Below are 56,775 nucleotides of genomic sequence, written 5' to 3' on the forward strand. Positions count from 1 at the left end.
TATAAAAGGTGAGAAGAATTGCTTAGCAAGGGGAGATTAAAGTTATTGATATTGTTGTAAAAAGACCCTACTGTTAAGTGGGGTTTTTTATCTGACCATATAATATTTAGGTAGATTATTTATAATACTATGTCTTATTTTATTTCTAGTTACTGAAATAGTAACTCTATTATTTATAAGGATTTATATGAAACGAAGATTTCTTAATATTAGTAAAACACGTATAATTTTTATTGATTTGGAGTTTTATGTTCCTGAATGTAATAGACTTAAGCATGGGTTTAGCTACAACCCTTATGACGGAGAATCAATACTCTTAGGTGGTTCATTTTATATTACAAAAGCAGTAAAAGAAGAGTTAGAGAAATCTGATGTTGCATTACAAGCAAAAATTCAGTCCATATGGTTATGGAATTGTACAAGCGAAAAAGAATTAGTAGGCAAATTTTACCAAAAACTAAAGTCCACATTAGATTTTATCCAAAAAGCGGACATGGCGATTTCACCTGTATTATGTGGAATTGGAGTTCAAAATTCAGATGTACCAATATTAATGGCACTTTTTGAAAGATATAATTTTTTGTCAAAGAAAGATGCTTTTAAGTTTATGAATCAATTTAGAGTTATTGATTTATCTGTTTTGGGAATACCATTCTTTAATAACTCTACATATTTTTTGTACCCTAAGCAGAAAAATCAGTTGTTAAATAAGTTTTACAAGGATTGTGTTTTTGAGGATGGGAGAGGTGTATGGGATTTATATGAACAAAAACAATTAGCTTTAATAGAAGAAAGAACTAAAGATGAAATTCTCTATACTGTTAAGATGTATGGGAAAATGAAAAGAGGTATTGATGATTTGAAATTGGCTGAGGAATGCTATAAAAAGCATCAGAAAATTAAAAATCAAGAAAAAACGATCGAAGCAGAAAAGCTTTTAAAATCACTTACTGAAATGCCTTCTGATTTCTATTCCGAAGAAAGAGTAGATGAGCCACCACAAGAGCGAGAAGATATTTAAAACCATTTCTTAAAAAAATGACACCATCATTTTTCAAAATAGACAGTAGACATACATAAAAAAATGACTATACTTTATTCACCATTTCTAAAACCTATGGAGAACAAAAATGGTCATTGCAGGCTCTAAACCAGGAACTGGCTTCTATTTTTGTGTTCAATGCGGGCACCGCACCTACTTAGAAATTGGTACAGACCGTTTACCCCCGTGTACCAAATGCCTTGGCAATCAATTCAACAACAAGAATGCCTAAGCTGCACAAATAAAACAGTTATCCTCTGTTTTAAATAAAAGCCCTATCACTTGATAGGGCTTTTTGTTAATTTAGAAGCAATATAGAAATATAAAGAAATCAAGACAGGGAAGTGATGATGGAAATAATCCTGAGCTTATGTATAGGGATCGGTTTAAGTGCCGCTTGTGGCTTTCGAGTCTTTGTCCCGCTATTTGTAATGAGCGTTGCATCATTGATGGGATGGTTTGAACCGATGCAAGGCTTTGAATGGTTGGCAATGCCATCGGTATGCATAGGTTTAGCAGTCGCGACAATCTGTGAAATCGGTGCTTATTACATTCCGTGGGTGGATAATGCATTAGATACCATTGCTACACCCGCAGCGATGATTGCTGGAACATTGACAACCATGGCGGTCAGTAGTGGAGAAATGTCACAATTTGCAGGTTGGGCAGCAGCCATCATTGTCGGTGGTGGAACAGCTACAGCCGTACAAATGAGTACAGTGGCTGCACGTGGCGTATCAACGGCAACTACAGGCGGTTTAGGTAATTTTGTTATCGCCACAGGTGAGTGGATTAGCGCAATATTACTCTCCATTATGGCTATGGTTGTACCTGTATTTGTTGCCATAGCAGTGTTCATACTGATCGTATTGGTAATACGTTGGATACGATTGAAAAGGCAAGAAAATGAGCTAAGTCCTTTGTCCTAACTATTTAAAATTGAGCTGTTTTTTAGATGTATTTAGATGAAAAATAGCTCAATGATTAACGCTCTAAATACCTAAAATTAATGTATTTAAATGCGTCTAGTGACTTTAATTTTTCTGCTCTCGCTAAAGCCCTCTACTAAACTTCTAATTCTAAAACGCTAATCTAAGCATTCTAAAAACGAACTTCTCGATTGTGCATCGCAAATTGGTCAGTTATGAATGTAATTTAAACGCTTTACCTCAAAACCTTTAAAATCAGCAACGCGATTTAAAATGATTCATTTCGATGTTTTAAATATATCGTTAAGTAAAAAATGAATAAAAAGTATGCTAAAAAAGATTGATGTTATCTATAAATTATTCTAATTTTATAAAATAGTCGTGATAAAACTCAACTCATTTTAAATGGATTTTGATGCGAAAAATATACTATGTCAGTGAATCTATTCGATTTGCTATGGGGTTAGGCTTTCTGTCTGCTTTGATGGCAATAGGTCTTGTTCTTCTTATCATTTTGGCACTTCTTCAAGATCATAATGGAATGGGAGTGGCTGAGTATATTCTGAAAAATTTAGTATTTCTGGTACTTTCAGGAATAGTAATTGGTTTTTTCTTATTTGGTGCTATTTATTACCTTTTAACGGGTACAGGAAAATATCGTATCGACAGTGAAGGCTTACAATATAAAAAGGGCTCTACCCATAGAGTAATCAGATGGCAAGAAATTCAACGAATTGAGACAGATGGTTTTGGGACATTGATGATCCATGCACCCAATAAAAGGTTTATGTTTTCCTTACTTGCAGTACACCAATCTTAGGATTTTGATGAGTCATTTCATTTGAATTTTCAATCAATATTAGAGTCCTTTGCAGAAGTGTTGCGATTTAGTGGAATGCTAAAGCAGAAAGAAATAAGCCCTTACGCAGAGGAAGTTGCAGGTTTTATTTTTGAAAAACTTGAGCAGCTCCGGATTGAGCTTGAGTACAATACGAGATGTGGTTTTAAGTGGAATAAAAATGTAAAAGCAACCGATGAAAAGTTTGAATAAAGATCATCGTTTAACAAAAGAAAAATTTAAAAGGATAGAGAATGGAAAATCAAGCAACTAAAAAAGGTTTCTTTAATCAGGGCTTATCTACATCAGCATATTTGATGTGTGGCTGGCCATTCATTTTAGTATTTGTGGGCGGAGCAATCGGTGGTGGTTTAGGTGCTTTAGCGTACTATATCAATTTGAAAATTTATAAATCTAATTTATCAAATGCCTACAAGGTTATTTTAAATATTCTGACAGGAATTAGCGCAATTATTGTGTGGTATATGATCGCAGTTTCTATACGTGTATATTTTCAACAGTGAACATTTGCTGTGGTTTCACCGATTATTTTTCGCTAATTTAAGTCAAATATTTTCAGAGTGAGGAAATAATGAAATCACAGATTTTCGCTACATTTTTCACATTATCTACGCTATTTTTTATTCCACTTATTTCACTAATTCCACAAGCAGGCTTTGCCAAAGAGCAACTAACAGCAGAGCAAATCAAATTACAAAAAGATCAAATTCAGTACAAAGCTTATATTCCTAAAACATTTCATTTATTTGAAGCTGTCGAAGGTGATTTAAATAAAGATGGAACGAAAGATTTAGTACTTATTGTCAAAGCGACAGATCCAAGTCGATGGGTAAACCATGAGTATCGAGGGAAGCTGGATCGAAATCGTCGAGGGATGATTATCTTAATCAATCAAAAAGGGTCATATAAAAAAGTCGTTCAAAATTTATCATGCTTCAGTTCTGAAAACGAAGATGGAGGTGTGTATTTTGCACCTGATTTATGGTTTGAGATTCAAAATAATATTTTAAATATCAATTATGCACATGGTCGCTATGGTGCTTGGGGTTATCGTTTTAGATTAGAAAATGATGATATGCGTTTAATCGGTTATGAGGATAGCAGTAATCACGGGCCTTATGTCGAAAGCCAAACCAGTATTAATTTTTTAACAGGTAAAAAACTATATCGAGAGAATATGAATAAAGATCCTGAGGGTGATCCAAAGTTTAAAGAAACGTGGACAAAAATTAAGGTCAAGCCTATTTTTCTGTCAGAAATAAAAGATTTTAATGAATTTGATGTGCCATAACTAAAAGTAGAATAGTTAAATTCGATCACAAATAATACAAATGGTGTGACTTTGGTTATTTAATATATGCTTAAAATACGACCAAAGTCTTATATGTGAATATTTAATTATAATAAAATCAGTGTTAATAATAATTCACAAAACAAAAAACACACGGGGATAGGTGAAATAATGAAAACATTTGAAATCGAAATAAACTTACCTGCGCAGGGGCATTTTCCAAGAAAAGAATCCTTTGAAACGCATGATATTACGCAAATTCAAGGTAAATTTTACAGCATTCAATGGCGACGTATTTTTCTCACGCAACTGCAATTAGAAAATTCAGAAGTATCATTTGCTGTGGTGGATATCGATACTCAGCAGTATTTACATATTCAATTAAACACGCAATCAACCAAGGCTGAACCTGTTTTTCAAATCGACAGTAATATTCAATTCATCGTAGAAAACAAAGAGTTTTTTGGTATGTTCACTCGTAAAAAGCAATATGAAGTCATTTATAAAAATCTCACTCAAAACCAAGTTTCAGAGCAGTTAGATTTATTTTTAAATGGGCATATTGAGGAAATGACTGAACAATATAAGCAGTTACTACATAAGAAAATGTTGCAAGTGCAACGCATTGCTTAATGTATTTAAAGCATCGCATTTAAGACATTGCATTTAACATCATATTTAAGGCTTCGTAGGATAAGGGAAATTTATTTTCCTTATCTCCAAATAGTCATAAACTGATTTACATATTGAATTAAGTTGAATAAGGAATAAAACTAAAAATATAAAGCAAGTCATTAAAATATAATATTTGGTTGAATTTGTCACAAATATTCATTTTAAATCAATCACTAATTTAAAATTTATATCCGAAATCACTGTGAATTAAGATGAGTATTGTTAAACTAGCAAAAGACGATAAGGACATGAGTCGCATAAAAATGAGTACATTCAATCTGCAAATTCAATCGTTAAATGCAAGTCATCGTGCAGAAACACATGAAATGACTGAGCTTGATATTGATGCAATTATCGCAAATTTTGAAAAGATCAATTGGCGTCAACAACGTATTCAACAACTGCAAATGGATGGTAAAAGTTCTATTTTCAACGTGACTGATAATGAATCACATGAATATTTGAAAATAACTTTAAACGCATTTTCAGAGTCAGAACAATTTGAATTTAAGCTCGAAAGTAATATTCAGTTGGTCTTTCCACAACGCGAATTGTTTGGATTAATGACGCGTAAAAATAAAGAAACTTTTGTGATTAAACAAGCCAATCTTGAGCAAGCTTTACAAAGTCTACATGCTTTTCTAAATCAAGATAAACCAGCATTAGAAACCCTTTATTTAAAGCGCAAAGCAAAACCAATTTCAGAAGCATCGTAAAAATTGATGCGATGTTTTGACTACGTTTTCTCGATGATAGGCATTGAAGAATGACAGTATTCAATGTCTATTTTTAACCTCGATACTTTTATAAGAATTGGTTGTTTAACTTATTTCAGTATATTTAAGCTTATTTAAGTGTTGTTAGGGATGAGTGAAATCATCCCTTTTGCTTTTTGAGCAGGTGAACGGTAAAAAGTGCTGATAAAATTTCCATTTTTCAGGGTTTTTATGAAATTAAAAATCACTATTTTAGCCATAAAGATAAAAAATCCTAAGTTTTCCCTTATTTGAGAAAAATTTTCCTGAAAATGACTAAAATTGATAGATCTTAGGGAAATAATCCCGAAGCACTTTGGTTAAAGTATGTTTCAAGGGTGTGATAGGGATCGAAAAGAGCAGATTGCTACCAGTTGCGTATAACGTGAGTGTAGTACTTACCCAAAAGGTCTCGATTCGGCTTAGGACGCTATAGATCAAAAGTTTATAGGCAATAGGGTTAGAACTTACAAAGTTTTAATAGTTGAAGTAAACCAACAGATGTTTTCCCTGACACCCAAAATATTCTTAAAGTAAAAGAACATAAAAACATTTAAAACAAAAAATAATATGAAAATTGATACAGTCTGCACAAGACAATCTCAGCATAAAATATTACATTGTTGTAAAGGAAAATGATTTAAAGAAAAAAGATATTCGATAGGGAGGGAAGAACCATGAACTTCATTATTCAATTTGAAAATGTACTTTCAAAAAAAGCGTTCTTTCGCCGTGTGCTTTTATTCGTCATGATCGCTGTATGGGGTGTGATCGATCTGGCAACGGGCTATGAATATTCTTTTGCTGTGTTTTACCTGATCCCAGTTTCAATTGCCGCTTGGTATGATAATAAATACATGACAACGGTCACCATTGTCCTATCGGCATTGACATGGCTATATGCAGATTATGAGGCTGGGCATCATTATTCGAGTTCAATTATCCCTTTTTGGAATACCTGTGCCCGATTGGGATTTTTTAGTATATTTGCTTCTTTATTATTTAAAATTAAAAAAAATTTAGCTGAAATGACACTCATGGCAATGCGTGATTCATTAACTTCATTGAACAATACTCGTGCTTTTAATGTTGAATATCAAACGCTGAAAAGAAGACAACCTAAAAAAGATCAAACACTCGCAGTTGGCCTGATTGACCTTGATGGTTTTAAGTCAGTTAATGATACCTATGGACACAGTAAAGGGGATGATGTTTTGGTTGAATTTGCGCAGGTGCTTAAACAATCAGTACGTATGAATGATGTTGTGGCACGTATGGGTGGTGATGAATTTGTGGTGATTTTGCAAGATACAAATTCACAAGGTATTGAAGAATATGCCAAAAGATTGAGGAATCAATTCTTACTGAGTGGGCTTAAGCAGCGATATGGTATTGATTTTAGTATGGGGATTCGTATCTATACAGAATTGCCAGATAATTTGGATGAAGCAACACGTCAGGCAGATCAACTGATGTATCAGTCAAAAGCCAGAGGCAAGTCGCAAACAACAATTTTAGCTTAGCGCAAATATAAATAATCTTGCCCATACTTGTATGTTGCTTTAAAAATGCTTCATCACGCTTATCATTTTTAACAAGTGATTTACAGTTAAGTATTATCTTGTTGAACGATTGCTTGGCTTGCTTCTTTTAAATGATACAAAAGTTGCCCGAGCAATACATCTCTTGAGCTAAGTGTAACGATGATCATCGGGTGTTTGGCGCAAGGCACTGAAGTTAAAACCGCTTTACCATTCTCTGCATCCAAAGTCACACTTTGACAACCCGTTAAATTAATTTCACCTAAAAATGCACTCACCATCGCTAAAATTGAGCTACTCACCGCAGCAAGTTTACTAGAGTGAAATTGATGACGTTTGCTGATCGAAGCCAATTCAAAACCGTCTGTTGAGCAGATCATGATAAATTCAATATTATTCACATGGCTCAAAATTTGTTGAATCTGTGTTTTTGCAAATGCAACTAAAGTGGCAGGTGCTGTACGTTGCTCAAGTGAGTTAATCATATGAACTTCCTATAAATATTTTGTTTCTAAAGAGATAATGAGTGTTTCTAATAGTAATAAAACGTCTGATTTTTTACGTGCATCGATAAAAAAAACAGGGAAATTCAAATTTCGTTCCATTAAAGACTGCCGATACTGATGTGTTGAAGTGCTTATCGCTTCATCAACATGAGTGATTCCAATCACAATATTTTCACTATATTGTCTAAATGTTTTTAGATAGTAGTCTAATTCTGCTAATGGCGTTTCTAAGCTATGATCAATTAATAGAATCGTACCAATCGCCCCTTTGCAAATCACACCCCACATAAAGTCAAAGCGACCTTGACCAGGTGTACCATAAAGCCCAACTTTATTACCATCTTCTAATGTAATTTCACCATAATCAATACCTACCGTGGTATTGAGCTTTTTATGGCTATGGTCGTCAGTATTATACGCTTCTGTCGCAAGTATAGGGACTTCAGATAATGATTTTATCGCTTCGGTTTTACCAGCACCCATTGAGCCAGCAAAAACAATCTTATACTTTTGAATAATCATAATTGGTCTCAATGTTAAAATTTAAATCTATTTTTTAATTTGCCAAAAAAGCCTTTAAGAAAACCTGTGTTCTCAGTTTGATTCTCTATATTTGATGGTTTATTAAATTGGCAGTCTTTTACTGAAATTAATTCAGCATTACAAATAGCCAAATTTGCAGTGATAAAATGTTGCACGGTATGAACCGGAATATTTAATTTATCTGCAACATGCTGAATTTCAGCACCTAAAATAAAACTGGCAGAAAGTTGCAATAATATTTTTTTATCAGCCATATTCGGTTGAGGCCAAAACCTTAATCTGTATGCTTTATCTAGTGATGGGGCAGTGATTATATTGGGATTTTGCCACACTAAATTGAATAACCAATTTTCTAAATTGTGATGTTGTTTGCGAGATACTTTAATAAAGTCTGTGGTACTTGCTGCTGTATATTGTATAGACGGATCAGTTTTATATGCTTCTCGTGTTGGCTCTAACCATGCTAAATGTGCATGATGGTCAATAATCGCTAAAGTCCCGAATTGATCATTAATCAAAATCTTACGAATTTCTTGTTGATAAATATCTGTAAAAAAATCGATTTCTTTAATATTGGGAGCTTCACTTGGCGTATTCTCCGAATCGATATGATCAGCTGTAACTTCCGGTTTTGGCTCAGATACATTGGTTCGATTGAGTAATTTAATATTGACCCAGTCTTTAAGAATCAGTTCATCATTAATAGGTATACACAGCAAATTTTCATCAGTACTTTCTGTTGGGTCACTATGTTTTGAAATTTTTAAATAAGGTATTTTTTTATTTTGAATAATATTTTGAATATTGTCATGTTCAAAAAAATGTTCATTAATTAAAATACAGTTGATATTTTGATCAGCAATATTGGTCCAATTTATACCAATTGTATTTGGCAATAGTTTTCTCAACCGTATTTTAAGTTCATCTCAGGTGGTTAAACCTAAGCCTGAGATTGCGATATTGATACATTGATTGTTCATAATACCACTTATCTTTGATTGAAAATTCCAAGGTGTATATTAACTAAAATCGTTAAGTAAAATTAATTGCAAATCTGCTCGTTTTAATACAATAGACTTATAAATTTTTTTCGATTAAATATCTGTAATATGACGGTTTTGTGACCTCCATCGTTATTTTCTTTAAATAAATTATTAATTTAATATTAATAGTTTATTTACCATGCTTGGCTTAAATTACCATTGCTGATGATCAAAAATCTATAAGCTTTTTGGAATGAATTGATTAGTTATTCGATATAATAAAATGCAAATTAAGTTTGTTTTAATTTAATGATAAAAATTTGTATTCAAAATCTATATTCTTATTATATTGGTGATTTTTATCACGCAAAATAATTACATTTACTTAAGTAATTTCTTAATGAAAAAAAGCGATCATAAAGATCGCTTTTAATTGTTTATTGAAAGAACTCAGGTTTTTAAGCAAAAATCTTGGTTGCTGCTTCAAAAAGAAAATATAACACCACCAATGCAACGATTGGTTCTGCACCTTTTGCCCAAGCGGGATTCACTGTTTTTACTTCAACAACATCATGGTGATCGGTATGAGCATCAGATTTTTGAACATTGACCATTTGATTAAACTCCTTCATGGTTTCCTCTAATGATAGCTCTTCTTCAGGGATAGGTTGAGAGCCAATCAGCTCAGTCAGTTCGTTTGTTGACCAAACCCAATCTTTTGCCTGCCCAGACAAGTGTTCTATTTGACCAATAACCAGTTCTCGCAGACCTCTTTTACCCAAACTTCCAGCAGTATCGAGTTGTTTCAATTCTGCGATTTGTAATTCGAGAATGTCAGTCGTTGCAGATTCAAGTAAAGCTTTGTCTAAACTGGATAGATTTTGCTTAGATGTAGTGAGGTGTCGTGCAATTTCTTGAGTATAAAGGTGATCTTGTGAAAGTATCTCTTGATACAGCGCATCATCATTTTGACGCCATAAGCTGATCAATTTTCCTAAAGTCAACGCATTGATTTCTTCAATATACATCTTACGCTGTTCTGGCTCGAGTTGAGCTAAAAGCTGAGGCTTTTGAATCTTAATCTGCTCAGCAAAGTATTGTACGAGATCAAAAGCCATCTGGTTTTCCTTCTTCTATTCTAAAATTCTTAAACTTGGTTTTTTCTTTGGTGTATCAGTCGTAGTTTCTGCTTGTTCACTACTATTTGATTTTAAAGCATCTTCATCTATTTGCACATTGGCATATTCGTCAGGATCGAAGAATAAACCTTGTCCATTTTCACGGGCATATAACCCTAAAACGGCATTCATAGGGACATAAATGTCTCTAGACACACCACCAAAACGCGCAGAGAACGTTACCGATTCATTATTGATGTTTAACATGTGTACAGCATGTGGAACGATATTTAACACGATCTGACCATCTTGTATAAACTGTTGTGGCACATCGGTATAAGGTTTAGTCGCATCAACCAAAAGATAAGGAGTTAAATTGTTATCACAAATCCATTCATAAATTGCACGTGCAAGATATGGTCGAGTGGGACTTACATTCAGTTCTTGTTCAGACATTGGAAAATACTCTTTTGATTTGCAATCTAGGGCTTTGTCAAAAATTCACTATATCGGTTCTGTTCTTGCAAAGTCATGGACTTGATAAAAGCAGGACGACTAAAAATTCGTTGGCAATATAGCAAAATTGGACGGCATTGCTGTTTAGGCAACTCAATTCCCATATGTTTTAACCGTATGAAAATTGGGGCTAACATGCAATCTAAAATTGTAAAGTTTTCAGACATGAAATATGGATAATGCTGAAAAAGTGGTGTGAGCGAAATCAAAGTATCGCGTAATTGCTTTTGCGCTTTTTTACTTGCAGCAACATCTAAAGTATCAGGATGGCGTAGCATGAGATCTGCGAGTTTTAACCAGTCTTGTTCTAAGCGCCAAATATATTGTCTTTGTTCTGCTCGTGGAGCAGGCGCATCCGCATAGAGTTTATTCTGACGATAACGATCATCAATGTATTCAGAAATAATTGTAGTATTAAATAGTTTTAAATCATTTTCAATGAGCATCGGAAGTTGATTATAAGGATTCAAACTTGCTAAATCTTCATCATCTTCTTCAACAATAATGAGATGATATTTAATTTGCTTTTCAGCGAGTAGCAATCTAATCCAATGTGAACGAAAGTCATCCTCGTGGCTATACAACGTAATCCCTTGTTGAGGTGCATTTTCGACTGACATATTCCAAAAACTTGGTTAAGTGAATAGCGTAGAATACTAAAAATAGACAATAAAATCACTCTAACTTTAATATGTTTATGATAAGTATCGATCAACTACAAAATGACCAACAAGGAAAAAATGATGCACTCAGTGGGAAATGTGATTAGATCAATCGTTATATTATCTTTAATGACTGTAATTTCAAACACATATGCGAAGCGTCATGATGCGGCTGAGCATGCAGAGGTCGCTCAAGCTGCTGCTTCTGCCGAAGAAGCTGCGTGTTTGGCTGACGAAGCTTGTGATGTCGCTATGCCTGTGGCTGATGAAGATCGATATGGAGGTATTCAGCAGGAATATGTGGTTAAGGGATGTAAGGTCACCATCTATAATGATGGACCAGTGAAAATGGTCGATGAAAAGACGGACGAACCTTGTGATGCACCACTTCCTAAAGATCATCAGTTTTCAAAAGATGTACAAAGCTACCAAGAAAATGACTGCATGATGACTGAGCATAGCGCTATGGATGGTGCGTGATGCGACTATGGATTGTTCAATGCGAGATCAACAGAAATAACTAAACAGCTAAATAAACTGTATTGGCTCGAAGTTAAGCTATTTAAAGCTAAAAGCTCATCTAAATGATTTAATGAAGACTCTTAATGAAAAGCCTAATGAAATTTAGGCATAAAAAAACCTCGGAAAATCCGAGGTTTTTTGTCCGATTCGGTAAACGAATTAACGTTTAGAGAATTGAGGACGTTTACGAGCTTTACGTAAACCAAGTTTCTTACGTTCAACTTCACGAGCATCACGAGTAACGAAACCAGCTTGACGAAGAGCAGGTTTTAAAGTTTCGTCAGCAGCGATCAATGCACGAGTAATACCGTGACGGATAGCGCCAGCTTGACCACCGATACCACCACCAGCAACAGTGATGTAAAGGTCATACTTTTCAGTAGCGTCTAAAAGCTCAAGCGGTTGACGAACAACCATACGAGCAGTTTCACGACCGAAGTACTGTTCAAGAGTACGGTTGTTGATTACGAGTTTACCAGTACCAGCTGATAGGAAAACACGTGCAGTTGCGGTCTTACGGCGACCTGTACCATAATTAGTAGCCATGTGCAGTATCCCTTAGATGTCCAAAACTTGTGGCTGTTGCGCAGCATGCGGATGCTCAGTACCAGCATACACTTTCATTTTTTTGATCATTGCATAACCAAGAGGACCTTTTGGCAACATACCTTTAACTGCTTTTTCAAGAACAGCTTCAGGTTTGTGAGCAATTAACTTCTCGAAGTTAGTCTCACGGATACCACCAGGGAAACCAGTATGGCGATAGTATTTCTTATCAAGTGATTTTTTACCAGTCACTTGAACTTGCTCTGCATTGATAACAACGATGTAGTCACCAGTGTCAACGTGCGGAGTATAAGAAGTTTTGTGCTTACCGCGTAAACGACGAGCGATTTCAGTCGCAAGGCGACCTAAAGTTTTGCCAGAAGCATCAACAACGTACCAGTCGTGTTGAACTTCAGCAGGCTTAGCGCTGAGAGTTTTCATTAAACCACTACCTATTATAGTTGGTTTGGACTATGGAAGCTGTCCAAACAAAAAGGAGACCGAATTCTATCTGAAAGTGAGAAGAATCACAATCAAAATATAGAATTTCAGGTGCATTATTATAAGAGCATTTTATTTAAATTAATAGTCAGTATTTTATCTATCTCGAATTCTTTGGGGGAGGTTTCGGAAACATAGGTAATGACTAGGGTTTAGCAATAATTTAGCAATATGTGTGGCTATTTTTTATTCATAAAATCTATTACATATCAATTTTATAAGCGTATTCACCCCTAAATAAATTGAAATGCTCATTCATTCATTCATTCATTCATTCATTCAATCAATCGTTAATATCAAGTTAATAGCAATTTGGGCGATGACATTGACCATAGGAGGATGATGGAATTAGGTATAAAATAGATCAAAATAAATTTGAAACTCAGGCTCATGCTTCCATTATATGTTACCAGTGGTGAACCCGCAGGAATTGGCCCAGATATCTGTTTAAGTTTGGCTGATCGTATCGATGAACGTCCTATCGTTATTTTGGCCGATCTCGATATGTTGAAGCAACGTGCGCAAATTTTACAAAAAGAGATTAATTTTGTTGAATATAAAGGGCAAACAGAATCTTCGGTTCAAGGTGAACTTTATGTGGAGCATGTGCCAGTCAATCAGGATGTCATTCTTGGTGAATTAAATCCTCAAAATTCGGCCTATGTTTTAGAGCAATTACGTCGTTCGGCAGATTATGCAATGTCAGGTAAAAGTGTCGGTGTTGCCACTGCACCTGTACAGAAATCAGTGATTAATGATGCTGGCATTCATTTCAGTGGGCATACTGAATATTATCAAGAGTTTGCTGGTGTAGATCGTGTCGTAATGATGCTGGCAACCAAAACATTAAGAGTTGCATTGGCGACAACTCATTTACCCTTACGTGATGTTGCAGATGCAATTACCAAACAACGACTGCACCAAGTCATCGACATTCTCATTCATGATCTAAAAACCAAATTCAAAATTAGCAATCCCCGTATTCTGGTTTGTGGCTTAAATCCGCATGCAGGTGAGGGCGGTTATTTAGGGCGTGAGGAAATTGATACCATCAATCCTGTATTGGAAGATTATCGTGCGCAAGGCATTGATATGAGTTTAAGTATGCCTGCAGATACATTATTTACGCCTGAAAATTTGAAAAATGCAGACGCAGTTTTAGCGATGTATCACGATCAAGGCTTACCTGTGTTAAAATCTCAAGGATTCGGTGAAGCCATTAATATTACTTTAGGCTTACCTTTTATTCGAACATCAGTCGATCACGGCACAGCGCTCTCCCTTGCAGGTACTGGACTCGCAAAAGGTTCAAGTTTGCATGTCGCTGTCGATTTAGCGCTTGATCTCGCTCGCAATTAATTTACGTTGGAACTTTTTTATGTATCAAATTAATGCCTTAAACCCAAAAGATGAAGGGCATCATACGCGTAAGCGTTTTGGACAAAACTTTTTACATGACCAACGTGTAATTGCCAAAATCGTGCGTTCTGTTGCGCCACGTTCCGGCGATAATATTGTCGAAATTGGCCCAGGTTTGGCAGCATTAACATCACCGCTCATTGGTGAATGTGATGCGTTAACAGTGGTTGAGCTAGATCGTGACTTAGCAGCAGGCTTACCGGGGCGTGTACCGCATCCTGAGCGTTTAACCATTATTGAAACAGATGCTTTGAAATATGATTTTACTGAACTCTTTCAGGAAGGTCGTCCTTTACGTGTTGTAGGTAACTTACCTTATAATATTTCTACACCTTTACTATTTCATCTCTTGGAATTTGGTGGAAAAGTAAAAGACATGCATTTCATGCTGCAAAAAGAAGTTGTAGATCGAATTACGGCTTCTCCAAATACTAAAGAATATGGTCGTTTATCGGTCATGATTCAATATTTCTGTAAACCTACATTCTTATTTGAAGTGCCACCAGGATCATTTAATCCACCTCCAAAAGTGACTTCTGCGGTTTTCCGTTTAGAGCCATATGCAGATAAACCGATTGTTGCCAAAAATGAAAAAGCTTTGGCGCGTTTGGTTTCTCACGTTTTTACTCAACGTCGTAAGACTTTGCGTAATAGCTTAAAAGGGATGTTGGTTGAAGATGGCTTTGAAAAGGCGGGCGTTGATCCAATGGCTCGTCCAGAAACACTTAGCTTGGCTCAATTTGTTGCATTGTCAGATCAAATGGTGGCTTAAATGACCCGTAAGAATGTTCGCTATAATTATGTCATTGGGGATGTGCAAGGTTGTTTTGAAGCCCTGAAAGCCTTACTCAAAGAAATCCAGTTCGATGCAGATCAAGACTTTATCTGGTTTGCAGGGGATTTAGTGGCACGTGGTGAAAATTCTGTCGGGGCGTTACGTTTCATCAAAAAACTTGTCGATCGTGATGTGGCTGCGACTGTTTTGGGCAATCACGACCTGAATTTACTGGCTGTTGCTCGTGGTATCAAAAAAGCCAAAGATAAAGACAAGATTGATGATGTTATTCATGCACTTGAAAGTGATGACTTGATTGATTGGTTACGCAAGCAACCTTTATGTTTATTTCCAAATGATCAAACGATTTTGACGCATGCGGGCGTACCATGTATTTGGAATGCAAAGCAGACTGCTGAACTCTCTCAAGAAGTTGAAGCTGTTTTGAGCAGTGAAGATTTTGACGTTTTAGACGGTTTTTTAAAAGCGATGTATGGCACTGAACCTGATGTGTGGTCAGAAGGCTTAACTGAGAATGATCGCTTACGTTGTATCACCAATTATTTGACGCGTATGCGCTTGACTGATGCCAATGGTCGCTTGGAATTTAGTTTCAAAGATGCTTTGGATGAGCCGATGCCCGAAGGTTTTAAACCGTGGTTTGAGTTTGAATCTGAAACAGCAAAAACACATCAAATCATTTTTGGACATTGGGCTGCCTTAGAAGGTAAAACGATCAATGCTCAAATCCAAAATGTTGATGGTGGCTGTGTTTGGGGGCAGCAATTGATTGCTTATAGACTTGAAGATAAACAACTTTTTAAAGTTGATAATCCAGTATCTACTTCACTTTAAAATCATTCAGTACTGATTTTAAACTAAAGTACCCAATGAATTACATTGGGTATTTTACATTTGGAGGAATAGATTATTTTTACGATACTTTTAATGTTTAATTTCAGTTGAACTCTTGAAATATTTCTCTGTAGTATTTTTCATATTTAGGATCAATATTTGATTATTTTTCTCTCACCCATGTTTGGGTTCTGCCGATAGCTTGAATCCCAATATAACCATGTACTCGAATGTTATTACCATTCGAACTCAGCTTGATATTTACTTTATAAAATTTACCAGAAAGAGGATCTAGTATTTGCCCATTCCCAAACTGATTTGGCTTTATCTCTTTTACTTTAGAAAAAATAGTCATACCTAAAATAGGCTTATTTTTAAGCGCACCAGTACATTTGGTACAAAATTCTTGAGGTTTGTAACCTGCGCTTGGTGTGACTTTGACAATGGTGCCAAAGTATTCACCGAGTGAATCTTTTTTTATTTCAATTAAAGCTTTGGGCGCATTGGTTTTATCATCAATACTTTGCCAAACACCGACAATATCTTGAGCCAAACTATTTTGTATAGATAAACCAAACATTATGCTAATAGATATAACTTTTACATAATTATTCATTTAAGTATCTCTTATGATTTTTGATTAAAAATTAGCATATTTTATTAAAAATGCAAAATAAATCACGATAAAGTGTATATTTTATTAAATTTAATTTATAAATGATGATTCAAAGTCCTTGTAGATTTTTGTTGAAGCACTTGTGGGATTTTATTGAATCATTTCATCATTTAGATTAGATTCAGTGTCATATAAAAACCAGGGCAATGATAAAGATGCTATCTATTGAGCAGTTAAAGACAATTCACCCTTTGATAGTGACTCCCAGTCACGATGGTAAGTTTTTCCATAATTATGTTGTTTCATTATTAAATTTTTTACATGAATCTAATCGTATTGGAATGCCTACACAGTACTTATTGATGCAAGGTGAAAGTTTAATTACCCGTGCAAGAAATAATTGTGTGGCTACTTTTTTGGAAAATCCAGAATGGACACATTTATTTTGGATTGATTCAGATATTGGTTTTACACCAGATGCAGCTTTCCGCCTATTACAAGCAGATTATGATATTGCTGCGGGTGTATATCCACTCAAACGAGAAGAATGGCCAGAGGAAGGTTTACCACAAGGCATGACCCTTGGTGAATTTGTTGCAAATTATCAAAGATATACGGTTAATGCTCGTGTACAAGGTGACGCAGATCATTTAGATCTTACTATTTTAGATAATGGTTTTATTGAGATGAGTGAAGCGCCGACAGGTTTCATGGTGATTAAACGGGCTGTATTTGAAAAAATGATGCAGGCTTATCCTGAGTTAAAATATACCCCTGATTCGATTGGTGTTGAAGATAAAGGTCTGCATTATCGATTTTTTGATGTGATGGTTGACCCTGAAACAGGTCGCTATTTATCTGAAGATTATGGTTTTTGCCGTTTGTGGGAGAAAATGGGGCAGAAGATTTATATTGATGCAACTTCCAATTTAACCCACCAAGGGATGAAAATATATCAGGGGAATTTTGCTGAGAGTCTACACACCAATTTGAGTCGTGCGATACCTGCTAAAGCAGGCGTAGCAATGACGTTAACTGGCTTGAATAATCTCTTTCAAAACCGTTAACAATACATCTTTTTAGTTTATTCAAAGCGTAGAAAGAATAAAAAGGCTGTGACTTTTAGAGTTTACAGCCTTTTTACGTTATCAATATTATCGAAAATTAGCTGAGCTTAATATGCTCTAATCCACGTTTGGCTACGACCTAAAACAGCAATACCGACATAACCCCTAAGAACCAGTTTTTTGCCATTAGGTGAAAGTTTGGCTTTTAAGCTGTAAATTTTTCCAGAGTTGGGATCAAGGATCTTACCGCCTTCGTAGTTATCACCATTTTTATGTTTAAGCCCGCGAATAACATTGAGTCCAATAATCGGTTTGTTGGTATAGGGTGCAGGGCAATCGACACAAAACTCTTTGGGTTTATAGCCAACACGGGGTGTCACCTTAGTTACAGTTCCCATGTAGGTTCCATCAGCATCTTTGCTAATTCTGACAATACCTTTAGGTGCACCAGTCTTGTCATCAATACTTTGCCATAAGCCTGAAATATCTTCTGCAAATGTAAATTGACTTAAAGACAGCATAACGATTGCAGTTAGAAATTTAATTTTAGATCGCATTTTTCCCCCTAATTTTTTTAAGTGATCACTTGTAACTTATTATTTCTATTGTTATTTCAGTACATATTGTATGAATAAAACTGAAATATTAAACATAAGTAGCTTTGTTCTTATGTGTGCCTATATATTTACAGGATTTTGATTTGAAATGATAGGTTAAAAAATGTCTAGTTTTATAAAATAATTGTTTAAAGAAGATGCTATTTGTTTGATCCTAAGCAAGAGCTGAGGCAATAACAAAAGTAATCATTTTATTCATTAAATGAAAGATGATTGATATTCAATAATAAAGCCCATAAGTGAATTATGGGCTTTTAGAGATCATTCAACTATTTAAACCTAGTCAAAGTCGTTTGGATTAGTTTTCTCGAATCCAAATTTGGCTACGTCCAAGCGCTGAAACACCAATATATCCTCGTAAAGATAAGCGGTTTCCGTTTGCACTTAATTTTGCTTTCATCGAGTAAATTTTACCTGTGAGTGGATCAATAATTTTGCCACCAGAATAACTTTCTTCACCCGTTTGCTTTAAATTTTTTAGGACATCCATGCCTAAAATAGGTTTATTAGTATATGGCGCAGGGCAGTCGATACAGGTTTCTTTTGGTGTATAACCTGGACGCGGTGTAATTTTAATGATTTTCCCAGTGTAGGTTCCATTCGCTTCTTGACGAACTTCAAGAACAGCTTTAGACGACCCAGTCTTATCATCGATATTTTTCCAAATGCCAGTAATATCCTTAGCCATGCTGCCACAACTTAGCACTGAAAATAAAACACCTAAAATAAATCTATTTGACCACATTTATTCATTCCTTATCCAAAATGAGGGTAAGATTTATATTAATTTGAATAACAATTCAATGCAATCCTTTGAAATGTATAGTAAATCACACTTATTTTATAAAAAGAATAAAGGTTGGCAACCAGATCGCAGTGAATACAGCATTGACTGCCATACCGAAGGCTGCATAACGACCTGCAACGGCTCCACGTTGCCATGCTTGTGCTGTTCCGATCGCATGCGCTGCGAGTCCCAAAGCTAAGCCTGATGCACGTTCATCATTTATATTGCGTAAAATAATCGATGAAAATGCAGCACCAATCACACCAGATAAGATCACAATTAAAATGACTAAAGTGACTGGCGAGTGCAATAAAGTTGCAATATTAATGGCAATTGGCGTTGTTACAGCACGAGTTGCGAACGCCATGATGGTTGGTTCAGACATATGCAGTAAATAAGCCAAGCTCATAGGTAGTGCAACGGCACTGATACTGGCAAATACCAATATTCCTACCACTGATTTAAGTGGTAAATCATCATAACGCATCGCAGCTAAAGGAATGGCCAATGCAACAGTGACATAACCCAAAAGGTGGCTGAATAATCCATTCATATCGGTATTGTATTTTTCATAGGGGATTTTGAAAATCATCAAAAGCCCAATCACGAAAAACATCGCAATCACCAATAAGGGAACTTGTGGGAATTTTTTATTCACTGGTTTAGCTGCAAGGTAGGCAATTAAAGTGATGAGGAAACCTGTAAGAACGCTGAGCATATCAATCTCCTATAACCACTTTTTCGCCATTTTGGCGTAAACCCACAAAGGAATCAGTGTGCTAATAAACATCACCACGAGAAATAGGGGAATTTCTTTTCCCATACTGACCAGCATGATGAGTGAACCTGCACAGATCGGTAAGAAAGCAAATCCACTTTCTTTCATTAATTTATTATTGGTATCGACCATTCGAGGTGGAATTTTTTTAAATCTACGCCATACGATCAGTACGAATAGAAGGCTTAGTAAGCCTGTTAAATTCCCCAATTCTGGATGATTAAATTGAGACATGACCCAAACTGAAGCTTCTCGAAAGAAGATGATCAGCCCGATGGTGAATATCCAAGCTTGCCAATCTATGCGTTTTAACTGATCCATGTGTATTGATATATAAAATTTGACCTTTCACGTTTTAACCGATTTAGCGTTTGATTTCAAACTCTTCTAAAGGTCTTTTAAACTGCTGTGCTTGCGTTCCAAGAATCTCATCAATCGGTAAATGCGCTTGTTTAATGAGCTGTTCTAGCTTTTGTGGCGCCATTGCAACGATTAAATGCAAGTTCCCTTCATCGTCATAGTGTTCAGATTGAATCACATTTAAAGCATAAAATTGAGTGCGTAATTTTCCATAAGCGGGTTTTAAAAGCAGTTCAAAATTTTGAATTCGCCCCATTAAACACTCATGCACTGCTTTACGAAGCAAGTCTAAGCCTTGTCCTGTATGGGCTGATACATAAACACGTTCAGGCTGATGTGGTTTAGCATAAATAATTTTAGCTTCTTCACCCGATTGGTCAATTTTGTTATAGACCCTTAAAGTTGGGATATCTGCACCAATTTCATTTAATACCGTTTCTACTGCTTCGATCTGCTCCATCATTTCAGGACTATTTGAATCAATGATATGCAGGAGTAACGTTGCTTCTAGTGTTTCCTCTAAAGTTGCCTTAAAGGATTCGACTAAAGAATGAGCGAGATTGCGCACAAAACCAACAGTATCAGCAAGCACCAATGTTCCGATACCTTCCCAATCTAAGCGTCTAAGTGTTGGATCAAGGGTGGCAAAAAGCTGATCGGCAGCATAAACATCACTATTGGCTAAAATATTAAATAGTGTTGATTTTCCAGCATTGGTATATCCAACTAAAGACACAGTCGGAATATTGGCTTTTTGGCGAGCAGCACGTCCTTGCGTTCGTGTTTTACGGACTTTTTCAAGACGGTCTTTGAGTTGTTCCATACGGATACGCAATAGACGTCGATCCGTTTCAAGCAAGGTTTCACCTGGACCACGTAATCCGATACCGCCTTTTTGACTGTCTAAGTTACTACGGCTACGCACCAGACGAGATGATAGATGGTCTAATTGCGCGAGCTCAACTTGAAGTTTACCTTCATGAGTGCGGGCACGTTGTGCAAAGATATCGAGAATTAAACCTGTACGATCAATCACACGGCATTTTAAAATTCGTTCTAAATTACGTTCTTGTGCAGGCGAAAGAGCTTGGTCAAAAATGACCAGTTCAATTTCTTCATTTGTTACTCGTTCAGCAATTTCTTCTGCCTTACCTGTACCAATAAAGAACTTTGCATCAGGTTTGACACGTTGAACGGTTAAATGTTCAAAAATTTCAGCGCCTGCGGACTTAGCCAGTAGTCGAAATTCCTCAGCGTCCAAATTTTCTAATATTTGTACATTTACACTGATTAGAATGGTTTTTTCACCACCTTGACGCTGACCAAAAGATTCCACAGATATTAAAACTCAGATGCATAAGCGAAGCATCATTCTAAAGGATATTGACCTTTAAATCCGCATTCACAACTAAAGAATTGCAATAAATAGCTTAGAGGTGAGAACCAAAGCGCCACAATATAAAATCACATAGCCGAGCAGGGTATTGACTTGGAAACGGTGCGGTTGAAGATTTAAGCGATTCCAAGTGTTTAATACTTTTTTAAATACATGATGATATTTCTCCTATTACCAAAGATATGCATAGCCGTTGATATAAATTCAGAAGTTTTTTGAGTGTAAACAGATGCATAAATTGGATGTGTGATGATTGATACGCTTACATTGCGCTTTATTTAATTTTACGTATTGAGTTAAATTTAGAACATATGTATTAAGTAAGTTATTGCTTATGTTTTTATGATCAATGCAACTTTATGTATATGCGTATACAATACCGTCGGTTTAATATGAAATATAGTCAGTTTAGTGAGCTTCTATGACTCAACAACAAGCAATCAAAAAGTCAAAATCATCGAACTTAAGTATGCTATCTAAGCTTTTTTTATATAGTAAAAAAATTGTTACTGGTACAGCAGCTGTATCCGAAGGTTTTTATTTGGTTTATCGCCATCAACTTTATAAAGACCCCAATAATCCAAATAATACCCGCTATGTGCAATATTTTTGTCGACGCCTATGTGATGTTTTTAACGTCGATGTACGTGTACATGGTGACATTCCACGTGAACCTGCGCTGTGGGTAAGCAATCATATTTCTTGGTTGGATATTGCCGTTCTAGGCTCTGGTGCTCGAGTATTCTTTTTGGCAAAAGCTGAAATTGAAAAATGGCCGATCTTTGGAAACCTCGCTAAAGGTGGTGGAACTTTATTCATCAAACGCGGCTCAGGTGACTCTATTCGTATTCGTGAGCAAATTGCTGAATTTTTACAAAAAGATATTCCTGTTCTATTTTTTCCAGAAGCCACAACGACAGACGGTAGCAAAGTAAAAAAAGTACATGGTCGAATTTTAGGTGCTGCGATTGAAGCCAAGAAACCTGTACAAGTTTGTGTGATTTGCTATGTCAATAAAAATGGTCAATTGGATACAGTTGCACCATTTATTGGGAATACAACCTTTGTTGAACATATCCAAGCGGTTTTGGAAATGCCTAAAGTAAAAGCACATCTCAAAGCTTTTCCTAAAATCTCGACTGAAGGACACTCTGTGGAAAGTCTAACCAAGTTGGTTCAAGACACTATGCAAACAGGTTTAGAGGAATTACAAAGAGAAGTGTTAGTGGGGAATGTTTAAATGAGCAGACAGTTGGTCTGACTACGTGACGACAGTAAATCTTGATTCAAATTTTAGCTTCTTATTTTTAACTGAATAAGAAGTTTTTTTATTTTCAAACAAGATGAACAATCAACACGGCTTACATAAAACCTTCTATTGGGAGCCACGAGATCACTTTGATCCCTGCTTTTTGCCACCATTTCATTTTCGGTTCTTTCTTAAATGTAATGATGCCTTGCGGTGTTGCTCGAAGCCAATTGATATTATTTTGTGAATCTAAAACCAGCTTATACGCATATTTCTTTAAATTTTCATCCATGGTTTTGTGCACAGCATTGGCTAAAGGTGGACTGTTAATAATCACCCCAATTTCTGTGTTTAAATTGGCAGAGCGAGGGTCAAAATTAAAAGAACCAATAAATACTTGTTTATTATCAATCGCCATTAACTTGGCATGTAAACTTGAACGACTCAGTCCTTTTAAACTGACTTTGGTTTTTTTGGAAATTTCTTGGTTGTTGGGATACAAGTTTTCTTCTGATGCAGCAGGCAAAAATTCATACAGCTCTACACCATTTTTGAGTAAATTTTTACGATATTTTGCATAAAAAGCATGTACCAGTGCCACGTCATTGGCTTTAAAAGAATTGGTTAGTACACGAACCTTCACATCTTCTTTTGCGAGCTCAATGAGCTTATCTTCGCCTTTTTTTTGTGGCACAAAATAAGCAGAAATCAGATCAACATTCTTTTTGGGGTCATCTAAACGTTTTACCATTTGGAAGTTAAGATGTTGTTCTTTTTTGGCTTTGGCTTGAATTTTATCAGGAGAATCTTTGACCACCACAGCCTTGACCCAATCCAATTGAATATTATGATTCAGCCAATGATCGAAATCATGGGTGCGATTACTTAAATCTAAATAATTTTGTGTGGTAATTTCTTGATAATGCTTGGTTAATTGTTCTTTTAATCCATCATAACGTAGCGTATAAGCATTGTGATTGACAATATTACGCACTGGATAAGCATAGCTATGATTCCAATACTCATCAAAAGAATGGGTAATATCATCTACCGCTTGACCTGCTAGCATTACGTCAACATCTGAAAATTGGTAACTGTCACTGATGTGATAATACTGATTACTCATATTACGCCCACCAATCAAGGAAATTTGATTGTCAGCAGTAAATGTTTTGTTATGCATACGTCGGTTAATACGTTTTAAATCAATGACCATTTCTAATGGACGCATACTTCTAAAACGATAAGGGTTAAAAAGTTTAACCTCAATATTGGGGTGTTGGTCGAGTGCTAAATACACACCTTCCATTTTACCTGCATTATTATCATCAATCAGCAATCGAATTTTTACACCACGATCAGCGGCTTCGATCATTTTATACAGTGCCAATGAACCAATTTTGTCATTGTCCCAAATATAATATTGCAAATCTAAAGTTTTTTGCGCTTTCTCAATTAAATGAATACGTGCCGCAATGGCTTCTAAAGGATCATAAAGTACATGATAACCCGTCAAATCTGGGTTTTGTTCTTTTAGTGGTGTAATGATTTGAGCAAGAGAAGTATCGTGCGTGTCGATATCATAGGCATATTCAGGCTGTACATTTTGTTGTTTTGGCAGGGTTGTACATGCAGATAAACTTAAAACTAAACAAGTACTCAGCGCAAATAAAATTTTGGAATGGGGATTCCCTGTGTAATACTTTTGCTGTATTTGCGTATTGTGATTGAGCATTCGTTCCATAATGTTTTCTGCGATTCTCTGAGCTAGAGTATAATTGCCAATAGTGAAAAGATAAATAAGCGATTACAGGTGTCCAAGGCCTGAGAGATTCAATATGTTCATGACTTTTAATGTGATTACAATGTTTTATTTAAGCTTTATCTTGCTTGCACTTTGGGGCGTTTCGCAAGCATGGTTGAGCCAGTCAAGAACGGAAACCATTCATCCTTTCAAATCTTTCGTGCATTTATTGGCATTTTACCTATCTTATTTATTATTTCCGTTGTTCTTTTTTAACATTTATGCAGGATGGATGGAAATTTTTTCTATCCACGAAAGTATTTTTATTTTCATACTCAGTAGCTTACTGATTTATGCACGTTTTATTGAGCCACATACTGTACATGTGAAGCGATTAAAATATCAATTTGATCAGGATAAGCCTTTTCAGAAACCAATCAAAGTTGCATTACTTGCCGATTTACATATTGGACTTTTCTCAGGACATGAACGACAACTGAAAACAATTGTCAAAAAAGTAAATGCCGAGCAACCTGATTTTGTCGTCGTCGCAGGGGATTGGACCTATGAACCTGAAAATAAATTAGCAGAAGAATTAGCCGTATTAAAAGAAATTCAAGCACCTGTATATTCGGTCAATGGTAATCATGATGAGCAATATCCTGGGCCACCTATTCAAACTTTATTGGCACATGCTTTAGAGATCAATGATGTCATGGATATTGAAGGTAAAATTGTAGAGTTTGATGAATTCCGTTTGATTGGTATCGGTGACTTATGGGCAGGTAAAGCGGATATGCGCTATATGCCTGAACTTCCACAAGATAAACCATGGCTGATTTTGTCACATAATCCAGATACCGTAGATATGGTGCCACAATTATCTACACGTCCCTTAATGCTGTCAGGTCATACTCACGGTGGGCAAGTTGAACTGCCTTGGCTCACCAGTTATGTGATGAAGAAAGTGTCTATTTTAGGACATAAACGAGGTTTGTATCAGCATGAAAATGCGGATGTTTTTGTCAGTGTTGGTACTGGAATGGTAGGCGTACCTTTTCGTTTTCGAGTACCACCTACCATTGATATTATTGAATTAAGTTAAATAGGTATTCATCAGTTCTGAGCTTATAGCAAAAGAGATTGATGACTAAGCTTTTATGGTTTGATAGATAATAAAAACAATCACCAAAGCGATGATGAATAATGTCAGGATTGGGAATTTCCTTTTTTTACTTTGATCTTCAATACCATGTGCTGGGGATGCAGCACTGGTCGCTATATTACGAGGAATGGGTTGATGCGTATGATCAGAACGTGGATGTTCCTCTAAACTGTCAACAAAATCTTTGGCTTCTTTTAAACCGATGTTTGAGGAATCTTTTACCAATTTGATTGCTTCAATTTTTCGACCTTGTTGCAGCATCAAATGGATTTCTTGTAACGGAATAGATGAGCTAGATGTGGATGAATCAGTAGAACTTTGAAAAGTTGAATGGTCTATTGAATTTTCTAGCAAATTTTCTACATAGTCTTTGGCTTGTTTTAAACCTAAATCAGAATGATCTCTTATCCATTTGATCGCTTCGATCTTACTGTGTTGTTGGGCTATGGATAGGATTTCTTGTTTTTGTGCTTCTGTAAATAATGTCATAGCAATTGCTCGTGAACTGTTTAATCTAGGTTTATTCACAATAAAATTGTGATTCACTAGTAGCGAAATAGAGTCTTAATATCAATAATAATTACAAAACTAGGGTAAATAAAAGTAGTAATTTGTCTATGAATCATGAATATTCATAAACTGTCATAAAACATTGCTAATCTAAATTTAGTATATCAAAACAAACGATCAAAACCGAATGAGGGCGAGAGCATGACCCGTGATTATGAAAAATTCCCTGAAGACGATAACGGTAATTTACTTTGGCAAATGCAGGAAGATGGTGATGATTTAGAGGAAATTCATGAAATTGAATTTTCTATGTATTTCAAAACACAGCAAGCTGCTGAGAAGTGTGCCATTCATCTATTACATGAAGAGCAAAAAGTTTCTCTTTATTTAGATGAAGACGTTGAGCCGAATGAATGGGTCATTACGGTTTATGTCAATTTATTACCTGACTATGAAGATATTGTTGATTTAGAACAATGGTTCTCTAAAATTGCTGAACAATTTGAAGGTGAATACGATGGCTGGGGCTGTACAGCTTATGTCTTTGATATCGATGACGAAGACGAATAAGTCATTTGTGTATTTGCCTTAAAATTTTGAATGGGGATGATATTGACTGTAATGGGTCAATATCATCCTAAAAATAAGTAACGAAGCGAAAAAGTAACTCAGTTCCGAAAGCTCTTTATGAAAACGAGCTTTGCTAGTGCATGCAGACGATGAAACATTTCAGTAATACGTTTTAAATTCAGTAATATGTTTTAAATAATGTATGAATTTGATTTATGCAAAGTACATTTTTGATCAAGATAAAACGCTTATAAAAACTGATATTCCTCAAAGAAGAAATAAAAAATATACAGATAAAATTGAAGTGAGCAGTAAACTGAGACTTCAGTGAAAAAAATAAAATTCAAGGATTTGAAAATGAGTAATACTGTAAAACTACATCGCGTATTTAGTGCGCCTGCTGAACGCGTTTATCGTGCTTTTTTAGATCCAGATGCATTGGTCAAATGGATGCCTCCACACGGTTTTACTGCCAAAGTTCATCATAGTGATGCTACAGTTGGCGGTACTTATAAAATGTCATTCACTAATTTTTCAACAGGGTCAACGCATTCATTTGGTGGGACGTATGAGGAATTAATTCCTAATCAACGCATTCGCTATTTTGATGAATTTGATAACCCAGAACTGGCAGGGAAAATTGAGGTCATTATCGAACTTAAAGCCGTTTTAGTTGGAACAGAAGTGAACATTACCCAGTCTGGTATTCCTGATGTGATTCCTGTTGAAGCTTGTTATCTGGGTTGGCAAGAGTCATTGCAATTATTGGGGTTATTGGTCAATCCAGCGATTCCTGATCAATAAATAAACTGGAAGATATAGTTAATAATTATTCAATTTATTGAATTTATTCGAAATAATGAGCTGGCTTTCTTAGCAAGAATTAATGGATTGAGAAAAGCCAGCTTGAGCTTAAAATAAAACTTGAGCTTAAAATAAAAATGGTGGGGTCGGATATGACAATCCAATCTAAAAGAATTTATGAGGCTGTGTCTGAGTCAGATGGAAAACGCATTCTTGTTGACCGTCTTTGGCCACGAGGCATTAAAAAAGAAGATGCTAAAATTGATTGGTGGCCGAAGGAAATTACACCTTCCAATGAGTTGCGAAAGTGGTACCACGAAGACATGGAAAATCGTTGGGATGAATTTCAACAGAAGTATCAAGCTGAACTTTCAAGTGAGTCCACCGCATTAGAAGCGTTGAGAACAATGTCAGAAAAAGAAACAGTGACCTTAATTTCGGCGGTGAAAAATATAGATTATAGTCATATAACTGTGCTCATCGAGGTTTTACAGCAACGTAAAGCATAAAATCCCTTAACAAAAATATGTGATTTAACTTTATGAAAAATATAAAAATGCTATGATGGCTATATTGATTGTTTTTTGAGGTTTTTATGTCTTTCCCAAATTGTCCTAAATGTAGCTCCGAATATACTTATGAAGATCATGGCGTATTAATTTGTCCTGAATGTGCACATGAATGGAAAGAGGGAGAATCGGGACTTGTTGAGGAAACCAGTATTATTAAAGATGCAGTGGGTAATACCTTGCTCGATGGTGATACCGTGACCGTCATCAAAGATTTAAAAATCAAAGGTTCATCCTCAGTTGTGAAAGTAGGGACGAAAGTTAAAAATATTCGATTACTCACTGATTCAAGTGATGGTCATGATATCGATTGTAAAATCGAAGGGATTGGCCCAATGAAATTGAAATCTGAGTTTGTGAAAAAAGCATAAGTTTTTGGTTCATCGTTTTGAGCTCAATGATTCATTATATTGAGCTTTAATTGTTGTTAATTTAATAAACTATTTATATTTCAATATCTTATTTAATTTTTCTTATGAGCGAGATAAAAAATATCTAAACAATAATGAAAAATATTGAAGCCACACAAATTACATTTATAAACAATAAAAGATGCTTTAGAAACTCTGCAAATCATTTATATTTTAGCTACGTGGCGTAACTTATATTCAATACAACGCTGTGAAATACAAAAACTGAAAATAATGAAGAGGTAATAAGCATGTCAGGATGGTATGAAATTAGTCTAGCAAAAGATGGTCAATATCGTTTCGTATTAAAAGCTGGAAATGGGGAAGTGATTCTGACCAGTGAGTTATACAAAGCAAAAGCTTCAGCAACGAATGGGATTGCTTCAGTACAAAAAAATAGCGGAGATGATGCACGATATGATCGTTTAGAAGCGAAGAATGGTAAGCCTTATTTCAATTTAAAAGCTGCAAACCATCAAATCATCGGGACAAGCCAATTCTATTCTGGAGATGCTGCACGAGATAATGGCATCGAATCGGTAAAGAAAAATGGACCGTCTGAAAAAATTAAAGATCTGACTGTGGAAGCATAGTTAAATTTATTGATATTGAATGAAAAGCATGTCAATCGGCATGCTTTTTTGTTTTAACTATTTGAAAATTTATAAGATGTTTATTTGTACAGCACATAAAAACATAAAAGTCTAAAAAACAACCGAAGACATTGGAAATATTTTCAAACATTTGTTGGAAAAATAATATACAAATTAATTATCATAATGCTAATATAGTGTTAACTGCATCACAAATAAAAATAACTGGGGGCTTTGGAATGAAAATTAAAATCGATGGTGATCGTGATATCGTGGACGAAGTATTGTTACAAATAAAGCTATGGGACGATGCTGTGATTGGTCAGCAAGTTGATCATTTGCTTGACCAATGTGCAGATGACATCAGTATGTTTGATGTGAGTACTCAACTTGATGGAATCCATGCGTATAAACAAGAATGGGAAAAATTCAGTCCTTATTTTAATGCCCATGTGCAAATCGTGCGCCGTGATATGAAAATTTACGCAACGGAAGAATTGGCTGTTTTACATTGTCACTCTAAAATTGAAAATGATTTATTGAAAGATAAGATACAAATGCCATGGTGTAGGACGACGCTTTGTCTAAAAAAACAACAAGGTCATTGGGTAGTTGTACATCAACACATTTCAATGCCTGTTGATATGATGACAGGAAAAGCAATTGTATTGAAAGATCCTCCCAAATTGAGATTAGTTATTTAGTTTTTTTGCCAGTTCTAGCCCTTCTTCGGGCTAGAACTTAAATATGAATAAGTCTATTGATTAAATATAATTCACGAAAATTTTAAAATAAATGCAATAAAATCTATGAATGGAATCATTTAAACGAGATTGGGGCTTGAATGAATCGTTGAGATTTGAAAAAATCATGAAAACAATCTCAATAAAGAAAACAAAATGCCAAACTCACAGTTCTCAAAGCTCGGATGGATCAAGCCATTAAGTGCGAGAAATCCATATGAATCACATCGCGCTGCGACACCACTAGAATTACTCTTTGATTTAATCTTTGTTGTGGCGATTGCGACAGCAGGACAACAATTACATCACAGTATTATTGAAAATCACTTATCACATGGCCTAGTGCTTTATTTAGTTGTGTTTTTTGCAATGTGGTGGGCTTGGATGAACTTTACTTGGTTTGCCTCTGCTTACGATAATGATGATGCACTTTATCGCATTATGACCTTTGTTCAAATTACAGGTTCATTGGTCGCTGCAGCGGGTATTCCACGTGTTTTCGAACACCAAAATTTTGACATGATTTTCATTGGTTACGTGATTATGCGATTGGCTTTAGTCACACAATGGTTTCGTGCTGCCAAACATGATCCTGAGAGAAGACAGATTGCATTAAAATATGCCTTTGGCATTATCGCCGTGCAGATTTTGTGGCTATTTTTTCAATTCAGTCCCATTGATTTCACGATTTATTTATTCGCATTGCTTGCATTACTAGAGTTAAGTATTCCAGTTTTTGCTGAAACGAAAGATATGACACCATGGCATCGGCATCATATTGCGGAACGTTATGGTTTATTAACCATTATCGTGTTGGGTGAATCAATCATTGGTTGTTTCGCTGCAATTTCGGATGCAATGAACAATGCTCTGTTTAGTAAAGAACTTTGGTTCCTTACAGCAGGGGGCTTACTGATGATGTTTACGATGTGGTGGGCTTATTTTGACCATAGTGTTGTAGAACATTTAAATAGTAAAAAACAAACGTTTATTTGGGGTTATGGTCACTTCTTTATTTTTGTAAGTATTGCGGCGCTAGGTGCAGGTTTAGCTGCGGCGGTAGACGTTGTAGCGCATAAAGCTGAAGTATCTGCAGAAATGGTTGCTTATTTCATTGCAATTTCTTTAGTGGTTTATAGTGCATGTTTGTGGTTATTGCAGGATATCTATCATCTTTCAGGGTTTAGAAAATGGATTTATCCAGTATCAGCAGCGATTGTATTAAGCATCCCGATGTATATTCATAGTTTAGGTTATTGTATTTTTGCAATTGCGATTGTTTATGCATTACGTTTGATTTTTTCCAAATGTTTTTTAGCGAAGTAAGCTGATGGGATTCCACGATTTTTATCGTCTAAGCTCGCATGCCGTTATTTTCAATGCAAATAACCAAGTTTTACTATTGAAGGCAACCTATGCAGATTGTGCATGGGGTTTGCCTGGTGGTGGTTTGGATCAAGGCGAAACCATTCACCAAGCTTTAGTTCGTGAGTGTTTTGAAGAGTTAGGCTGTGAGATTGCTATTGAATATCTGTCAGGGGTTTATTTTCATTCAGCAGTAAATTCACATGCTTTTATTTTCCGCTGTCAGATTATAGAAGGACAATCCATTCAATTGAGTGATGAACATTCTGAATATCGATGGTTTGATTTGGCTGAATTATCATCTGTGCAAAGGATTCGAGTTGAAGATTGTTTGGCTTTTGATGGTCAGGTGCAGAGCAGAGCATTTTAATCAAATTGTATTATTAAAATAGAGGCAATAAAAAACAGGTCATCAAGACCTGTTTTTTATCGATTAGATTAACGAGTGATTTTGATTATTTATCTGGCAATGCATAAGCAACTAAAGAGTCACCCATTTTAGTACCAAATGAACCATGACCACCGGCCATAATCACGACATATTGTTTACCATTGCTTTCATATGTCATTGGTGTTGCTTGGCCACCTGCAGGTAAACGACCTTTCCAAAGTTCATCACCATTGTTGACATTGATCGCACGGATATAGTTATCCTGTGTCGCACCCACAAACATTACATTTCCAGCCGTTGAGATAGAACCGCCCAACATTGGAACGCCCATTTTAAACGGTGGTAATGGAATACCCGGTAAGCTGTCACGGATGGTACCAATACGACGTTTCCAAGCGACATTATGTGTTTTTAAGTCTACGCCAGCAACATACCCCCAAGCAGGTTGTTTACATGGCAAGCCAAATGGAGAGAGGAATGCACTGATTTCTACGCCATAAGGTACGCCATACATCGGTTGCACCCCAGCTTCAGTACCCGCACCTTTTGCTGTTTTAGGACGATTTGGATCTTCAGGAATTAATCGAGAAACAAATGGTAAACCAATAGGATTCATCACTGCGATTTGACGATCAGGGTTTACTGACATACCGCCCCATTCAAAGACACCTAAGTTTCCTGGGAAAACTAAAGTACCGTTTTCAGAAGGTGGAGTATAAATACCATCGTAGTTCAGCTTATGGAATGACACACGACATATCAATTGGTCAAACATGGTTGCACCCCACATTTGTTTATCTGTCAGTTTCTCTTTTGGTGCTAAATCAAAATCAGAGAATGGTTGAGTTGGTGAATAATGTTCACCTTTGGTTTGTGGACCACGTTTTACAGATTGTGGTACAGCCTTCTCTGTAATAGGAACAATCGCTTTACCATTACGACGGTCTAAAACAAAAGCATTCCCTGTTTTTGTTAATACATAGATCGCAGGAACAGTTTGTCCATTCTTATCTTGAATATCGGCAAGGGTAGGTTGTGATGGTACATCCATATCCCATAAATCATGGTGGGTTGTTTGGAAATGCCATACCAATTTACCCGTGGTTCCATTCAGTGCAAGCATAGAGTTTGCATAACGCTCATGTAACTCTGTACGGTTACCGCCCCAGATATCAGGAGTTCCAACACCTGTAGGCACATAAACGATGTCTAGTTTTGCATCATAAGCCAATGGAGCCCATGCATTTGGTGAGTTTTGTACATACTTTTGACCCGGGGCAGGGATTTTGTTTGGATCTTCTGCGCCTGTATCAAATACCCACAATAATGCACCTGTATTCACATCATAACCACGGATCACACCAGATGGTTCTTCAGTTGAATAGTTGTCAGTGGTTGAACCCGCAATAATAATGGTTGTCCCTGTAACAACAGGAGGAGAGGTTGGGATATAACCACCCGGATAAGGGAAAGGCATATCTTTTTGTAAATCAACTTCACCATTATGACCAAAGTCGCTACAAGCTTTACCCGTATCGGCATTCACTGCAACGATACGACCATCGTTCACAGGTAAAATGACTTTACGAGGGCATTCTGTAGAGCTTGATTTCTTCGCTTGTAAACTTGCTGCAAATCCAACAGTGTTGGCTGCATCATAATAAGAAACACCACGGCAAGTTAAATGTTGGAAGGTATGATCAGCTTTTAACTTCGGATCAAATACCCATTTCTCTTTACCTGTGGTTGGATCAAGTGAAACCAGTTTTTGGTGTGTTGTACAAATGTACATATCATTGCCGATTTTAATCGGTGTAACTTGATTGGTGGTTTCACCCGAATCATTTTCAGTTTTAAAATCCTTGGTGTGATATTCCCAAGCCACTTTCAAATCTTTTACATTCTTCTCATTAATTTGAGTTAATGGAGAATAGCGTAAACCTGATTGAGTACGACCATAAGCAGGCCAGTCACCATCCGCAACACCTTCAATTGCAGCAGGTGTAGGCTGGTTACTTGACAATGTCCCACGAATTTCTTGCGGGTCATTGAAAATAGAATACACCATGACAGCAATGGTAATTGCCAATGTACCTGATAATGCAACTTTGGCATTTTTAGCATCGAAGCCACGTGTTACTGCTGGAATGAGTAGCCACAAGCCAAATACGCCTAAAATGTCTAAACGAGGTGCAAGTGCAAAGAAGTCTGAACCAACTTCCCAAAGTCCCCAAACCACTGTTCCGAGTACCAATGCAGCATAAACAATGAGTGCTGTGCTGCTTAATTTACGTAATAAAATTGCTGTAGCAATGAAGAATAAACCTGCAATGATGTAGTACCAAGACCCACCAAGCACTGCAAGCCATATTCCACCGATCAATAAGACTAGACCAAAGACAATTGCAATCACAATTGTCAGTGTTCTTAGTCCTGAAGATGGAGTTTGCATAATGACCACCTATATTTCTGAATTCTAAAAATCCCCATCAACCATTCAAAATCTGTTTGATATCGGAGTGATGAGGAGCTTTGGTTAAATTTTTAGATTTTAAATATCGCAAAAGCGCTGTTTTGAATGACAGAAATCGCAACAACAGCGCTTTGAAATATTTATCATCTATAAACTAAAACGCGGTTTGTAACTTAATGCCACCAACCCACGCATTTTCACCATTTTTGTATGCACCAACATGATGTATATATTGGATATTTGGTCGAATCGTCAGCCAATTTGTGGCATGAACGCCATAATAAATTTCAGCGTTATATTCTTCATCTTGTTGAACAATTTGAGTGTCATTGACATCATCATTCACACTAATGCGAGCCACACCTAAAGCAATTTCATCTTTAGGACGAGCATCGAAAGCACCTTTATAAACAAGTCCAATATTTTGCATATTGCTGATATTATTGGTATCTGAGTCATGTACCGTGACATTGACAAAACCTGTTAAGCCACGGTTTTTATCACCGTGATGTGTGGTTAGCTGTTGCTTGGCAACAATCCATCCACCTTGCTTATGTGAGGTTTGTTCTGCATGTAAAATTTCAGGTGCATCTGCTGTGCTGTAGTAATAACCGAAACGATATTCCCCAGGTAATTTAGCCATACCCAAATTCGGCTGCCATACCACTTCAGCAGGAATGATAGCGCCATGCGAACCATCAGTGCTGAGATTCCAGCCTTTGCCACGCTCTAAGTTTTCAGGGTTATATTCAAAAACCCCCACTTGTGCATATAAATCTGGTTGAATATTGTATTTAACTCGAGCAGCCCATTGGCTGACTGGCCAGTTGTACCACTGATCGCCCACCCAGTTACCGACTTGAGAGCCACACAGTGCAAGGTTTTGAAAATCACAGTCAAAGCTATTGAAGTCTTCACCTTCGCCAAAACGACCCACTTTAATATCTAATTTTTGATCTAAGAATTTTTTCTTAATCCAAAAATCAGTTAAACGCCAAGTCTGACCGCGACCCCATATTTCTTGAGTTGAGCTGAGATGACCATCTAAAGCATCTGAGGTTTGAGAAAGAGAACGACCATTACGTTCAGTGATGGTGATTTGAGCTTCAGTATCTTGCCAACCTAAAACTTTTTCCAAATCGATATGTGTACCAATCGCAAATTGATCGGCGTATTCAGTGCCATGACTTGAGTGATTTTCAGAATCGAGTAATGTTGCCAACTCGCCTGTATAGCCAAAACTGAAGTCATAACCTTTTTGCTGTAATTCTGTGCGTTTGCCGTTCCAGTCACCAAACATCCACGGGCTATCTGCATCAAATGCTTCTGCAGCATGTACGCTAGATAATGAACAACTTAACGATAGAAGGCTGATAGACCAATAGTAAAAACCTTTAGTTTTATTCATATTTGGTGACCTCGATAACAATTTGTAACTAATTATGTATGATACTATCGTTTTGTATTAACATTCACACTTTTTGGATTTTTTATGTAACTTTTGTATATATTTTATCACATCTTGATAATTAGCCTGCTGATGTTGTATGAAATACATCAATTTAAATTTTTGTTTTTTAGTATTTTTATGAAGTTATAAGTTGCTGTTTAAATAGCGAATACTGATTAAAATTTGTAATGTGTTGCGCTTTAGTACAGTAAAAATAAGGCGAATGAATACATTGCGTGTAAAATTTGAATAATTAGTATGGGTTTAAAAGAATATATATAACCTTTCGTGAATAGGTTACACATATTCTTAAAGTTACAATTTATGTGAATTGTTAAAAAAATGATCAATTTATAATTTTAATTTATTGAATTAAGTCAAAATACCTAAAACTAGACCGTAAAGGCGAATGTGTTACCATTCACCTTCGCCTAGTTCTTGCCCAATATAGTCATAACGCATTTTTGAGCGAGAAAATTTAATTGGGCATGCCAATTGTGGTTCTTTCGTTTCAGCATTGGCTTTTAAAGGAACATTCACCACCCAATTGCGTTCTTGCGCTAAAGGGGAGTTTAAAGCCTCATCTAAACTCAAAACAGGCTCTACACAAAAATCGAGTTGGCTAAAAATTTGACTCCATTCCGCCCATGTTTTTGTCGCTATTTTTTCTTGGATGGCATGTTTTACTGCTTTACGGTCTTCTGGGTCGAAAGATGCACCTTTTGCGAGTAAAAGTGGTAATTCTAAAATTGTAGCTAAACCATTCATAAATTGAGGTTCTAAGCTTCCAATAGAGATATAACGTCCATCTTGAGTGCGATAATAATCGTAGAATGTACCGCCGTTTAGTTGTTCATTTTCTACTTGTTGATGTTGTCCGCCTGCAAGACTGGCAGCCGCAGCCATATTATTCATACTGACAACACAGTCAGTCATCGAAATATCAATATATTGTCCTAAACCACTGTTGTGACGTTCTGTAACCGCAGCCAGAATAGCAATAACTGCATGTAAGGAACCGCCTGCAACATCAGCAATTTGAATCCCCATCGGTGGTGGACCACTGTCTTGACGACCGCTATGACCTGCAATACCTGACAGCGAGACATAATTAATATCATGTCCTGCTTTGTCTTTATATGAACCTGTTTGTCCATAACCCGTGATGGAACAATAAATCAGTTTCGGGTTAATTTCTGCAAGTGTGTAATAGTCCAAACCCAGCCGTTGCATGACACCCGGTCTAAATTGTTCAACTACGATGTCAAATTCAGAAATTTTTTGTTTGATTAAATCAATATTTTTCGGGTCTTTTAAATCTAAGGTGATCGATTGTTTGTTGCGGTTTAAATAACTGTGAGAAGTCGCTTGTCCGTTGGCATAGGGTGGAAACAAACGAACTAAATCTGGACGTGTAGGTGATTCGACATGGATCACTTCTGCACCCATATCTGCAAGGTACATGGTCGCGAAAGGGCCGGGCAATAATGTTGAAAAATCGAGTATTTTCAATCCCTTTAAAGCTGTTGTCATAATTCTTTTTACCAAATTTAAGTTGATTTTTACCTCATATTAGAAATATAAAACAAATATAACAATGTCATGTTCAGCCATTTACCTTGATCATTTCGGCAATTTATGATGTAGAAAGGTGAAAAGAAGTGTTGTAAATCGCCAATTAAATATTTTTTAGCGTCATTTAGGTCAATTGCTAGTGAACATCAAAGAGACTGAAGGATTTAACATGAGCCGTGATACGATCAGTATCCATTTTGTGAATGCAGCCCTTACAGGCGTAAAGCGTCTAGGGATGGATGTTGACACCTTACTTTCGCACGTAGGTATAGAGGCAGAATTACTTCGTCAACCTAAAGCACGTATTTCTCCAGAGCAATATACGCGCTTTGTTAAAATGCTATGGTTAGTGACGCAAGACGAACATGTTGGTTTTGATATTCAACCGAGACGTTTGGGTTCTTTTGCGATCATGTGCCAATTGATCATTCATGCCAAGACCTTAGGTGAAGCTTTAGAGCTTTCATCTCAATTTTATAAGCTCTTTGGTGATGAATGGTCTGTTGCGGTAGAACGTGACAAACACGAAGCACGTTTAGTGCCATTGATTCCAAAAACTATGGATCCTGATCATTTCATTACTGAAAGTATGTTGATGATTTGGCATGGTTTGGCGTCTTGGTTGATTGAACGTCGTATTCCTTTGGAACGTGTGCATTTTGGTTATCCTCGACCAAGTCATGCAGATGAATATGATGCTTTGTTCTTTGCACCAGTGATGCAATTTGACATGCCACGTACAGAAATCACTTTTGCTGCGGATTATCTTGATTTACCTATTCGTCAAAATGAAGCAACTTTAGAAGAATTTTTGAAAGCTGCTCCAGCTCAGTTATTGGTGAAATTTAAAAATACCAACTCATTGACTTCACGTATTCGTGATGTGTTGAAGAGTCAGATTGGTGAGGAAATGCCAACCTTGAACGATGTCGCTTCAATGTTGTACTTATCTCCGCAAACTCTACGTCGTCGCTTGGCTGCGGAAGGTAAGAGCTATCAGGGTGTCAAAGATGCTTTGCGTCGTGATGCTGCCATTCATTTATTGCTAAATCCTGACTTAACTTTGGAAGATGTTGCACAACAAGTCGGTTTTAGTGAAACCAGTACATTCCACCGTGCATTTAAGAAATGGACAGGGGTGACACCGGGTCTGTACCGTCAGTTGCATGGTTATCACTAAGTTTTGATTGAAGTTCTTAGTTCAGTTTTAGAATAGTGTTAGTTTCAAAAGTTTTCTGCCCAAGGCCACTTGGGCTTTTTTATGCTCAATTTTTTGTTGTACTGATGATTAGAAATTTGATATTGATATAAAAAATCATTTATGCAGAATTAAAAAATTCAAAAAGAGGAGATGCAATGAGGATTCAATTGGGGGATTTTAATAACGTTCAGGTACAAAATTTACTGCGTATTCACCTACTAGGTTTGCATGAAACATCACCGATTGAAAACAGTTTTGCATTGGATTTAACGGGTTTGCAAAAATCGAATATTCAGTTTTATACCCTTTGGCAAGATGATGTGCTTTTGGCTTGTGGTGCAATTCAAGAACTTTCACCGACACATGTTGAATTAAAGTCTATGCGAACGCATCCTGAGCATTTACGTAAAGGCGCAGCAACTCAAATTTTACAACATTTATTAGAGATCGCAGAGCAGAGCCAGTATCAAAAAGTGAGTTTAGAAACTGGCACACATGCGTCTTTTGAGCCTGCCATTACATTGTATAAAAAGTTTGGTTTTAGCAAAGGTGAAGCATTTTCGGATTATGAAGATTCTGAGTTTAATCAGTTCTTTCATCTAAATTTGACTAAGCCTCAATAGCGTGAACTGGACGAAAATATGACTTATTCTGTTCGAGCTATCAATCCTTTAGATATTGAAAAACTCATTGAAATAGAGCGGTCTGCTGCTCAAGTATTTCTAAGTGTTCCTGAGTTGGCATGGATTGCTGGAAGTCCAGTTTTGTCAGCAGATACTCATCTTGAATTGATTGTTAATGCATACTCATTTGTCATAGTAAATGAACAAGATCAACCAGTTGGTTTTTTATATGCAAAGAAACAAGGTCAGGATTTTTATATCATTGAAATGGATGTCTGTCGTGATTTTCAAAAACAGGGTATTGGTCGTCAGTTGATTGAATATGCAATTGATTATGCTAAGCAGAATGACTTTGTATCGCTTAGTTTAACGACATTTGCGCATGTGGTTTGGAATCGTCCTTTCTATGAAAAGTTAGGGTTTCAAATGATCAATCAATGCGATTTGCCGATGTATCTTCAAAATGCATTAGATAACGAAGTTGCATTTGGTTTTTCTCGAGAAAGTCGATGTGCAATGCGTTTGATGATTCAATAAAATCAGTCATTTGAAGGGTATCTCGATTCAACGTTATTCTTTTAGTGATATTGATCCATGACCTCTTATTTTAGTCAGTGTTTTTTTGAAAAAATTTAAATCAATATCGGATTAAATATTCATAATTTACTTATTTTACACATTTTTTATGTAATCAAAATCATATAAGAGATTGATTCATTGTATAAATTATCAGGATTTTGAAATGTACAATTGACAAAAAATATCAACGGACTTTTTCATTCTCGTCATTGCACTCTCAACGTTATAAAGTACACTCGAAACACATAACAATCTAGAAGTCATAAAAAGGAACAGCTATGAGCGAGGCTTATATCATTGACGCCATTCGCACACCACGCGGAAAAGGAAAGAAAGATGGTTCACTGCATGAAGTGAAACCGATTACGCTATTGACCACATTGTTGAATGAATTGAAAGATCGTCATCATTTAGATACCTCGAAAGTAGATGATATTGTCTTGGGTTGTGTCACGCCTATTGCAGACCAAGGTGGTGATATTGCTAAAACTGCGGCAATCGCAGCGGGTTGGGACAATGATGTTGCAGGTGTGCAAATTAACCGTTTTTGTGCATCAGGTTTAGAAGCCGTAAACATGGCTGCGCAAAAAGTACGTTCAGGTTGGGAAGACGTTGTTGTTGCAGGTGGTGTCGAGTCGATGTCCCGTATTGCAATGGGTTCAGATGGTGGCCCATGGGCATTAGACCCTGAAACCAATTTAAAATCACACTTTGTTCCGCAAGGCATTGGCGCAGATTTAATTGCAACATTAGATGGTTATACACGTTCAGATGTTGATACCTTTGCAGCCAATTCACAGCGCAAAGCTGCTGCTGCGCAAGCGGCGGGTTATTTCAATCAATCAGTGGTTGCCATCAAAGATAAAGCAGGCGTGACCATTTTAGATCAAGATGAATTTATTAAACCGTCAACAACAGCGGAAGGTTTAGCAAAACTCAATCCAAGTTTTGAAATGATGGGTGCAATGGGTTTTGATGCAATTGCATTACAACAATATCCAGAAGCGCAAAAAATTAATCATGTGCATCATGCAGGCAATTCATCAGGTATTGTCGATGGTGCAGCGCTTGTATTACTTGCTTCTGAAAAAGCAGTCAAAGAACAAGGTTTAAAACCACGTGCCAAAGTATTGGCAACGGCTTTGGTCGGTTCTGATCCAACCATTATGCTAACTGGGCCTGCACCTGCTGCTCGTAAAGCGTTGGCAAAAGCTGGTTTAACGATTGACGATATTGATCTATTTGAAGTGAATGAAGCCTTTGCATCTGTGGTAATGCGCTTTATGACAGAATTAAAAGTGCCTGCTGAGAAAGTCAATGTGAATGGCGGTGCAATTGCGATGGGACATCCATTGGGTGCGACGGGTGCAATGATTCTCGGAACTTTATTGGATGAATTAGAACGTCAAGGCAAAAAGCGTGGCTTGGCAACATTATGTGTGGGTGGTGGCATGGGTATTGCGACCATTATTGAGTTGGTATAAGGAGAATAATAATGAGCGCAATTCAATATTTAAAAAATGACGATGGCATTATTATTCTGACTTTAGATTCTCCAAACCAATCTGCAAACACCATGAATGCAGATTTCCGTGTGGCTTTGGAAAATGTTGTTTCTAAACTGAAATCTGAAACATCGATTACTGGGATTATTCTCCGTTCAGCGAAGAAAACCTTTTTTGCAGGCGGTGATTTGGATGAGCTAATCCAAGCACGCTTGGAAGATGCCACACCTTTTTTTGAAATGATTCAGAAAATGAAAGCAGAGTTTCGTTATATCGAAACTTTAGGTGTTCCTGTGGTTGCGGCATTGAATGGTACGGCTTTAGGTGGCGGTTGGGAAATTGCTTTAGGTTGTCATGCACGTATTGCATTGAATGATCCTAAAACTAAATTTGGACTTCCAGAAGTAACTTTAGGTCTACTGCCGGGTGGTGGGGGGATCGTGCGTATGGTACGCCTTTTAGGTCTACAAAATGCTTTTCCATTCTTAATGGAAGGTAAGCAGTTTGGTGTAGATAAAGCAAAATCTCTCGGCTTAATTCAAGATACTGCGGAAACAGCTGAAGAGTTGATGGACAAAGCGATTGCTTGGGTAAAAGCTAATCCAAAATCACAACAACCTTTTGATGTTAAAGGCTATAAAATTCCGGGTGGTGATCCTAAAACACCTGCGGTTGCACAAATGCTGGCGATTGCTCCAGCGATGCTCCGTGATAAAACCAAAGGTTGCTATCCTGCTCCTGAAGCGATCATGGCGGCTGCGGTTGAAGGTGCGCAAGTCGATGTGGATACGGCACTGACCATTGAATCTCGTTACTTTACTTATCTTGCGACAGGTCAAATTTCAAAAAATATGATCGGTACTTTTTGGCATGGATTAAATGCCATTAAAGCAGGTGCAAGCCGTCCTAAAGATGTTGCAAAATGGCAAGCAAGCAAAGTCGGTGTACTTGGTGCAGGCATGATGGGCGCAGGTATTGCTTATTCAACAGCAATTAAAGGCATTCCTGTTGTACTGAAAGATGTTTCTGTAGAAAATGCAGAAAAAGGCAAAGCCTATAGCCAAAAGTTACTGGATAAAAAAGTATCGCAAGGTCGTATGACGGCTGAAAAACGTGATCAGGTTTTAAGCTTGATTGCTGCAACAGCATCTGCGGAAGATTTAAAAGGCTGTGATTTAATTATCGAAGCGGTATTTGAAAATCAAGAACTCAAAGCGAAAGTCACTCAAGAAGCTGAAGCATTCCTTGTCGATGGTGGGGTGATGGCTTCAAACACTTCAACATTGCCGATTACTGGTTTGGCAAATGCATCGAAAGATCAAGCGAACTTTATTGGTCTGCATTTCTTTAGTCCAGTCGATAAAATGCAATTGGTCGAAATCATTAAAGGTAAAAACACTTCTGCTGAAACTTTGGCGAAGGCGTATGACTATGTACAGCAAATTGGTAAAATTCCGATTGTTGTCAATGACAGCCGTGGCTTTTTCACAAGTCGTGTATTTGGTACTTTTGTTCAGGAAGGTTTACGTTTACTGCATGAAGGTGTACACCCAGCTCGTATTGAAATGGCTGCACTCAAAGCGGGCATGCCAGTTGGCCCATTGGCCATTCAAGATGAAGTTGCGCTGACGCTTTCTGAACATGTTGCCAATGAAACACGTAAAGCACTTCAAGCTGAAGGTAAAGATTTACCTCGTTCAGGTGCAGATGATGTGATTCAAACCATGATTCATACTTTTGACCGTAAAGGTAAAGCAGCTGGTGCAGGTTTCTATGATTATCCAGAAGGGGGTAAAAAACATCTTTGGGACGGTTTGAACCATTGGAAGAAAGATGTAGATATTTCTGAGCAAGAAATGATTGACCGCTTCCTATTTGTACAATCGTTAGATACCTTACGTTGTTATGAAGAAAATGTCCTTGAGTCTGTCATTGATGCCAATATTGGTTCGATCTTTGGAATAGGTTTTGCGCCGTGGACAGGTGGAGCAATTCAGTTTTTAAATCAATATGGTTTAGACAAAGCTGTACAACGTGCTAATGAACTTGAAGCGAAATATGGTGAGCGTTTCAAAGCACCGCAATTGCTTAAAGATAAAGTGAGTAGTGGTAAAATTGATTAAATGAATTAATTTTATATGATCAAGCCACGGTATTTATAGCACTGCTGGCATTGTATGATTTAAAACAAAGACCTGAATTCATTGGATTCAGGTCTTTGTATTGAAAATTAAGAAACACCGATAATTTAAACTGATTTCTTGTGATGATGTGGGAATGTTTTATGCATTTTCCATCATGATAAAAATATAGATAGGTTTCTATATAAAATATTCAGTGAGATCAATCATACATAAACCATTTTACTTTTTTTATATTGGTAACTTTTTAATATTCTGATTAAAATGAACAAAAGCTAAGCAATATCAATGAGAAGATTGAGGTTAAATCGTTCTAAGTTTTCTACTTAGAACAGTTTATCTAAAACTTAAATAGTGATTGTTTTGGTCATAGATCATATTGCTAAATCTGTAAAAATAGTAATAATCAGATATTCGACTAAAGTCTTATAACGTCCCTGAGCTAAAGGATTGGGAAATATACAATGGATTTAATACAAAGTAATGGTCAACCTCGTTATGGACGTTTTAAGGATTTACCGACAACGATTGATGTAAATCAATATATGTACAAAACGCCTTATGGGAAGACCTTAACTGGATGGCGTAAACAATTAAAATATAAGAAATTTAAATTTTGTTCTATACAACATGAACAATATACGATTGGTATTGCGATTGCAGATATCGGTTGGGCAGGGCATGGTTTTATTTACATCTATGACCATGCAAGCAATGAAGTATTGGAATGGAATGCCAACACGATTTTAGGTCGAGGTACGGTTGTCGATGAGCAACCTTTATACAGTCAAAGCTATTTTACCAAATCGCCGTTTGAGTTTGAAATGCAACATGCCAATGGCGTGCGCTATATCCAAGTAACCCGTCATGGGGAAGAACAACTCAAAGCACGTATTTTTTGTGCAGGAACAGAACCTTTGAGTTTATGCAGTCCAAACGGAATCAATGGTTGGACCTATACGCAAAAGAAAACCACGTTGGCTGTAGAAGGTTTCTTTATTAATAAAAATAAAGAAATAATTGATTTTAATGAGAAAACATTGGCATCCTTAGATGATACATGTGGTTTCTTAAGACCTGAAACAGCATGGTTCTGGTTATCGACTAATTTTTGGGATAAAAATGCACAGCGGATCGGGGTAAATCTTGCATCAGGTGTGAATGAAAGCTTTGGTAATGAAAATTGCCTTTGGGTGAACGGTGTACTTTACCCACTTTCTGATGTGCTTTTTGAAAAATTGGATGAAAATGTTTGGTCAATTCGTTCCTTAAATCAAAAATTACAATTGGTCGTAGAAACAGGTTGGCGACGTTTTGAAAATTTAAATCTGCGTCTTGTTGGAAGCCAATTTAGCCAATGGCAGTCTAAAGTCAGTGGTACGATAGAAACTGAGTCAGGCGAAATTATCGAATTAGAACATGAGTATGCATTACTTGAACAGCATTATGCCAAATGGTAATGCTGTTGCTTAATTGGGCGACTTGGCAAGTAAACGGGTTAAATAAAAACCTTTTTAGCTGACATCTCTACAGAGATTATAAAGCAGCTTGCCAAAAAGCCTCACCTGCTAGTATAGGATCATTGGTTTTCGCAAGTTCATCTACAAAGGTTTGATATTGATGAATAATCGCATGCTGACTCGGATGGAAGTCTGCTGAATACCAATCTAAGTATTCAGGGCGTAAACGAGTCAGAATGCCTTTAGAACCCAAAAACCAAGCTAAGCCTTTGGTCGCCATTTTCATACGTTCTAAAGCACTAAAACCATCACATTTAAGTAGCCCGTTGGCACGTTGCATGGTAAAACCAAACATCAATATCGTCACTAATGCGAGTGCGCTATAGCGTAATGCATTTGAAGTATGCGCAACTTCACGCATCACGTCATAAGCCACATCACGATGCTCCATTTCTTCGATCGAATGCCAAGCAAATAATGCGCGAATAAATGGATGTGCATCTTGCATCGTTGCTTTTTCACTAAAAAAAGCATCTGCCATAAGTGCTGTTAAATGTTCACAAGCTGCTGTAATCGCAATATTGTATTGTTTAGGGTAGCGTTTCAGCGCATGCCCCAGTCTTTGATTGACATGTTGTGTAAACCTTTTCACGGGCATGCCTTGATCCATCAATATCTGATTCATTTTGTCATGGGCAATGCCATGTTGAGCTTCTTGTTTGATGAAATCAGCAACTTTTTGTTGTAAATCAGGATCTGTAATTTGTTCTCTATATAGACGTACACATTGGATAAAATAGCGCTCACCATCTGGAAAGGTGAGACTGAGTGCGTCAAACATACGCGTTTTGAATGGATCACCACCAAACCAGAAACGTGGAATTTGATCAAGTTTAAAATCTAAATGGCTTCGAACAACAGGTTCAACTTGATATTGGGTGAATGTATTCATTTTATTCTGCTTCACATATTCTAATTCGATTGCGATTATGACAAATATAAGGTCTAAGCATCACGTCATGTCACGCCAATTTTAAGTTTAAAGATGTCAATTTTGGTCAATCAATAAGCATTATTTTATTCGGTATAGTTTAAAATCTTAAATAGATTGAATGCATTACCATGCTGCTTGCCAAAAAGCTTCACCTGCCTGTATTGGATCATTGGTTTCAGCTAGCGTATCTATCCAAGTTTGATATTGACGAATTACAGGGTGTTGGCTTGGATGGAAATCTTTTTTAAACCAATCTAAATATTGGCGATGCATGGCTGTTAATTTACCATTTCTTCCAAAAAACCAAGGAATGCCTCGAACCGCCATTTTGGCACGCTGCAAGCCTGTATAACCATCATATTTCAACATCACATTGGCGCGATAGAAAGTAAATCCGAACATCAGTAAGGTGATATTGGCCAATGCAAATTTACGTAAGCTTTCGGGCACTTCACCAACATTGATCATTACATCATAAGCCACATCCCGATGTTCCATTTCTTCTATGGCATGCCATGCAAACAGCGCACGAACAAAAGGGTGAACTTCAGCTAAAGTTTCTTTTTTATTGTAGAAGGTTTCTGCCATCAATGCGGTTAAGTGTTCGGCAGCAGCGGTCATGGCGATATTGTATTGTTTAGAACGATGCTGTTTTAAGTATTTGAAACGTGAAGCTAAAAATTGAGTGAATTGATCTACAGGCATGCCTTGATGCTTCATTTCTTCATTCATTTTGTCATGGGCAATACCATGTTGTGCTTCTTGCTTAATAAAATCGCTGACACGTTGTTGTAGCTCAGGATCTGTAATTTTATCTCTTAAAGCACGCACACTTTCAATAAAATAACGTTCGCCGACAGGGAAAGTGAGACTAAGCGCATCAAACATTCGAGTGCGAAAAGGATCATTATTGAACCAAAATCGGGGTACCTCATTGAGCCTGAAATCTAAGTCGGTACGAACGACAGGATCAATTTGATGTTTTACTTGTAAGTTCATAGTTGCATTCCTCACAACGTTCTAACTTAAAATTCACATAGATTTGTGAATCAACTCATCCATGTTTACCTATAAAAGCATTGATTTATTTTAAAGCCCAGCTTGCCAAAATGCTTCGCCTGCTTGGATTGGATCATTGGTTTCAGCCATGGTATCGATCCAAACTTGATATTGTCGAATGATGGGGTGTTGGCTTGGGTGGAAATCTTTTTTAAACCAATCTAAATATTCATTTTTCATGGCAGTGAGCATTCCTTTTTTCCCAAAGAACCATGGAAGCCCCTTGTAAGCCATTTTTAGACGATCAAGACGACTGAAACCATCGTGTCCAAGCATGATATTGGCGCGATACAAAGTAAGGCTGAACATTGTCACGGTGATAAAAGCAAGAGAAAAATGGCGTAGGCTTTCTGGAACTTCGCCAACTTCACGCATGACATCAAAAGCCACATCTCGATGTTCCATCTCTTCAATCGCATGCCAAGCCAGTAATGCACGTACATAAGGATGTGCTTCGACCAAGGTTTCTTTTTTGCTATAGAACGTTTCAGCCATCAATGCAGTCAAGTGTTCAGCGGCTGCAGTCATGGCAATGTTGTATTGTGGTGAGCGTTGGCTCAGTTCGAACTTAAATAGTTTATTTAAAAAAGTGATAAATTGATCAACAGGCATGCCTTGCTCTTTCATGACTTTGTTCATTTTGTCATGCGCAATACCATGTTGTGCTTCTTGACGAATAAAGTCTGCAACACGTTGCTGTAGGTCTGGGTCAGTAATTTTGTCACGAAATAGTCGAACACTTTCGATAAAATAACGTTCGCCATCAGGAAAGGTTAGACTCAGTGCATCAAATACTCGAGTACGAAATGGATCACCACCGAACCAAAAACGTGGAACTTCATTCAGTTTAAAATCGAGTTTGCTTCGAACCACAGGTTCTACTTGATATTTCACTAATGCATTCATTTTATTTTACTTGCATCACCTTTGATATTTTCAGTATGTCGGGGTTTTACAACTTTGTTTTGACAGATGTTGACATTTTTTATACATTTTACGACATAATGAAAATTTTAAATGTCAAAACGAATGTCAAGACTGGCGATTAGGATCAGAGCATAAGCTTATGCAAGAATTACAAATACCGAATGGATATTTTCATCTTTGGCAGATGTATTTGTCTGAACGAGGCATTGATGTCTTGACGGCCGAATTTTTACAAGATGACCGAGTGCATCTGCAAACGATTTTGGCATTGCCTATAGATACTCAATCTTCTTATTTTTTCTTTCAGCAGATGATTGAAAAAACCAAGCACGCTTTAGATTGCCCACAAATTATTTTTGAAATGGCAGAATATGTTCGTCCTGAACATTTTGGTGTTTTGGGCTACATGGCGTCACGAAGCACGACAGTTGCTGAAGCACTACAAAATATTTTACGTTTCAGTCGTTTAGTGATTGATGGTGATCACATTCTTCCCATGCAAATGGAACTCAAAGGGCAACAAGTACATGTGATTTGGCCATTTCACCATGAAAAATATACGCTGATGAACGAACTCACCAATGCATTGATGATGCATTTAGCACGCAAAATAGTTCCTGCAAATCAATTCTTATTACAATGTGTCAATTTTGCTCATCCACCGCAAATGGCGGTTTACCATTATCAAAAATTTTATGGTTGTCATGTGACATTCAATAAACCTGAATATAGTTTTGTTTTAGGTTTAGAGGGGTTGAATGTCAAAATACAACAGGCTGATCCTTCTTTGATGCAGTTGTTGGTTAAGCAAGCAGAGGATGCAATTGCATCGAAACCGCGCCATGAAACATTACCACAGCATTTGCATTTTATTATTGCAGAATATTTAAGGTTAAAAGAACAAGCACCTAAAATTGAAGATATTTCACAAGAATTGAATATCTCTACCAGGACCTTACAGCGTCAGTTAAATGATTTTGATACATCTTTTAAAAAGATTGTAGAAATTGAGCGCATGAAACGATGTGAATTGTTATTGGGAAATAATCTTCAATTTACTGAAATTGCCATGCGTTTGGGTTATTCGGATCAATCTGCATTAGCAAGGGCTTATAAGGCATTTAGCGGACAAACCTTATTGCAAAAGAAAGTGCAGTTGAAAAATAAGCAATAAAAAGGTGAGTATATACACTCACCTTTTAAAACTTATCTCAAGTATATGATTTTAATGATAGTAATTAAGAAGAAACATGATTTGTTAATCTAGGGTATCTAAAGATAATCGCCAATACTGCAAAAATAGCCAACACCCAGCAATAATAAATCGAACCAATCAGTTCTATAGGCGATAATTTTGCAATCGAACAGGCCAAGAGTAATTGAGCGCCGTAAGGAATAATTCCTTGCACCACACATGAAAAAATATCCATCAATGCTGCAGCACGTTTTGGGTCTACGCCATATTCTTTGGCAACTTCCCGAGCCATATCTCCAGATAAAATAATCGCAACAGTATTATTGGCAACAAAGATGTTAGAAAATACAACCAAGAAACTGATTCCGATTTCGCCTGCACGTTGTTTCCCAACTTTAAATAAGCGTGTGATGCTATAAATACGTTGAATTAACCATTCTAATCCACCTTCTTTTTGCATGATTGCAGAAAGGCCACCCAACAGCATTGACAATAAAGCAACCTCGAACATACCTTCAAAACCTGTATAAATTGAATTATTCAGTTTTAAAAGATCAAAGTGAGGGGTTTCAATCAGCCCGATTAAGCTTGAAAATGCAACACCGATTGCAAGTACTGCCAATACATGTAAACGGCTAAATGCCAAAAAGAACACGGCAAGATAAGGCAGAATGAGCCAAAAATTATAATTTTTATATTCAATAGGTTGTGAGTCATGGTTGGTGAATATATAGATTAAAATGGTCACGATTGCTGCAGGAAGTGCAATCCACACATTCACTCGAAATTTATCTCTTAATTCCACATTTAAACTGCGTGTTGCCGCAATAGTGGTATCTGAAATCATGGATAAGTTATCACCAAACATTGCACCACTGACCACAGCACCTACTGCATACACGGCTTGAATGTCTGTGGCTTGTGAGAATCCAAAGGCGATTGGCGCACATGCGGCAATCGTCCCCATGGAGGTTCCCATTGCTGTTGCAATAAATGCCGAAATGATAAAAAGCATTGGGAGTACAAATTCAGGTGCAATGATAGATAAACCAAACTGAACCGTTGCATCAACACTGCCTATGGCATTGGATACACTCGCAAATGCGCCTGCAAGCATGAATACCATAAACATGAGAATGAGATTGGGGTGACTCGCTCCCTGTAGAAATTCCTCAATCGCCGTATTCAGTTTTCCGCGATAGAGTAAAATAGCTAAAATAATCGCTGGCAGCGCTGCAACAGGGGCTTTGATTTGATAAAATGCAAATTCAGTTCCAATGATAGAGTGATAAATACCACTGCCCAAAAAGATCGCTAAAAATACAATAAGTGGCAGTAGCACAAGCCCTCGAGCTTGCACTTTACGATGTGGGAGAGAGGTCATAACAAAAGAATAAAAGAGATAAGCCTGTATAGTATAAACAGCTTTTGCAATTTGATAAAAATTAAAATCAGATGATTTTGTATCTCATTATTGTGATATTTGAATGATTTAATTTAAGTTTATCCATTTATTCATAAATTTAAAAAAAGCAGAAAATAGGTAGCTTTGATCATTGTCCAAAATTTTAAAATAGCGCTAAATGTAGCGCATAGGTTGTTCGTTATTTTGTATTAATATGAGATAACATTGTGCTACTGCGTTATTCTATTCAATGTGTAATAAATAGCGTTACAATGTGATGTCTTGTATTTATACAAAACAAACTCCTCAAGTTTAACAATCCAAGGAATGTACAACCCTATGTCACGTTTAGCCACTCGATTTGCACAGCTTAAATCTCAACAGCGTAAAGCATTGGTTTCTTATGTTATGGCGGGTGATCCTCAACCACATGTAACAGTTCCTTTGTTACATCAAATGGTTGATGCGGGCGTAGATGTACTTGAGCTTGGATTGCCATTTTCAGATCCAATGGCAGATGGTCCAGTGATTGCATTGGCTGCTGAACGTGCTTTAGCAGCAGGTACCAATACCTTAGATGCTTTGAATATGGTCAAAGAATTTCGTCAGAAAGACAGCACAACACCTGTTGTTTTGATGGGTTATTTAAACCCTGTAGAAGTGATTGGTTATGAAAAATTCGTCGCTTATGCGAATGAATGTGGTGTCGATGGCTTGCTTTTGGTGGATTTACCGCCTGAAGAAGCTAAAAACCTAGATGAAGTGCTAAAGAAATATGATATGGATCAAATTTTCTTACTTGCACCAACATCTACAGATGAACGAATTCAACATGTCGTAAAACAAGCAAGTGGCTTTATTTACTATGTGTCACTGAAAGGTGTGACAGGCGCTGCAACTTTAGACACGACTGAAGTGGCAACACGTATTCAAAAAATTAAATCATTTACAGATATCCCTGTAGGTGTGGGTTTCGGTATTAGCGATGCAAGTTCTGCAAAAGCTGTAGGGCAAGTTGCAGATGCTGTGATTGTCGGAAGTGCGTTTGTAAAACCTTTTGCAAACTTAGCACCAGAACAAGCCGTGGAAGCAGCGGTGAATAAAGTCAAGGAGCTTCGAGCAGCGCTCGATGAGTTAGTATGAATCAAGAAGTGAAATCAGGGAAAATTCTCAGTCCTACTACCCCGTGGACAGATCGTTCGATTCCAGGCATTCATATGCCAGATCAGCAACAAACACTCAAAGCGACATTTACAGAACCGACCATTGAGTGCCCTGAGTGTCATGCTTTGGTAACTCGTACAGCAATGTCTTTCAATGCCTATGTTTGCCCATCATGCGATGAACATTTGAAAATGAAGGCACGAGATCGTTTAAATTGGTTCTTTGACAATGTTACAGCGGAACTTGGTCAAGAGTTTTCTGCTAAAGATCCATTACGTTTTGTAGACAGCAGACCGTATCCTGAGCGTATGAAAGAAGCGCAGGATAAAACAGGTGAAACTGAAGCCTTGGTTGTGATGCAAGGTCAGCTTAAAAATATCCCAATGGTTGCTTGTGCTTTTGAATTTGACTTTATGGGCGGTTCAATGGGTACAGTGGTTGGAGATCGTTTTGTGCAAGCTGCTGAGAAAGCTATTGCAACGAAACAACCTTTGATCTGTTTTGCTGCTTCAGGTGGCGCACGTATGCAAGAAGGCATGTTGTCTTTGATGCAAATGGCACGTACATCTGCGGCAATTCAAAAAATGAAAGATGCACATCTGCCTTATATCGTTGTTTTAACACATCCTGTTTACGGTGGTGTAACAGCATCATTGGCAATGTTAGGTGATGTACATATTGCAGAACCGAAAGCCATGATTGGTTTTGCGGGTAAACGTGTGATTGAACAAACTGTTCGTGAAAAATTAGAAGAGCCGTTCCAACGTGCAGAATTTTTGCTTGATCATGGTGTAATCGATCAAATTGTTCATCGTCATGCATTACGTGATACTGTATATCGAATAGTGGCGAAACTGATGAATTTGTCTTGAACAATACAGCACCTTTAAATACAGATGATTTACAAACATGGCTCGATTATTGGAGCCATGTTCACGTTACGGGAATCGATTTAGGCTTAGAACGGGTCATTCCTGTTGCGGAAGCACTTGGTGTAGTCAAACCAAATGCTAAAGTTTTGACTGTCGCAGGAACCAACGGTAAAGGTTCAACGACAACCACACTTGCTGCGATTTTGAATGCACAAGGTTTGAATGTCGGTTTGTACCAGTCACCTCATATTTATCGTTTTAATGAACGTGTCAAACTTGCAGGGCAAGAGGTCGATGATCAAACATTGATCGATGCTTTTGTAGAAGTTGATCAAGCACGTCGTGCATGTGATTTAACGTTATCTTTTTTTGAAGCCACAACTTTGGCTGCATTTGTTATTTTCAAACAAAAACAATGTGATGTATGGGTGCTTGAAGTTGGTTTAGGCGGTCGATTGGATGTGGTCAATGTGATTGACCCTGATGTTGCTGTGATCACCAATATTGGCTTAGATCATACCGACTGGTTGGGTGATAGCATTGAAAAGATTGCTTTTGAAAAAGCAGGAATTATTCGTCCCAATATTCCAGTGATTTTTGCAGGGCAACAAGACATACCACAAGCCATTCTAAATAAAGTAGAAGAAAGCCAAGCTCAACTTTATGCGGTGAATCGTGATTATTTTTATGCTTCTTCAAATGAAGATGAGCAATCGTGGGATTTTGCTAGTTCAGGTACAACCTTAAAATTTCCACAAGGTGCTTTGGCACTAGAAAATATTTCGGCTGCTGTGGCTGCGATTCTAGTAAGTGGTCTTCAAGTTTCACAACAGGCCATTGCACGTGGAATTCAAAATGCACAGTTACAAGGTCGTTTTGAAGTTAGAAAAATTAACGGAAAAACTGTCATTTTTGATGCGGGACACAATCCGCATGGTGTAGAATTTTTGTTAAAGCAATTGCGAAAATTCTTGGAATACAATAAACAGTACACAGAAGTTGTCTCAATTTTTTCAATGTTGTCTGACAAGGATATAAATTCTGTGGTCAAGTTATTGAAAAATACTGTGTTACAGTGGAAAATTGCGCCATTAACTGTGCCCCGTGCAGCATCTATGGAACAATTACAAGCTGCATTGCAGGGTGAAACAGTCGAACAATTTAATTGTGTACAAGCAGCATTTCAATCAGCGCTTGCAGATACAAAAAATAATCAGCTGATTTTGGTGTGCGGTTCGTTTCATACCTTAGAAGCGGTCTGGGAGTATTTAGAAGAATGTCAATGAATAACAAGCAACGCTGGATGGGTGGCGTTGTTTTACTAAGTGGTGGTGTTTTATTAGCGGCATTACTTCTAAAAGGCAAAGAAGAAATTCATCAAAAACAGGTTGAAACTCAGCCTGTCGAACAAGTTCAGCAAAATAAAAACGCATCTGCTGGCGAAGCTATTCAATTACAACCACTAACAGTTGATGTTGCAACTGAAAAACGTTTGCTTGAAGAGCAGAAGCGTTCACGTGAAAAAGCTGTTGCAGAACAAGAAGCCAAAGCTGCTGAATTCTTACGTATGCAACAACAAGCTGAGGCTGACGCAGCACGTAAAGCGGCAGAAGAATATGCTGCAATGAATGCAAGACGTGGAGCCGCAGCGCAAGAGGGAACAGATATTCCACCTGAGTTGGTGCAAGACGAAAAGACCAAAGCTCAGCAAAAAGCTGCTGATCAGAAGCAACTTGAACAGCAAAATGCACAATTAAAACAAAAAGCAGATGCTGAAAAGAAGTTAGCTGAGCAGAAGCGTCAAGCTACTGCGGATGCAGAGAAAAAAGCGGCAGAGGATAAGAAGCGTCAGTTAGATGCAGAGAAAAAAGCGGCGGATGAGAAAAAACGTAAGGTAGAAGAACAGCTTAAAATAGAAGAGCAACGTAAAGCTGAGGCAGAAAAGAAAGCTGCTGCTGATAAAAAAGCAGAGGCTGAACGCAAAGCTGAAGTAGAGAAAAAACGTAAAGCGCAAGAGGATGCCAAGAAAAAGGCAGAAGCTGAAAAAGCACGTGATCTATTGGAAAATGGTGATAAGCAATGGATGGTACAAGTGGCACTTGCTGCCAATGAAGCCAATGCAGATGCTGTAGCAGCCAAACTCCGTGCAAAAGGCTATAAGGTCACTAAAAGCCCAACATCTAAAGGTATTCGTATCATGGTTGGACCTGCCAAAGATCGCGAAACAGCCGATGCAGCCCGTAAGAAAATCAATACAGATGCAAGCTTGGGGATGAAATCGGCTTGGGTGATCGAATGGGTTCCTTTAGATCGACGTTAATCAATTAGAATAAATAGATACTTTAAGATGGATTCGTGAGTTGCTCACGAATCCATCTTACATTTTCAGGGGTAAATAATTTTTCAATATTTGCCCAAATTGGGTGAAAACCATAACCACCGTGCTTCATTTCATTCAAAGCATCATCAATTGACCAGTTTTCAAAAATAATTCGGTACATTGCAACACTTGCACCTGTGCGATCCGAACCATGATAGCAATGGATCAATACCTTTTGATTTTTTTGCTCTGCTGTTTGAATGGTTTGCATTACCTTGAGTAAATCATCTCGGTTAATGGCCCAAGTATTGATGGGCACATGTACCAATTTAAAAGATTGATTCGCCAATACCAACTTATCTTTATCACGGCTTCTTAAATTAACCACGATATCAATATGATTTTTTTCAAGTTCTGGGATGAGCTCAGCACTGGGTTGTTCACTGCGATATACTGTTTGGCTGATTTGATAGAAATTATGTTGTTTATTGACAAGTTTTCCCCATTGCTGAGGACGTTGATCTTCTGCAATTGTCGGTGTGGTCATACACCCAGTCAGTTGTAAACTGAGGACCAATAAAATTGAAAAACTTAAATGCTTAGACTTTATGATCATTTAAAATATCGCTCTAATTCAACGGGATCATGTGCACAGATAATTTCAATTTTAGGTTCATTCTGTGCTAGCTGTTGTAGTTGTGATAAGGTCTTTAATCGTAATGTATTATTTTCTGCGAGAAGATATTCAATTTTATCGAGCGTTCGTAATTTATTATTGGGATTGAGTTCGAGGTGATTGAAATAAGCATCGCCACAGAATAATAACCATCCATCTTGTTGTTTGATCGCGATACCACAATGCCCCACGGTATGTCCGACAAGTGGAATTAATAAAATTTCATCATTAAAAATATTAAAACCTTGAACTTTATGGAAATTAAACCATGCTTCGCCATTTTTAGGTTCAAGAAAATTCCAGTAACGATGATTTTTAAATTGCTTTGTTCTATAACGTAACTTATTCATTACCGAAAGTTTTTGTGCTGCATTAAACTCACTGGACAAGATGTGAACCGTTGCATTTGGGAAATCTGAAATGCCCCCTGCATGATCTAAGTCCAAATGGCTCACTAAAATGTGCTTAACGTCTGAGGGTTTAAAGCCTAATTGTTGAATCTGAGAAATAGCAGTGAGGCTAAAATTAGATTGTAGACCACTGATTTTGGTAAAAGCTTTCCCTAAACGGGTTTGCGGATGTAGGTAGTCTTGCATACCAAATCCAGTATCGATCAATACTAAACCTTGATCACTTTCAACAAGGAGGCAATGACAGACCATTTTTCCATATAAACCTTTTTGTCCATATAGCGGTGCACAAATGGGGCACATGGTTCCACAATGAAGATGATGTACGTTGTAAATCATAATTTAAGCATTTGTTTTTAGGATTGTTATTTCGTTTATAAACTGAAATGAAAGAAATACCAATGACCAAATGATAGTGTTATGTAATTTGTAAAAACTAAAATAGCTATAAAGTTTTATTGTGTGAGTGGAAATAAACCTTCATGCCATCCAATAAGAAGTATTGTCATCAAAACCCCAATAATAATACAAAGCTTTAATGTAGGTGGGAAAAGTTTCCACGGTAATCGAGTCGTTCCATAACGATGTAAGCTTTCTGCTTTAGAAATAGGAGTGAGGATAATTCCAATACCTAACATAAACATGAATGGTGAAACAAATGTAATTTGTACAACAGGTTGAGGTGATGTATTTATGATATGCCATAAAATGGCACCGCTAAGAGTTGTAATCAAACAACCAATGAGTCGAGTTATCATACGTTCTTTAGAGAATTGTTGCGCAATTGAAAATTCATCTACCAAAGGTAATGATTTTTCAGGGTTAGCAATAATTTGCTGAACATTTTTTAGTGCGAAATATACTTTTAGGCGATTCAGCGCATGCTTTAAGAAAAATAAGCTGAACACTAAACAAATTAAACCTATGAAAATAAATGTGATTTTAACTTTTCCAGCAAAAACAATGAAGAATAA

62 protein-coding genes and 1 pseudogene (1 of these 63 only partly in view) are annotated in these 56,775 nt (G+C 36.9%); 36 read left to right on the forward strand and 27 right to left on the reverse strand.

Features of this window, described 5'->3' with window-relative positions; all coding sequences use genetic code 11:
• Nucleotides 1-187 precede the first annotated feature (187 nt).
• The 9 genes from GGG_RS20445 (at nt 188) to GGG_RS0107700 (ending at nt 5,512) form a co-directional block, all read left to right on the forward strand.
• Entirely contained in the window at nt 188-1,021 is an 834-nt protein-coding gene (locus GGG_RS20445) for a hypothetical protein (protein WP_010113590.1), read from the forward strand.
• A gap of 109 nt (nt 1,022-1,130) precedes the next feature.
• Entirely contained in the window at nt 1,131-1,274 is a 144-nt protein-coding gene (locus GGG_RS20605) for a hypothetical protein (RefSeq protein WP_010113592.1), read from the forward strand.
• A 118-nt stretch (nt 1,275-1,392) separates the two neighbouring features.
• Nucleotides 1,393-1,971: a DUF4126 family protein gene (locus GGG_RS0107670; protein WP_010113594.1), complete on the forward strand. Its 579-nt coding sequence runs from the start codon at nt 1,393-1,395 to the stop codon at nt 1,969-1,971.
• Between the two features lie 415 nt (nt 1,972-2,386).
• Nucleotides 2,387-2,791, forward strand: coding sequence for a hypothetical protein (locus tag GGG_RS0107675; protein WP_010113597.1), 405 nt, complete (start codon nt 2,387-2,389; stop codon nt 2,789-2,791).
• A gap of 21 nt (nt 2,792-2,812) precedes the next feature.
• Nucleotides 2,813-3,022 carry a hypothetical protein gene (locus GGG_RS20845; protein ID WP_010113598.1) on the forward strand — a complete coding sequence of 70 codons (210 nt, stop codon included), beginning with the start codon at nt 2,813-2,815 and terminating at the stop codon, nt 3,020-3,022.
• A gap of 41 nt (nt 3,023-3,063) precedes the next feature.
• On the forward strand, nt 3,064-3,333 hold the full coding sequence (locus tag GGG_RS0107685) for a hypothetical protein (RefSeq protein WP_010113599.1): 270 nt from the start codon (nt 3,064-3,066) through the stop codon (nt 3,331-3,333).
• 68 nt (nt 3,334-3,401) lie between these two features.
• Nucleotides 3,402-4,121, forward strand: a complete 720-nt coding sequence (locus tag GGG_RS0107690) for a hypothetical protein (RefSeq protein ID WP_010113600.1) — start codon at nt 3,402-3,404, stop codon at nt 4,119-4,121.
• Between the two features lie 171 nt (nt 4,122-4,292).
• On the forward strand, nt 4,293-4,754 hold the full coding sequence (locus tag GGG_RS0107695; RefSeq protein ID WP_010113601.1) for a hypothetical protein: 462 nt from the start codon (nt 4,293-4,295) through the stop codon (nt 4,752-4,754).
• Between the two features lie 305 nt (nt 4,755-5,059).
• Complete coding sequence (locus GGG_RS0107700; RefSeq protein ID WP_010113603.1) at nt 5,060-5,512, forward strand: hypothetical protein; 453 nt, start codon at nt 5,060-5,062, stop codon at nt 5,510-5,512.
• Nucleotides 5,513-5,646: 134 nt separating this feature from the next.
• On the opposite strand, the gene GGG_RS21525 is transcribed toward GGG_RS0107700, so the two are convergent.
• On the reverse strand, nt 5,647-5,772 hold the full coding sequence (locus GGG_RS21525; protein ID WP_264650121.1) for a hypothetical protein: 126 nt from the start codon (nt 5,770-5,772) through the stop codon (nt 5,647-5,649).
• Between the two features lie 456 nt (nt 5,773-6,228).
• On the opposite strand from GGG_RS21525, the gene GGG_RS0107705 reads away from it, so the two are divergent.
• The gene (locus GGG_RS0107705; protein WP_010113604.1) at nt 6,229-7,074 is read left to right on the forward strand and encodes a GGDEF domain-containing protein; all 846 of its coding nucleotides are present in this window, start codon (nt 6,229-6,231) and stop codon (nt 7,072-7,074) included.
• An 86-nt stretch (nt 7,075-7,160) separates the two neighbouring features.
• On the opposite strand, the gene GGG_RS0107710 is transcribed toward GGG_RS0107705, so the two are convergent.
• From GGG_RS0107710 to GGG_RS0107735, 6 genes are all read right to left on the reverse strand, one after another.
• Entirely contained in the window at nt 7,161-7,577 is a 417-nt protein-coding gene (locus GGG_RS0107710; protein WP_010113606.1) for a hypothetical protein, read from the reverse strand.
• 9 nt (nt 7,578-7,586) lie between these two features.
• Nucleotides 7,587-8,120 carry an ATP/GTP-binding protein gene (locus GGG_RS0107715; protein WP_010113607.1) on the reverse strand — a complete coding sequence of 178 codons (534 nt, stop codon included), beginning with the start codon at nt 8,118-8,120 and terminating at the stop codon, nt 7,587-7,589.
• Nucleotides 8,121-8,134: 14 nt separating this feature from the next.
• Nucleotides 8,135-9,037: a hypothetical protein gene (locus GGG_RS19605; protein ID WP_010113609.1), complete on the reverse strand. Its 903-nt coding sequence runs from the start codon at nt 9,035-9,037 to the stop codon at nt 8,135-8,137.
• A gap of 545 nt (nt 9,038-9,582) precedes the next feature.
• The gene (locus GGG_RS0107725; protein ID WP_010113611.1) at nt 9,583-10,242 is read right to left on the reverse strand and encodes a hypothetical protein; all 660 of its coding nucleotides are present in this window, start codon (nt 10,240-10,242) and stop codon (nt 9,583-9,585) included.
• A gap of 15 nt (nt 10,243-10,257) precedes the next feature.
• On the reverse strand, nt 10,258-10,698 hold the full coding sequence (locus GGG_RS0107730; protein WP_010113613.1) for a ClpXP protease specificity-enhancing factor: 441 nt from the start codon (nt 10,696-10,698) through the stop codon (nt 10,258-10,260).
• 26 nt (nt 10,699-10,724) lie between these two features.
• Nucleotides 10,725-11,378, reverse strand: coding sequence for a glutathione S-transferase N-terminal domain-containing protein (locus GGG_RS0107735; protein WP_010113615.1), 654 nt, complete (start codon nt 11,376-11,378; stop codon nt 10,725-10,727).
• Between the two features lie 123 nt (nt 11,379-11,501).
• Here GGG_RS0107735 and GGG_RS19610 point away from each other — a divergent pair.
• Nucleotides 11,502-11,940 (forward strand): annotated as a pseudogene (locus GGG_RS19610) (hypothetical protein).
• Between the two features lie 161 nt (nt 11,941-12,101).
• Here the strand turns inward: GGG_RS19610 and rpsI are convergent.
• Both rpsI and rplM read right to left on the reverse strand, forming a co-directional pair.
• Complete coding sequence (gene rpsI, locus GGG_RS0107745) at nt 12,102-12,488, reverse strand: 30S ribosomal protein S9 (protein WP_010113617.1); 387 nt, start codon at nt 12,486-12,488, stop codon at nt 12,102-12,104.
• Between the two features lie 12 nt (nt 12,489-12,500).
• A complete protein-coding gene (gene rplM, locus GGG_RS0107750) occupies nt 12,501-12,929 on the reverse strand; it encodes a 50S ribosomal protein L13 (RefSeq protein ID WP_002117832.1) in 429 nt (142 codons plus the stop codon).
• A 435-nt stretch (nt 12,930-13,364) separates the two neighbouring features.
• On the opposite strand from rplM, the gene pdxA reads away from it, so the two are divergent.
• The 3 genes from pdxA to GGG_RS0107765 are packed head-to-tail and all read left to right on the forward strand — an operon-like array spanning nt 13,365 to nt 16,038.
• The gene (pdxA, locus tag GGG_RS0107755; RefSeq protein ID WP_171057672.1) at nt 13,365-14,348 is read left to right on the forward strand and encodes a 4-hydroxythreonine-4-phosphate dehydrogenase PdxA; all 984 of its coding nucleotides are present in this window, start codon (nt 13,365-13,367) and stop codon (nt 14,346-14,348) included.
• A 19-nt stretch (nt 14,349-14,367) separates the two neighbouring features.
• On the forward strand, nt 14,368-15,180 hold the full coding sequence (gene rsmA / locus GGG_RS0107760; protein ID WP_010113638.1) for a 16S rRNA (adenine(1518)-N(6)/adenine(1519)-N(6))-dimethyltransferase RsmA: 813 nt from the start codon (nt 14,368-14,370) through the stop codon (nt 15,178-15,180).
• Nucleotides 15,181-16,038 (forward strand): symmetrical bis(5'-nucleosyl)-tetraphosphatase, encoded by an 858-nt coding sequence (locus GGG_RS0107765; RefSeq protein WP_010113639.1) that lies wholly within the window; start codon nt 15,181-15,183, stop codon nt 16,036-16,038.
• 163 nt (nt 16,039-16,201) lie between these two features.
• On the opposite strand, the gene GGG_RS0107770 is transcribed toward GGG_RS0107765, so the two are convergent.
• The gene (locus tag GGG_RS0107770; RefSeq protein WP_010113640.1) at nt 16,202-16,654 is read right to left on the reverse strand and encodes a DUF2147 domain-containing protein; all 453 of its coding nucleotides are present in this window, start codon (nt 16,652-16,654) and stop codon (nt 16,202-16,204) included.
• Nucleotides 16,655-16,995: 341 nt separating this feature from the next.
• On the opposite strand from GGG_RS0107770, the gene GGG_RS0107775 reads away from it, so the two are divergent.
• Nucleotides 16,996-17,721 carry a hypothetical protein gene (locus tag GGG_RS0107775; RefSeq protein ID WP_264650122.1) on the forward strand — a complete coding sequence of 242 codons (726 nt, stop codon included), beginning with the start codon at nt 16,996-16,998 and terminating at the stop codon, nt 17,719-17,721.
• 107 nt (nt 17,722-17,828) lie between these two features.
• Here GGG_RS0107775 and GGG_RS0107780 read toward each other — a convergent pair whose 3' ends face one another.
• The 5 genes from GGG_RS0107780 to hflX all read right to left on the reverse strand — a co-directional run bounded on the left by GGG_RS0107780 (nt 17,829) and on the right by hflX (nt 21,599).
• Nucleotides 17,829-18,278 (reverse strand): DUF2147 domain-containing protein, encoded by a 450-nt coding sequence (locus tag GGG_RS0107780; RefSeq protein WP_010113642.1) that lies wholly within the window; start codon nt 18,276-18,278, stop codon nt 17,829-17,831.
• A gap of 358 nt (nt 18,279-18,636) precedes the next feature.
• Nucleotides 18,637-19,083: a DUF2147 domain-containing protein gene (locus GGG_RS0107785; RefSeq protein WP_010113644.1), complete on the reverse strand. Its 447-nt coding sequence runs from the start codon at nt 19,081-19,083 to the stop codon at nt 18,637-18,639.
• 91 nt (nt 19,084-19,174) lie between these two features.
• A complete protein-coding gene (locus GGG_RS0107790; RefSeq protein ID WP_010113646.1) occupies nt 19,175-19,843 on the reverse strand; it encodes an LrgB family protein in 669 nt (222 codons plus the stop codon).
• A 9-nt stretch (nt 19,844-19,852) separates the two neighbouring features.
• Nucleotides 19,853-20,224 (reverse strand): membrane protein, encoded by a 372-nt coding sequence (locus GGG_RS0107795; RefSeq protein WP_010113648.1) that lies wholly within the window; start codon nt 20,222-20,224, stop codon nt 19,853-19,855.
• A gap of 43 nt (nt 20,225-20,267) precedes the next feature.
• Nucleotides 20,268-21,599, reverse strand: coding sequence for a ribosome rescue GTPase HflX (hflX, locus tag GGG_RS0107800; protein ID WP_010113649.1), 1,332 nt, complete (start codon nt 21,597-21,599; stop codon nt 20,268-20,270).
• 481 nt (nt 21,600-22,080) lie between these two features.
• Between hflX and GGG_RS0107805 the strand changes: the two genes are divergently transcribed.
• Nucleotides 22,081-22,899 carry a 1-acyl-sn-glycerol-3-phosphate acyltransferase gene (locus GGG_RS0107805; RefSeq protein WP_010113651.1) on the forward strand — a complete coding sequence of 273 codons (819 nt, stop codon included), beginning with the start codon at nt 22,081-22,083 and terminating at the stop codon, nt 22,897-22,899.
• A 121-nt stretch (nt 22,900-23,020) separates the two neighbouring features.
• Here GGG_RS0107805 and GGG_RS0107810 read toward each other — a convergent pair whose 3' ends face one another.
• Entirely contained in the window at nt 23,021-24,652 is a 1,632-nt protein-coding gene (locus GGG_RS0107810; RefSeq protein ID WP_010113654.1) for a phospholipase D family protein, read from the reverse strand.
• A gap of 94 nt (nt 24,653-24,746) precedes the next feature.
• On the opposite strand from GGG_RS0107810, the gene GGG_RS0107815 reads away from it, so the two are divergent.
• Nucleotides 24,747-25,757 (forward strand): metallophosphoesterase, encoded by a 1,011-nt coding sequence (locus tag GGG_RS0107815; RefSeq protein ID WP_010113656.1) that lies wholly within the window; start codon nt 24,747-24,749, stop codon nt 25,755-25,757.
• 45 nt (nt 25,758-25,802) lie between these two features.
• Here the strand turns inward: GGG_RS0107815 and GGG_RS19615 are convergent, their stop codons facing one another.
• Nucleotides 25,803-26,306, reverse strand: a complete 504-nt coding sequence (locus tag GGG_RS19615; RefSeq protein ID WP_010113657.1) for a ribosomal protein L7/L12 — start codon at nt 26,304-26,306, stop codon at nt 25,803-25,805.
• A gap of 222 nt (nt 26,307-26,528) precedes the next feature.
• Between GGG_RS19615 and GGG_RS0107825 the strand changes: the two genes are divergently transcribed.
• The 8 genes from GGG_RS0107825 (at nt 26,529) to GGG_RS0107860 (ending at nt 31,751) form a co-directional block, all read left to right on the forward strand.
• The gene (locus GGG_RS0107825) at nt 26,529-26,897 is read left to right on the forward strand and encodes a ribonuclease E inhibitor RraB (RefSeq protein WP_010113658.1); all 369 of its coding nucleotides are present in this window, start codon (nt 26,529-26,531) and stop codon (nt 26,895-26,897) included.
• 351 nt (nt 26,898-27,248) lie between these two features.
• On the forward strand, nt 27,249-27,701 hold the full coding sequence (locus tag GGG_RS0107830) for an SRPBCC family protein (RefSeq protein ID WP_171057673.1): 453 nt from the start codon (nt 27,249-27,251) through the stop codon (nt 27,699-27,701).
• Between the two features lie 152 nt (nt 27,702-27,853).
• Complete coding sequence (locus GGG_RS0107835) at nt 27,854-28,210, forward strand: DUF488 domain-containing protein (protein WP_010113660.1); 357 nt, start codon at nt 27,854-27,856, stop codon at nt 28,208-28,210.
• An 86-nt stretch (nt 28,211-28,296) separates the two neighbouring features.
• The gene (locus GGG_RS0107840) at nt 28,297-28,641 is read left to right on the forward strand and encodes a zinc ribbon domain-containing protein YjdM (protein ID WP_010113661.1); all 345 of its coding nucleotides are present in this window, start codon (nt 28,297-28,299) and stop codon (nt 28,639-28,641) included.
• Nucleotides 28,642-28,931: 290 nt separating this feature from the next.
• Complete coding sequence (locus tag GGG_RS0107845) at nt 28,932-29,273, forward strand: YegP family protein (protein WP_010113662.1); 342 nt, start codon at nt 28,932-28,934, stop codon at nt 29,271-29,273.
• Between the two features lie 239 nt (nt 29,274-29,512).
• On the forward strand, nt 29,513-29,977 hold the full coding sequence (locus GGG_RS0107850) for a nuclear transport factor 2 family protein (RefSeq protein WP_010113663.1): 465 nt from the start codon (nt 29,513-29,515) through the stop codon (nt 29,975-29,977).
• A gap of 195 nt (nt 29,978-30,172) precedes the next feature.
• Nucleotides 30,173-31,342, forward strand: a complete 1,170-nt coding sequence (locus GGG_RS0107855; protein ID WP_010113664.1) for a low temperature requirement protein A — start codon at nt 30,173-30,175, stop codon at nt 31,340-31,342.
• Between the two features lie 4 nt (nt 31,343-31,346).
• Complete coding sequence (locus GGG_RS0107860; protein ID WP_010113665.1) at nt 31,347-31,751, forward strand: NUDIX hydrolase; 405 nt, start codon at nt 31,347-31,349, stop codon at nt 31,749-31,751.
• 85 nt (nt 31,752-31,836) lie between these two features.
• On the opposite strand, the gene GGG_RS0107865 is transcribed toward GGG_RS0107860, so the two are convergent.
• From GGG_RS0107865 to GGG_RS0107875, 3 genes are all read right to left on the reverse strand, one after another.
• Entirely contained in the window at nt 31,837-34,224 is a 2,388-nt protein-coding gene (locus GGG_RS0107865) for a glucose/quinate/shikimate family membrane-bound PQQ-dependent dehydrogenase (protein ID WP_010113667.1), read from the reverse strand.
• 175 nt (nt 34,225-34,399) lie between these two features.
• Entirely contained in the window at nt 34,400-35,653 is a 1,254-nt protein-coding gene (locus GGG_RS0107870) for a carbohydrate porin (protein WP_010113669.1), read from the reverse strand.
• 456 nt (nt 35,654-36,109) lie between these two features.
• The gene (locus GGG_RS0107875; protein ID WP_010113671.1) at nt 36,110-37,228 is read right to left on the reverse strand and encodes a CaiB/BaiF CoA-transferase family protein; all 1,119 of its coding nucleotides are present in this window, start codon (nt 37,226-37,228) and stop codon (nt 36,110-36,112) included.
• Nucleotides 37,229-37,439: 211 nt separating this feature from the next.
• Here GGG_RS0107875 and GGG_RS0107880 point away from each other — a divergent pair, with 211 nt between their 5' ends.
• From GGG_RS0107880 to GGG_RS0107905, 6 genes are all read left to right on the forward strand, one after another.
• Entirely contained in the window at nt 37,440-38,450 is a 1,011-nt protein-coding gene (locus GGG_RS0107880) for an AraC family transcriptional regulator (protein WP_010113672.1), read from the forward strand.
• A 176-nt stretch (nt 38,451-38,626) separates the two neighbouring features.
• On the forward strand, nt 38,627-39,094 hold the full coding sequence (locus tag GGG_RS0107885) for a GNAT family N-acetyltransferase (RefSeq protein ID WP_010113674.1): 468 nt from the start codon (nt 38,627-38,629) through the stop codon (nt 39,092-39,094).
• An 18-nt stretch (nt 39,095-39,112) separates the two neighbouring features.
• Nucleotides 39,113-39,631, forward strand: a complete 519-nt coding sequence (locus GGG_RS0107890) for a GNAT family N-acetyltransferase (protein ID WP_010113675.1) — start codon at nt 39,113-39,115, stop codon at nt 39,629-39,631.
• Between the two features lie 320 nt (nt 39,632-39,951).
• Nucleotides 39,952-41,157 (forward strand): acetyl-CoA C-acetyltransferase, encoded by a 1,206-nt coding sequence (locus tag GGG_RS0107895; RefSeq protein ID WP_010113676.1) that lies wholly within the window; start codon nt 39,952-39,954, stop codon nt 41,155-41,157.
• Between the two features lie 11 nt (nt 41,158-41,168).
• On the forward strand, nt 41,169-43,301 hold the full coding sequence (locus GGG_RS0107900) for a 3-hydroxyacyl-CoA dehydrogenase NAD-binding domain-containing protein (RefSeq protein WP_010113677.1): 2,133 nt from the start codon (nt 41,169-41,171) through the stop codon (nt 43,299-43,301).
• 482 nt (nt 43,302-43,783) lie between these two features.
• On the forward strand, nt 43,784-44,779 hold the full coding sequence (locus GGG_RS0107905) for a DUF2804 domain-containing protein (protein ID WP_010113678.1): 996 nt from the start codon (nt 43,784-43,786) through the stop codon (nt 44,777-44,779).
• Nucleotides 44,780-44,855: 76 nt separating this feature from the next.
• Here GGG_RS0107905 and GGG_RS0107910 read toward each other — a convergent pair whose 3' ends face one another.
• The 3 genes from GGG_RS0107910 to GGG_RS0107920 form a co-directional block, all read right to left on the reverse strand.
• Complete coding sequence (locus tag GGG_RS0107910; protein WP_010113679.1) at nt 44,856-45,731, reverse strand: metal-dependent hydrolase; 876 nt, start codon at nt 45,729-45,731, stop codon at nt 44,856-44,858.
• A 165-nt stretch (nt 45,732-45,896) separates the two neighbouring features.
• Nucleotides 45,897-46,772 carry a metal-dependent hydrolase gene (locus GGG_RS0107915; RefSeq protein WP_010113680.1) on the reverse strand — a complete coding sequence of 292 codons (876 nt, stop codon included), beginning with the start codon at nt 46,770-46,772 and terminating at the stop codon, nt 45,897-45,899.
• A 90-nt stretch (nt 46,773-46,862) separates the two neighbouring features.
• A complete protein-coding gene (locus GGG_RS0107920; protein ID WP_010113682.1) occupies nt 46,863-47,738 on the reverse strand; it encodes a metal-dependent hydrolase in 876 nt (291 codons plus the stop codon).
• A gap of 160 nt (nt 47,739-47,898) precedes the next feature.
• Here GGG_RS0107920 and GGG_RS0107925 point away from each other — a divergent pair, with 160 nt between their 5' ends.
• On the forward strand, nt 47,899-48,933 hold the full coding sequence (locus GGG_RS0107925; RefSeq protein WP_010113684.1) for an AraC family transcriptional regulator: 1,035 nt from the start codon (nt 47,899-47,901) through the stop codon (nt 48,931-48,933).
• Nucleotides 48,934-48,997: 64 nt separating this feature from the next.
• Here the strand turns inward: GGG_RS0107925 and GGG_RS0107930 are convergent, their stop codons facing one another.
• Nucleotides 48,998-50,338 (reverse strand): Na+/H+ antiporter NhaC family protein, encoded by a 1,341-nt coding sequence (locus GGG_RS0107930; protein WP_010113685.1) that lies wholly within the window; start codon nt 50,336-50,338, stop codon nt 48,998-49,000.
• 360 nt (nt 50,339-50,698) lie between these two features.
• Between GGG_RS0107930 and trpA the strand changes: the two genes are divergently transcribed.
• Genes trpA through GGG_RS0107950 form a run of 4 tightly spaced genes read left to right on the forward strand, consistent with a single transcriptional unit; the run spans nt 50,699 to nt 54,715 of the window.
• Nucleotides 50,699-51,502, forward strand: a complete 804-nt coding sequence (trpA, locus tag GGG_RS0107935) for a tryptophan synthase subunit alpha (protein WP_010113686.1) — start codon at nt 50,699-50,701, stop codon at nt 51,500-51,502.
• Nucleotides 51,499-52,395, forward strand: a complete 897-nt coding sequence (gene accD, locus GGG_RS0107940; RefSeq protein ID WP_010113687.1) for an acetyl-CoA carboxylase, carboxyltransferase subunit beta — start codon at nt 51,499-51,501, stop codon at nt 52,393-52,395. Before trpA ends, accD begins: the two co-directional genes overlap by 4 nt.
• Nucleotides 52,392-53,681, forward strand: coding sequence for a bifunctional tetrahydrofolate synthase/dihydrofolate synthase (folC, locus tag GGG_RS0107945; protein WP_010113689.1), 1,290 nt, complete (start codon nt 52,392-52,394; stop codon nt 53,679-53,681). The genes accD and folC overlap by 4 nt, the downstream gene beginning before the upstream one ends.
• Complete coding sequence (locus tag GGG_RS0107950; protein WP_010113691.1) at nt 53,672-54,715, forward strand: SPOR domain-containing protein; 1,044 nt, start codon at nt 53,672-53,674, stop codon at nt 54,713-54,715. Before folC ends, GGG_RS0107950 begins: the two co-directional genes overlap by 10 nt.
• Nucleotides 54,716-54,737: 22 nt before the next feature.
• Here the strand turns inward: GGG_RS0107950 and GGG_RS0107955 are convergent, their stop codons facing one another.
• From GGG_RS0107955 to GGG_RS0107965, 3 genes are all read right to left on the reverse strand, one after another.
• Nucleotides 54,738-55,331 (reverse strand): dual specificity protein phosphatase family protein, encoded by a 594-nt coding sequence (locus GGG_RS0107955; protein ID WP_010113693.1) that lies wholly within the window; start codon nt 55,329-55,331, stop codon nt 54,738-54,740.
• Nucleotides 55,328-56,140, reverse strand: a complete 813-nt coding sequence (locus GGG_RS0107960) for an MBL fold metallo-hydrolase (RefSeq protein WP_029574497.1) — start codon at nt 56,138-56,140, stop codon at nt 55,328-55,330. Before GGG_RS0107960 ends, GGG_RS0107955 begins: the two co-directional genes overlap by 4 nt.
• Before the next feature lie 116 nt (nt 56,141-56,256).
• Nucleotides 56,257-56,775 carry the 3' portion of a hypothetical protein gene (locus tag GGG_RS0107965; RefSeq protein WP_010113697.1) on the reverse strand. Its footprint extends 246 nt past the window's final position, so only the last 519 of its 765 coding nucleotides appear in the window; its start codon lies off the right edge, out of view — the gene reads right to left on this strand; the stop codon is at nt 56,257-56,259.

Origin of the sequence: Acinetobacter sp. P8-3-8 (genome assembly GCF_000214135.1) — a bacterium.
Classification (GTDB): domain Bacteria; phylum Pseudomonadota; class Gammaproteobacteria; order Pseudomonadales; family Moraxellaceae; genus Acinetobacter.

What these genes read in the sequence shown, in the direction of transcription:
- GGG_RS0107910 (WP_010113679.1), bottom strand. Translation starts at nt 45,731, where the DNA reads ATGAATACATTCACCCAATATCAAGTTGAACCTGTTGTTCGAAGCCAT.
- GGG_RS0107730 (WP_010113613.1), bottom strand. Translation starts at nt 10,698, where the DNA reads ATGTCTGAACAAGAACTGAATGTAAGTCCCACTCGACCATATCTTGCA.
- GGG_RS21525 (WP_264650121.1), bottom strand. Translation starts at nt 5,772, where the DNA reads ATGGCTAAAATAGTGATTTTTAATTTCATAAAAACCCTGAAAAATGGA.
- accD (WP_010113687.1), top strand. Translation starts at nt 51,499, where the DNA reads ATGAATCAAGAAGTGAAATCAGGGAAAATTCTCAGTCCTACTACCCCG.
- GGG_RS0107870 (WP_010113669.1), bottom strand. Translation starts at nt 35,653, where the DNA reads ATGAATAAAACTAAAGGTTTTTACTATTGGTCTATCAGCCTTCTATCG.
- GGG_RS0107775 (WP_264650122.1), top strand. Translation starts at nt 16,996, where the DNA reads ATGCCTACACAGTACTTATTGATGCAAGGTGAAAGTTTAATTACCCGT.
- GGG_RS0107785 (WP_010113644.1), bottom strand. Translation starts at nt 19,083, where the DNA reads ATGTGGTCAAATAGATTTATTTTAGGTGTTTTATTTTCAGTGCTAAGT.
- GGG_RS0107715 (WP_010113607.1), bottom strand. Translation starts at nt 8,120, where the DNA reads ATGATTATTCAAAAGTATAAGATTGTTTTTGCTGGCTCAATGGGTGCT.
- trpA (WP_010113686.1), top strand. Translation starts at nt 50,699, where the DNA reads ATGTCACGTTTAGCCACTCGATTTGCACAGCTTAAATCTCAACAGCGT.
- GGG_RS0107790 (WP_010113646.1), bottom strand. Translation starts at nt 19,843, where the DNA reads ATGCTCAGCGTTCTTACAGGTTTCCTCATCACTTTAATTGCCTACCTT.
- GGG_RS0107735 (WP_010113615.1), bottom strand. Translation starts at nt 11,378, where the DNA reads ATGTCAGTCGAAAATGCACCTCAACAAGGGATTACGTTGTATAGCCAC.
- GGG_RS0107825 (WP_010113658.1), top strand. Translation starts at nt 26,529, where the DNA reads ATGACCCGTGATTATGAAAAATTCCCTGAAGACGATAACGGTAATTTA.
- GGG_RS0107725 (WP_010113611.1), bottom strand. Translation starts at nt 10,242, where the DNA reads ATGGCTTTTGATCTCGTACAATACTTTGCTGAGCAGATTAAGATTCAA.
- GGG_RS0107880 (WP_010113672.1), top strand. Translation starts at nt 37,440, where the DNA reads ATGAGCCGTGATACGATCAGTATCCATTTTGTGAATGCAGCCCTTACA.
- GGG_RS20445 (WP_010113590.1), top strand. Translation starts at nt 188, where the DNA reads ATGAAACGAAGATTTCTTAATATTAGTAAAACACGTATAATTTTTATT.
- GGG_RS0107835 (WP_010113660.1), top strand. Translation starts at nt 27,854, where the DNA reads ATGACAATCCAATCTAAAAGAATTTATGAGGCTGTGTCTGAGTCAGAT.
- GGG_RS0107675 (WP_010113597.1), top strand. Translation starts at nt 2,387, where the DNA reads ATGCGAAAAATATACTATGTCAGTGAATCTATTCGATTTGCTATGGGG.
- GGG_RS0107950 (WP_010113691.1), top strand. Translation starts at nt 53,672, where the DNA reads ATGTCAATGAATAACAAGCAACGCTGGATGGGTGGCGTTGTTTTACTA.
- GGG_RS19615 (WP_010113657.1), bottom strand. Translation starts at nt 26,306, where the DNA reads ATGACATTATTTACAGAAGCACAAAAACAAGAAATCCTATCCATAGCC.
- GGG_RS0107850 (WP_010113663.1), top strand. Translation starts at nt 29,513, where the DNA reads ATGAAAATTAAAATCGATGGTGATCGTGATATCGTGGACGAAGTATTG.
- GGG_RS0107930 (WP_010113685.1), bottom strand. Translation starts at nt 50,338, where the DNA reads ATGACCTCTCTCCCACATCGTAAAGTGCAAGCTCGAGGGCTTGTGCTA.
- GGG_RS0107915 (WP_010113680.1), bottom strand. Translation starts at nt 46,772, where the DNA reads ATGAACTTACAAGTAAAACATCAAATTGATCCTGTCGTTCGTACCGAC.
- GGG_RS0107810 (WP_010113654.1), bottom strand. Translation starts at nt 24,652, where the DNA reads ATGGAACGAATGCTCAATCACAATACGCAAATACAGCAAAAGTATTAC.
- GGG_RS0107690 (WP_010113600.1), top strand. Translation starts at nt 3,402, where the DNA reads ATGAAATCACAGATTTTCGCTACATTTTTCACATTATCTACGCTATTT.
- GGG_RS0107885 (WP_010113674.1), top strand. Translation starts at nt 38,627, where the DNA reads ATGAGGATTCAATTGGGGGATTTTAATAACGTTCAGGTACAAAATTTA.
- GGG_RS0107845 (WP_010113662.1), top strand. Translation starts at nt 28,932, where the DNA reads ATGTCAGGATGGTATGAAATTAGTCTAGCAAAAGATGGTCAATATCGT.
- GGG_RS0107960 (WP_029574497.1), bottom strand. Translation starts at nt 56,140, where the DNA reads ATGATTTACAACGTACATCATCTTCATTGTGGAACCATGTGCCCCATT.
- GGG_RS0107815 (WP_010113656.1), top strand. Translation starts at nt 24,747, where the DNA reads ATGTTCATGACTTTTAATGTGATTACAATGTTTTATTTAAGCTTTATC.
- GGG_RS0107765 (WP_010113639.1), top strand. Translation starts at nt 15,181, where the DNA reads ATGACCCGTAAGAATGTTCGCTATAATTATGTCATTGGGGATGTGCAA.
- GGG_RS0107875 (WP_010113671.1), bottom strand. Translation starts at nt 37,228, where the DNA reads ATGACAACAGCTTTAAAGGGATTGAAAATACTCGATTTTTCAACATTA.
- GGG_RS0107705 (WP_010113604.1), top strand. Translation starts at nt 6,229, where the DNA reads ATGAACTTCATTATTCAATTTGAAAATGTACTTTCAAAAAAAGCGTTC.
- GGG_RS0107855 (WP_010113664.1), top strand. Translation starts at nt 30,173, where the DNA reads ATGCCAAACTCACAGTTCTCAAAGCTCGGATGGATCAAGCCATTAAGT.
- GGG_RS0107840 (WP_010113661.1), top strand. Translation starts at nt 28,297, where the DNA reads ATGTCTTTCCCAAATTGTCCTAAATGTAGCTCCGAATATACTTATGAA.
- GGG_RS0107905 (WP_010113678.1), top strand. Translation starts at nt 43,784, where the DNA reads ATGGATTTAATACAAAGTAATGGTCAACCTCGTTATGGACGTTTTAAG.
- GGG_RS20605 (WP_010113592.1), top strand. Translation starts at nt 1,131, where the DNA reads ATGGTCATTGCAGGCTCTAAACCAGGAACTGGCTTCTATTTTTGTGTT.
- GGG_RS0107890 (WP_010113675.1), top strand. Translation starts at nt 39,113, where the DNA reads ATGACTTATTCTGTTCGAGCTATCAATCCTTTAGATATTGAAAAACTC.
- GGG_RS0107925 (WP_010113684.1), top strand. Translation starts at nt 47,899, where the DNA reads ATGCAAGAATTACAAATACCGAATGGATATTTTCATCTTTGGCAGATG.
- GGG_RS0107895 (WP_010113676.1), top strand. Translation starts at nt 39,952, where the DNA reads ATGAGCGAGGCTTATATCATTGACGCCATTCGCACACCACGCGGAAAA.
- GGG_RS0107670 (WP_010113594.1), top strand. Translation starts at nt 1,393, where the DNA reads ATGGAAATAATCCTGAGCTTATGTATAGGGATCGGTTTAAGTGCCGCT.
- rpsI (WP_010113617.1), bottom strand. Translation starts at nt 12,488, where the DNA reads ATGGCTACTAATTATGGTACAGGTCGCCGTAAGACCGCAACTGCACGT.
- GGG_RS0107955 (WP_010113693.1), bottom strand. Translation starts at nt 55,331, where the DNA reads ATGATCATAAAGTCTAAGCATTTAAGTTTTTCAATTTTATTGGTCCTC.
- GGG_RS0107710 (WP_010113606.1), bottom strand. Translation starts at nt 7,577, where the DNA reads ATGATTAACTCACTTGAGCAACGTACAGCACCTGCCACTTTAGTTGCA.
- GGG_RS0107805 (WP_010113651.1), top strand. Translation starts at nt 22,081, where the DNA reads ATGACTCAACAACAAGCAATCAAAAAGTCAAAATCATCGAACTTAAGT.
- GGG_RS0107695 (WP_010113601.1), top strand. Translation starts at nt 4,293, where the DNA reads ATGAAAACATTTGAAATCGAAATAAACTTACCTGCGCAGGGGCATTTT.
- GGG_RS0107770 (WP_010113640.1), bottom strand. Translation starts at nt 16,654, where the DNA reads ATGAATAATTATGTAAAAGTTATATCTATTAGCATAATGTTTGGTTTA.
- rplM (WP_002117832.1), bottom strand. Translation starts at nt 12,929, where the DNA reads ATGAAAACTCTCAGCGCTAAGCCTGCTGAAGTTCAACACGACTGGTAC.
- GGG_RS0107700 (WP_010113603.1), top strand. Translation starts at nt 5,060, where the DNA reads ATGAGTACATTCAATCTGCAAATTCAATCGTTAAATGCAAGTCATCGT.
- GGG_RS0107780 (WP_010113642.1), bottom strand. Translation starts at nt 18,278, where the DNA reads ATGCGATCTAAAATTAAATTTCTAACTGCAATCGTTATGCTGTCTTTA.
- GGG_RS0107920 (WP_010113682.1), bottom strand. Translation starts at nt 47,738, where the DNA reads ATGAATGCATTAGTGAAATATCAAGTAGAACCTGTGGTTCGAAGCAAA.
- GGG_RS0107900 (WP_010113677.1), top strand. Translation starts at nt 41,169, where the DNA reads ATGAGCGCAATTCAATATTTAAAAAATGACGATGGCATTATTATTCTG.
- GGG_RS0107685 (WP_010113599.1), top strand. Translation starts at nt 3,064, where the DNA reads ATGGAAAATCAAGCAACTAAAAAAGGTTTCTTTAATCAGGGCTTATCT.
- GGG_RS0107795 (WP_010113648.1), bottom strand. Translation starts at nt 20,224, where the DNA reads ATGGATCAGTTAAAACGCATAGATTGGCAAGCTTGGATATTCACCATC.
- GGG_RS0107865 (WP_010113667.1), bottom strand. Translation starts at nt 34,224, where the DNA reads ATGCAAACTCCATCTTCAGGACTAAGAACACTGACAATTGTGATTGCA.
- GGG_RS0107860 (WP_010113665.1), top strand. Translation starts at nt 31,347, where the DNA reads ATGGGATTCCACGATTTTTATCGTCTAAGCTCGCATGCCGTTATTTTC.
- rsmA (WP_010113638.1), top strand. Translation starts at nt 14,368, where the DNA reads ATGTATCAAATTAATGCCTTAAACCCAAAAGATGAAGGGCATCATACG.